This window comes from uncultured Microscilla sp., from assembly GCF_947493425.1.
Classification (GTDB): Bacteria; Bacteroidota; Bacteroidia; order Cytophagales; family Microscillaceae; genus Microscilla.
In genome coordinates this window covers 1-41,437 of sequence record NZ_CANLRP010000068.1, presented here as the reverse complement: position 1 = coordinate 41,437, position 41,437 = coordinate 1, and the positions used below count along the sequence as shown (strand labels likewise).

The following is a 41,437-nucleotide window of genomic DNA, read 5'->3' as shown; positions in this document are numbered from 1 at the left end:
ACAGAGAACAAAAAAGGCTAAAAGCTAACGGCTAAACCTCACGAAGAACAGAAAGGCCAACAGCTCTACAGAGAACAAAAAAGGCTAAAAGCTAACGGCTAAACCTCACGAAGAACAGAAAGGCCAACAGCTCTACAGAGAACAGAAAGGCTAAAAGCTAACGGCTAAACCCCACGAAGAACAGAAAGGCCAACAGCTCTACAGAGAACAAAAAAAGAAAAACACAAATAAATATGGATACAGTAATAGAAACATCAAAAACCACTAACCAACAAGAGTTCTTACCCATCAACGGTACCGATTATCTTGAGTTTTATGTGGGCAATGCCAAGCAGGCAGCCTATTTTTATAAATCAGCTTTTGGTTTTCAGTCGCTGGCGTATGCCGGGCTGGAGACAGGGCTTGCCGATCGTACCTCTTATGTAGTGCGTCAGGGTAAAATTACGTTGGTATTGACCGCACCCATGCAGCCTGGCAACGAAATAACCCACCACCTGGAGCGTCACGGCGATGGGGTAAAGGTGATTGCATTTTGGGTAGAAGATGCCGAAAAATCGTATAACGAAACAGTAAAACGCGGAGCAAGGTCGTTTCTGGAGCCCACCGTAGAAACAGACGAACATGGAGAAATAAAAAAGGCAGGGATTCATACCTATGGCGACACCGTGCACATGTTCATCGAGCGTAAAAACTACAATGGAGTATTTTTGCCAGGTTTCGAAAAGTGGGAAAGCGATTACCAACCCAGCGAAATAGGACTTAAGTATGTAGACCATTGCGTGGGCAATGTAGACTGGGGACAGATGAACCACTGGGCAAAGTTTTATGAAAACGTGATGGGTTTCTCAAACCTGATTACATTCGACGATAAGGATATTTCGACCGACTATACTGCCTTGATGAGCAAAGTGATGCAAAATGGCAATGGTAGAATCAAATTTCCTATCAATGAGCCAGCCCTGGGCAAGAAAAAATCTCAGATAGAAGAGTACATCCAGTTTTACGGGGGAGCCGGTTGTCAACACATTGCGGTGGCTACTGACGACATTGTGCATACCGTGTCGGAGCTGAAGCGTCGTGGGGTAGAATTTTTGTATGTACCCAGCGATTACTACGATACAGTAGGGGAACGCTGTGGCGAAATAGAAGAAGATCTGAAGGTGTTGAAAGACCTGGGAATATTGGTAGACCGTGACGAAGAAGGGTACTTGTTGCAGATTTTTACCAAACCTGTAGAAGACCGTCCTACATTATTTTATGAGATCATTCAACGCAAAGGAGCACACTCGTTTGGCAAGGGTAACTTTCAGGCTTTGTTTGAATCTATAGAGGCAGAGCAAGCTCGTAGAGGTACGCTGTAGTACTATAATATCAAGTAGTTGTATGACTAAACTGTTTTGTGGTAAACTGCGAGATAGTTTAGTTTTTTTCTTTTAACTTTTTTGGCAAAATTTGTAGCAAATAAACGATTACAGCCGTAATCGTTTAAATGTCATAATTCACAACATATAAACAAGTTTTAAAACGTGAAAATTCAACTATCTTCAATTACTTTCTTTGCTTTGTGGCTTACTGTGTTAGTAGCCTGTACAAAACAACCTATGCCTGATCCTGAAACTCCTGTGTCGAACAAGACTGTAGTAGGTACAATAGAGTATACTGGTATGGTAGCGGCTGATGGCTGTGGGTATATTATCCGTACTGATGATGGACAAGTACTGAAACCTCTAAATCTGAGTACTAACTTTCAACAACATGGTACTAATGTGGTGGTGACTTATAACCTGGGAAGCGAATCTTTTTCGTGTGGGTTATTGCCTACTATACTCACAACGATTAATATCATCAATATTAGAAGGATATAAAGAAATAAAACGTTAAAATCAATGATAACAAAAAAGGCGCTAATCAGCGCCTTTTTTGTTTATAAATAAAATGTTGTATAACACAATCTAAGTTTGATTGTTGTATAGAATATAAATAAAAAAACGACTTCTTGCGATGGGTTTGCCCTGAGTATCAAAGCAGGATAAGCTTGAGCGCTTGATGTCAATCTTTTGTCACTTTTAACCAAAAAAATTATGCAAAAAAAAACCGCTTCATTTATTTTCTTTTTACTGTTATTAGTTGTGTCTTATGCTTGCACCAAACAGACGTCATCTTTGTCAACTGCTGAGAACAACAACCAGCATCAAGAAGCCATTGTGGGCAAGGTATTGTACACCGGGTCGGTCGCTGCCGATGGTTGCGGATATGTCATTAGCTCCAACGGCAAAAAACTCAAGCCAGTAAACCTGGATAAGGCATTTCAACAAAATGGGTTAGATATTTCGTTTACCTACCAGACCAGTGATGAAGAGTTTTCGTGTGGTATGCAAGCCACCAAGCTTACTACGATTGACATTGTAAGCATCAAAAAACTATAATAGTATACATACAGCATACCCCTTAGCTCTTATGCAGTACAAACTAAAATGTGCTGCATAAGGTTAAACAGAACTTGTTTGAACCTGTGTGTAGTATGGGTTTCGTTGAATTTTTTACTCAGGTGCGTTCAATCGAGATTTAGTGCGTTTAACCAGTCTTTTCAACCAATTTTAAACATTTAATTGTGCCTTGATATTTGCGACAAAGCTAAGGAATGGTGTAAAAATAAATTATAGTAACGCTAAAATATTTTGTTGCTATACGCGGCACGGCAATATCCAGTGGATATTGAGCGAGCTTGAGGGATGGTCGGCTAATAGCATCGCTATTCGGCTATTTTTTAACAAAGTATAGCCTCAAAAGATGAGGTTAAGAATGCGTATTTATTTTGGTGCCATTCCTAAGAGGTTTATTAAACTTTAGTGGAGCATTTGTACTTTACTTTAGTAAATACTTTCTAATTTTTTTGACATATTAGTACTAATTAACTAATATTGTAATATATAAATAATTAAATGTATTATTTTGAAAGATGTAATTGTAAAAACAGCCATTCGTTTATTCAACCAAAAAGGTTTTGCTCATGTATCTATGAAGCAAATTGCCGATGAGCTAAAGATGAGTGCTGGAAACCTGAGTTATCATTTTAAAACCAAAGAAGTATTATTAGCAAATATTTACACCCGAATGCGCACCGAGGCTGTAAACTATATTTTGCCTGATACTTACCTTACTTTACATCATTTCGAAGAAATTATCCAAAAATTTACCCAACACCAGCAACAGTATGCTTTTTTCTTTCAAGATGTGGTAAACATTGTACGGGCTTACCCAGAAATTGCCACGCAATATCACGAAACCACCCAAAAGCGTTTTGTTCAAGCCCGCCAATTGATTGATTATTATATTGAAACAGAGCGGCTTAAGCCCGCAGACGAAATGGTAAACTATGATCAGTTGATACATGTAGTCTGGATGGTGACTACTTTTTGGGCATCACAGGCACAAATTGCTCAAATGCCTGGTTATACCGTCAATCAGTGCCAGCCTATAGAGTTGTTATGGAACCTGACGATTCCATTGATGACCAAAAAAGGCAAAGAAGAATATAAGCAAATACGAAAGTTTGTAAAGCTTAATAAATCATAAAACCCGGAAAATTTTATTACACAAAAAAACAAGTTATTATGAGAAAGGTAGATCAGTTACTAGACGAGTACGGCGAAAGCCACCAAACCAAGTTTAACAAATTAATTCACTATGTCTGTGTGCCCGCCATTGTGTTTAGCGTAGTAGGTTTACTTGCCTGCATACCCTTAGGCTTTTTGGCGCGCATGTTACCAGCATCATTGGCACCCTATGCTCACTTGGGGTCTGTACTTATTGTATTGAGCCTATTGTTTTACCTGCGTTTGTCAATACCTTTGGCTATAGGCATGTTCTTTTACTCGGTGTTGGTGTTGTGGGGCAACTACCAAATAGTAGCCGCAGGTTTGCCCTTGTGGTTGGTATCAGTGGCCATTTTTGTAGTAGCCTGGATATTCCAGTTTATAGGACACAATCACGAGGGTAAAAAACCGTCGTTTCTCAAAGACGTACAATTTTTAATGGTAGGTCCTGCCTGGATTTTAGGCTTTGTGTTTCGCAAATGGGGCATACCTTATTAGGTAATAAGGCTCAGGTAAACTGCAAGCGATAAGTTTGTTTTCAAGCTTGTCGCTTGTGTTATGCGCCTACACCCTCAAGTTAACATGCTTTATAAGCAACTGTTAGCATGTCAGTATTTACAACTATTCAACTCACTAAACCTCCTCAATTATCGACTCTCCCTCCGAACAATCCCCACTTGTCCACTGCCACTTTTCGTGCAAACGGATTTTGCCATTAGGCAATACCTCCGGCGTAGACACACAACGCCCCGTCATAAACTCCATTTGTTGATTGAGGTGTTGGTAACGCATTTCTATTTGTCCTTGTGCGTTTACCTTGCCTATCAGGTTTCCTTGTTTTATTTGCCCTCCTTCATAACTAGCCGTTATAATGTCCCCACTTTGTTGGTAACGAAAAAGCGTTTCGCTACTTACTTCGCCATTATCGGTATTGTTTACCGAACGAAATTGTTTGTTGTGATAATTCATTATTTATGCTTGTATTTTTATGTTTTGTCTTGCCAAATAATGCTGGAAGAAGCATCAAAAAAATAGTAGATTTACTGTCTTTCATCCATCGTTTTTGAGCACCAACACCTCCACGAATTGTAAAACAATGCCACTCCCTGCTTTTAGCGTTCAGCACCAATACTAAGGAGTGGTAATGCTTTGCCGTCTATCAAAACTTATTGAACAAACCTACTTATTCAATTGCTTTTCCCATTGACTAATTACCTCCTCGTTAAGGCGTACATAATCAGGGTTGCCCGCCTTTTTTGCCTTTGCTATGCTAGTTTTGGCAGTAGCAATGGCTCCTTTATAGTCTTTGAGTTTTCCTTGAATTTTGGCCTTTAGGTGCGCTATCCAATAAGCCGAGGGTGCGAGTGTTACTGCTTTGTCTGCCCAACCAAGTGCTTTGTTTAAGTCGCGGTTGGTGTTGTAATAATACGTGGCAGACTCAAAGTACACGCTAGTAAGGGCACGCTCAGGGTTTTGCATATAACGGTTAATTTTTGCCATTACTTTAGCATCTACATCACTGGTTATTTTGAAAGAAACCACCGTGTTTTCCCACATCAAGTTCAAATGGGCCGCATTGGGGGCAAAATTTGAGAAATCAATCGTAAACGACTCAAAGGTATGTTTGGTTTGAGTAGGAGCTACTTTAAACCTCATCAAATCATTTTTTTCCTGGTATACAGTTCCCCAGGCAATGCCTTTGTTTAAAATAATGGTCCATTCTTTTTTGCCCGGAATGGTATAAAGAGAGTATTTGCCTTTAGGCACTTCTTTGCCCGCGATTTTTACTTTATCGCCAAAAGTTATGGTAGTAGCCATGTTGGCACCCGTACGCCAAATGCGACCGTAAGAAATAATACCGCCAAAAATTTTGCGTCCCTTGATACCAGGGCGCGAGTAAGCAACAGTAATGTCGGTTAAACCCACTTTTTGTTGTAGGGTGGCTTGTGGGCTAGGTGCAGGCAAGCCTATATTTAACTGTGCTTTGGCCTGAAACAATCCGCCCAGGCAAAAAAGGGTAATAAGTAGGGTAATTCTTTTCATTGTGAAAAAACGATATGTTGATTTAAGAATGATTAATTTTGCAGCAAACATAGAGAGTTTATGACAAAAACCTTGTTAAAGTAGTGTTATTTGTAGTGTGCTTAACTTTTCAATAAAAGCTTACGTTTGATTTAAAAATTAACCAAACTAAACTCAAAAACCAAGGTACTCAAGCGCTAAGTACCCCTATCTTTAGTAAGCACGTGATCAACATGGATACAAAAACCAATAAAAGAAGAGAACAAATAGCCAATGCCTGTTGGCAACAATGGTTAGATGTGGGCTATCAGGAACAACAAGCAAACTGGAAAGATTACCAACAACGCGAAGTTTTCTGGAAAGAGTACGAAACCCTCATCAATGAAGCAAGGGGATCATTGGGACAGTTTAAAATATCGCCTGTTAAAGTAGCACAGCCTCCTCTAAAAAGCCCTGCCCCAGCAAACCCACCTGTCAAACTTAGTTTTAAGGGCGACTTTAACTACTCTTTACAATTGCCCAAACAACTGCGAGACAATGCTTTGAAAGGCTTCATCGATAAATTTGCGACCGATAATTCTACCTTGTTTTTTTGGGGGTTGGTGGGCTACGTGATTGGTTTGGCAATAATGGGGGGCAATATGGCCAACACAATCAATTATGTGTGGTACATATTAGGTTGTAGTGCCTTAGTAGGCACCAATTATGGTATAAAGTACAATGAGGTAACCACTGCCTACGAAGTAAGCCCTGAAAAGCTTGGTAAAAGTAGCATATTTGGAGGCTATGTACTGAAAAGCGAAGAAATTCAAAAAGTGGAAATGATCGATGGCAACTTAGTCGTTTATATCTCAAACATTGAAGGAGACGGCTTAAGTCGGGCTATGTTTATTCCAGCTGATGTTGAACACCTTGATGAGCTTGAGCAATATTTGTTGGCGTTGGTAGCCAAAAATCATCGCTTAGCTACCCAAAAAAAGCAAAACAAGTTAATCAAAACAAGGGCGAAAAATACCCCCTCCAAAAAAGCGAAAAAACAACGCAAACAAAAAATGCAAATGCATAAACTAGCCAACCCTCACTTCAAACACCAGCAACAACAACACAAGGGCTTACAAAAGTACCATCAACGAATGCATAGACGAAAGTAGAGGAGTAGTGGTGTGATACATTCCTAGTACTACCGTGTTATTTTTAGGTAATAAATGTGTGAAAACCTCCTTACACAAAGCAGATTTTTTTAGAAGAATTTTTAGGAGAATATATCCCCGAAAAACCATATTTCCGCCTCGGGCAGTGTCTCCACGCCCGATCGAAACCTTGTGCTTTGCAGGCTGCAGCGAGGTTTCTCATTTTTTATAAGAAAGCCCTGTTACACAAAGCCCGCCCTACTTCCTAAGTTATTTGCGAAGCAGGGCGATTTGAAGCTTGAACCCTCCAACTGCTTTATTTCGCCCTGCTGAAACAATCCTTGCCTGTGCGGTGTCATTTTCTTAAAGCTAAAGTTTTGGAAATAAGGTACATAGCAAGATATAGTTTTAGTTGCTTCGGTTTTGGTCACAGAACTGAAGAACTTCCCCCCATGCTCAAAACTTATACGAAAACTGTATATAATAGAATTGCTGTTTTGATAATATGTTAGTTTTTACTATCTTTATTGCTAATATGATAATTTAATTTCATATTTGTGAAAGTGCAATTGCAAAAGCTGTGGGTGATTAGGAAGTTTTGATGCCCAATAGTTGTTGAGCATTATATTATGACAAAGTGACGTTGTAACTTAAGTAGAATGAAGATTGTTAAGTAATAAACTAGTCAGTAATGACGATACGGCTTTTGGTGTATTATGATTAGAAGCTACATTATAGCAAGTACTTCATTTGCAGATAATATATAACTATTGAAAAATACCACGATAACTTATGTAATAATGGAAAAACTGTGGAAATGCTGGGTACTTTTGCTTTGTATTCAAGTATTTGTTCCTGTCCAACCATTCGCCCAAACCAATACGCAACTCAAAATTATAGATAGCCTAAAGGTGCGTGTACAACAGCCTGCTTTGCCCGATACGGCAAAAGTAGATGACTTGAACGAACTTGCGTGGCTATACCGCAACTTTGATTATAACCATTCTTTGCACTATGCCAAGCAAGCAAAAGTACTTGCCCAACAAATAGGTGATGAACTAGGGCTTGCCACTGCTTATAATCGTTTGGCTACCACTTATAACCATCAGGGGGAGTATGTCCAAGCATTAGAAAGCTACCGTAAGGCACTCACAATAGAAGAAAAGATCCAGCACAACTATGGCATTTCTAGGGCTTATAACAACATGGGCATTGTATTTATAAGACAACGTAAATATCAGGAGGCGATTCGATACTTTGAGAAAAGCATTGAATATTTGAGAAAAAGTAAAAAATATAGCAAAGCCAAACTAGCAATCAAAAAGAGGAACTTAGCAGTTTGTTATACAAGTTTAGGTAAGCTTGAAAAAGCGATTGAATACTACCTTGAAGCAATTGATGTTTTACAAAAGACACCAGATGTTTACAAGAGAGGAGAACACTTAGCATCAAATTTATTAGGTCAGTGTTATCTGGGTGTTGGAACATTATACCAAAAAACTAATCATTTCAAAAAAGCCAGAGAGTATACATTGAAAGCTTTAAATACCTTTGAGCGAGAACAAAATAAAAGGATGTTGATTAAAGTCTATACTCAATTAGGGGTTTTGCATTACAAAGTAAGTGACTATGAAACAGCTCTCAAGTACTATCTTCAATCCTTAGATTTGCGAAAAGTGTTGGGAACTGCTCAAAACATTCAAGGGGTATATAGCAATATGGGTTTAACTTATCTGCAATTAGCCAAATTAGATAGTGCCCAGCATTTCCTACAAAAAAGTATCAAACTTTCGCTTGAAAAAAATGATTTCCAGACATTGGCTCAAGCATACAATACCCAAGGTTTGTTATTGACCAAGCAAAAAAAATATGTTTCGGCGGTAGAGTATTTTAACAAGGCGTTGCAATTATCTCACGAGATAAATGATAAGTTTGGCAGGCAAAATGTGCTGGAAAATCTTAGTAACACCTACGCCAAATTGGAACAGTATGATAAAGCATTTCAATATTTTGATGTCTTCAAAAATGCCCGTGATTCGTTGGAAGCCAGTTTTCGAAAGGCGCTGGATTACAAAGACAACTACGAAAAAGAGAAGCATACACGAGCATTAAAAGATGCTGAACTAGCCCGCCTCAAAGAATATTCGTCTAGGCAAACCTTGGCAAACTACTTTTTTGGGGTAGGTTTGCTCTTGTTGCTCGTTATTGTGTTTGGCATTGTAAAAAACTACCAAGAACGTCGCAAAGTGCGCCGCAAACAACAAAAAATAGATAAACTGCTCAACGACCAGGAACTTCTTGCCTTGAGCAAAATGCTGGAAGGACAAGAAAAAGAACGCGAACGGTTTGCTCAAGATGTTCATGATAGGCTAGGGGGGATGTTGTCGGTAGTGAAAATGCAGTTTATTGCCTTGAGTCAGTCGATAGATTGGGGACAACCCGAACATGAGCAAAGGTACGACAAGGCAATGAATTTGCTTGATGAAACCTGTGACTCTGTACGCAAGGTATCACACGATATTTCTGCAAAAGCCTTACAAAAATTTGGGTTGGTATCTGCACTTACCGACTTGAAGGAGAATATAGAAGCTATTCAAAGTTTAACCGTTTACTTGGTTACTGTAGGTTTTGGAAGGCAACGCTTACCCGCTAAGTATGAAGTACAAGTCTATCGTATTGTGCAAGAGCTTTTAGGAAATGTATTGAAACATGCGGGTGCTACTGAGGTAGACATACAATTGTATTGGAAACATGAAGAAGCGAATTTACACATCAGTGTAGAGGACAATGGGCAAGGCTTTGATGTGGCAGAAGCCCAGGCAAAACGCGGCATTGGGCTGGTGGGGCTTGAATCGAGAGTGAAGTCGCTTTCAGGAACATACAGTATAGACTCAAGCCTTGGTAAGGGTACTACAGTGATGGTAGATATACCTGTGTCATTTGCAACCAATGATATAGCAGAAATTAAGTAGCTCAATTTTATGCAAAGTCAAAAAAAAATTAAAGTAATAATAGCCGATGACCACCACATGGTACTCGATGGTTTAGAAGCATTGATTAAATCAACTGAGGACATAGAAGTAATCGGGCTTGCTTATAATGGGCACCACGCTTTTAAACTATTGGAACTGAATCAACTAGATGTAGACATTGCAGTGTTAGACATAGACATGCCTGTGCAAGATGGGCTGGAAACTACCCGAAAAATAAGGGCTGAATACCCTAATATCAAGGTGTTAATTTTGACCATGCACAACAACGAGTCTTATATCAAAGAGACTATTGCGGCAGGGGCTTCTGGTTATATTCTCAAAAACAAAGGAAGCAACGAATTGGTCAACGCCATTCGCGCTATTCACTCTGGCGAAGAGTATTTTAGCAAGGCAGTAACCGATACCCTTATTAAAAGTATTCAGGAAAGTAAAAAAGCCAAACCAAACCCTAAGGTAAAGTTGACTAAAAGAGAAAAGGAAGTACTCGCCTTGATAGGCGAAGGAATGACCACTAAAGAAATAAGTAAGCAGTTGTTTATAGCAAACACTACAGTAGAAACTCATCGTAGGAATTTGATAGACAAGCTGGGAGTAAAGAATAGCAAAGAATTAGTGTTATATGCAATAAAAGATGGTTTTAGTGCTTCACGTTCTGATAGTGGCAAGTCAGTAAGACTTAATCGTCCATTTTTAAATACCTCCCGGCTTGATTTATTAACCCGTAAAGAGAAAAAGGTGTTGTTGCTCATTGGAGAGGGGCTAAGTACTAAAGAAATAGCCAAAAAACTGTCAATTGCTGATAGTACTGTAGAAACTCACCGAACCCATTTGATAGAAAAGTTGCAGCTTAATACAACTAAAGATTTAATTATATATACAGTGGTAAATAAACTCTTGGAAAGCCCCCTGTTAACGGTAGAAGAAGTAAGCCTGAACACACAAGAAGAAAAAATACTTTCCTTGATAGGGCAAGGATTAAGCTCTAAAGAGATTGAACAACTCACCTCTATTGCCGCCCACAATGTAGACACTTATCGCCGAAATTTGATTAGTAAATTGGGGTTAAACAATTCGAAAGAACTTATCAGACATGCTATAGAGCGAGGAGCAGCTAGTTTTAGTTAATCTTTATCCTAAGTTTTTGAAAAAAAATCCTAAGTTTTTGAAAATAAAATAAAATTTATTTATTCACTTGCTAAGTGATTTGTTATTAGCTGTTTATGTTATTTTTTTCTCAAAAGTGTTGAGTTTTACTACAAGGAAAATCCTCAAAAGTGGGGATAAAAGAAGCATATATTTATAGTAGTTTTGTGTAAAGGTTATTTCTAAATAACCAAGCTTAGATCGAATCAAGACTATTATTCATATATAATAAAAAAAGAGGAAGAGAATCTCGTACATTCTCTATCCTCTTTCTAAAAAATGCTTAAATCATAAGCATTCAAGTAAAACAAAAAAATCACATTGCTTCAACTAACTTTGAAACAAGTTTTTCAATCAAAACCACTGCTACAGTGGAGCCTATAAAAAGAAGAACTCTTTGCAGAGTCTTTTTAAATTTAGGCTTTTCTTCCTTTTTATTCATACATAATAATTGTTTAAGTAAACTACACTATTATTATAGTGTAGCAAAATTGCGCTTAAGGTAAGAAAAAAAGTATTAATTCCCCTCCAAACTATTCCCTATTTTAAGTCAAATTTCCCAAATTTTCTTTTTTTATAACCCTCTTCCACATCTCCCAACCATTCACCCCCGCATACCCCGCTTCCTGAGCATCGTTACATTCAATAATCACCCAGCGATTGCTGGCAGTGAGCGCAAGGTCTATGACCAAAAAAGGGACTTGTAAGCGTTGGGCAGCAGTGTGGGCAATGTCAAGCGCAGCATCTTGTTGAGCATTTGTCCAGGTGTATTGGGCAAACTGTGACCAGTAGTGCCCAGCACCCACCAACTCGCCTTGCCACCAAAATGTTCGAAACTCAAATGAAAGCGGCACCTTATTCGGGGCTTGTTGCTCTAGCTTTTGCAAAGGAACATACTCACGGCACACCAGTTTTTGCCAGTGCAAAATGTTATTTTGTTGGTAAGCTGCCAAAATGCGGGTAAGATCGTCGAGTGTGTGGGCAATGGCAAGGGTAGGGTTGTGCTGGGCGGTTTGGCGGTTGCCCTTGATAAATACCGGTAACTCAAAGTGTCTCATAATTTCGTCAGGAGTAGGTACTTGTTCAAATACAATACTTTGAGGGGTAAACTCGGCAATGATAGGGTACCAATGTTCCAGTGCACTGGCAAGTTGATGTTGGGTAGGAGAGTTTACCAAAGCAAACCCGTACTGTTGTAGTACTTCATAAGTGTGTGTATAGTTGGCAATGGCTCCTAACCTGGCTACAGTAGGTACAGTGCCAGCAATACGAGGGCGGCTTACCTCAAACAATGGAGTAAAACTGAAGTCGTATGCTGGGACATTCAATTTTTTGGCAGCAATCCAGCAAGCGGATTCTACACAAAAAAAATCAATGCCTTGAAGTAATTTGTCCATAGTAGGCAATACTTGTTGATTGTTAAACAAATATAATCTACACTATGGACATTAGTTAAATGGAATACAAACCTTTTATACAGTAAGCAATTCTACTGTGCACAATTCTTTGCACACCGAAAACACTACCCGCTCAAAGTATTTGATCTGAATAGTAAACTGAGGTTGGTAATCTTGTTGCATTTGAGCAAGTTTTGTATTTACCAAGGTTGTTTTTACTACAGCTTCCACGTCTGTGGGTGAATAATTGTTGAAATGACCTTTACTACAAAATTTTGCTACTACCTTTTTTATTGCTTGTTGATATTGCGTGCTGTTTAACAACTCCTCAGGGTTGTTTTTGAGCAAGTCATACGCTTTTTTTTGTGAAGGGTTCATGTCCTTTAAGTTGAATCAGTTTTTAGTGTAATTGCCATTCAATAGGGCAATAGAGTTGGGAAAACGACGAACAGTGTGCAGGGCTTTAGGTGAAGGATATTTATAAAATTAGTAGATGCTTGTTCGCCATCGAGATTTTAATTAAAAACAAGTATTCTATAGCCAGATGTACTTTATCATTGGCTGATAACTGAGTGTTTTTAAATATGCAGGTAGCATAAACCCTTGGCAGCTGTATGTGTTGGTATTACTATTTGCAGGGATTTGCTATCTTGTAGACTATCGGTAAGGTCAAAGTCAGATTGTTTACTGTTTTGTATAATATATCGTATTGGCACAGTAACAATTAAGTAACTTACCAAGGCAATACTAAAACAAGGCATTTGGGCATATTTTTACCTATGACCAATCAACGCCTTTCTTAACAGTCTATATCTTCCTTTGAATGTCTTTGGTTGTTGCACCCGTGGTTTGAGTAGGTGACTTTTTAATTTGTATCATGTGTTTATTTTGCCTGTTGTAATAAGTAAATAAAGATGCTAAATATAGCCCAAATAGCTATCTAATTATATTTGCCTGAAATTAATATTGTAAAATTAGTACATTTTTCATTAATCATGAATTTTTTATTAAAAACTTGTCATTGATAGCAAAATTAATTGAAATCACTATGTTTTTTAATTGTTTATTTACTGAGTAGCTTTTGCTTCAATAAAATATTCTTAAATTTCTAAACTTTCAATTATTACAAAACATTGCTCCTGTACACTTGGTTGCTTACAGAACACCTACTAATAAATGTATGGAAAATAAGCAAAAAATAAATAATCTCCGCACCCGGGTAAAAATTGTTTGGTTTAGAAACGATTTGCGGGTACATGACAATGACGTATTGGCAAAAGCTGCGAATGATGCCGACTACCTGTTGCCTGTCTACTGTTTTGACCCCCGTCAGTACGAGACTACTTCTTTGGGCTTTGCCAAAACTGGTGCTCATCGTGCCCGGTTTCTGATAGAAACCCTGGCCAACTTGCGGGCAAACCTGGAGGCAAAGGGCAGCGGCTTGGTGATAAGGATAGGCAAACCAGAAGAGGTAATTGCTGACTTGGCTAAAACTACCCAGGCTAAAGTGGTATATGCCAGCCAGGAGATAGGCACCGAAGAAGATGCTATTGTAAAACAACTCGAAAAAAGACTATGGAAAAACCAGGTATTTTTGGAGTTGCTTTGGACAGGTAACCTCATTCATCCGGCAGATTTACCCTTTCCTTTGAATAGCTTGTCTAATGTGTTTACCGACTTTCGCAAAGAAATAGAGCAAGGACTGAAAGTGCGCGAGGCAGTGACAATCCCCGATGCCTTGCCTTTGTTGCCCCCCGGAGTGGAGGCAGGGAGTTTACCCCAAATCACTGATTTGGGCTTGACCCATACCACACCCGACACCAGAGCAGCCCTACACTTTAAAGGGGGCGAAACGGCAGGTTTGCAACGCATAGAGGAGTACATCTGGCAACGAAGTTTGCTTCAGGATTACAAAGAGACCCGCAATGGTTTGCTGGGAGCCGATTATTCTACCAAGTTCTCTCCCTGGTTGGCCAACGGAGCCATTTCTGCCCGAATGGTGTACCACGAGATAAAAAAATATGAGCATCAAGTGGTCAAAAACAAGTCTACCTATCATTTGGTGTTTGAGCTGCTGTGGCGCGAGTATTTTCGTTTGGTGGCACGCAAATACGGACACCGTATTTTTGTAAAAGGGGGGATCAAAGCCAAAACTGATGTAGACATGGCATCTAATCGAAAACGTACTTTTAAGCGCTGGAAAAACGGCGAAACGGGCATTCCTTTTATAGATGCCAACATGCGGGAGCTAAACGCTACTGGCTTTATGTCGAACCGGGGCAGGCAAAACGTGGCAAGTTACCTTGCCAAAGACCTTAAAATCAATTGGGTACACGGAGCCATGTACTTTGAGTCGCAATTGATAGACTATGATGTGAGCAGTAACTGGTGCAACTGGAACTATGTAGCTGGGGTGGGCAACGACCCTCGCAAAGACCGTTACTTTGATATACCCTCGCAAGCCAGCCGCTATGATGCCAAGGGTGCTTATGTAAAACATTGGTTGCCCGAATTGGCAAACCTACCCGAAAACAAAGTACATGAGCCACATCAACTAAAGGCCACCGAACAGCAGGCCTATGAGATGATTTTGGGGCAAGATTACCCCAAGCCTATTCCTTGTAAAAAATGATGTTGGAACGGGGAAAGGATGTTTTTACTGCCTTGGTATAAATAAAAACCCCAGAGCGAAAAACCTGGGGTTTGATTAATATATATCAACTAACGTTCATTGATTTAAATCACTTAAAAATCAACGCCTTATACGCTTGCTTAGTTGCGCAGATCAGCCGCGGACTTGTCGCTAAAAGCTTGAGGCTACATAGGCATCGCCTTAAAACTTAGCATTACCTGGAGTACGTGGGAATGGAATCACATCGCGGATGTTTGCCATCCCTGTAATAAACAAGATGAAACGCTCGAAACCTAAGCCAAAACCACTGTGGGGCGCCGAACCAAAACGACGAATGTCCAGGTACCACTCCATTTCTTCGTGAGGAATCCCCACTTCAGTCATGCGGGTCATCAAGCGATCAAGGTCATCTTCGCGTTGCGAACCACCAATGATCTCGCCAATGCCTGGTACCAATATGTCCATGGCACGCACGGTTTCTCTGCCTTCTTCTTCACCCTCGTTTTGCTTCATATAAAAAGCCTTGATGTTGCGAGGGTAATCATACACAATCACAGGTTTTTTGAAGTGCTTCTCTACCAAATAGCGCTCATGCTCCGATTGCATGTCAATGCCCCATTCTACCGGAAACTTAAACTTCTTCTTTTTATGTGGTTTAGAGTTCAGCAAAATATTGATTGCCTCGGTATAGCTCACCCGGGCAAAGTCGTTGGCAGCCACAAATTCAAGCTTTTCCAGCAAGCCCATTTCGCTGCGCTCGTTGGTAGGCTTCCCATTGTTTTCTTTGGTAAAGCGCTCATCCAAAAATTTAAGGTCATCCTGGCAGTTTTTCAGCACATACTTAACCAAGTATTTCAAGAAATCTTCAGCCAGGTTGTGGTTGTCTTCCTGCTCATAAAAAGCCATTTCCGGCTCAATCATCCAAAACTCCGCCAGGTGACGGGTAGTGTTAGAGTTTTCGGCACGGAAGGTAGGACCAAAAGTATAGATCAATCCAAGCCCCATAGCGGCAAGTTCGCCTTGCAATTGTCCCGATACTGAAAGATTGGTAGGTTGCCCAAAGAAATCTTTTTTAAAATCAACCTTACCTTCTTCGTTTTTAGGAGGATTGTCTAGAGGTAAGGTTGTTACCTGAAACATTTCCCCGGCACCTTCAGCATCCGAACCTGTAATAATAGGCGTGTGCAAATAAAAGAAGCCGCGATCGTTGAAATATTGATGGATGGCGTAAGCCGCCGCATGGCGTAAACGAAATACGGCACTAAAGGTATTGGTGCGCATGCGTAGGTGTGCGTTTTCACGCAAAAACTCCATCGAGTGTTTCTTAGGCTGAACGGGGTATTTTTCGGGATCGGCTGCGCCCAAAATCACTACATCGCTTGCTTGTACTTCACAGCTTTGTCCAGCACCCTGAGAAGCCACCAAATTACCATTAACCTGAAGACAAGCACCCACGGTGATTTGATTCAAAACATTGCCATCCAAATTACTGGCATTGACTACAATCTGTATGTTTTGAATGGTAGAACCATCGTTAAGGTGTACAAAAAACACCTCTTTGCTGCCTCGTCGGTGACGCACCCAACCCCGTACCGTAACCTCGCGGTCATATTCGGTAGAAGCCAGCAGTTGCTTGATGCTGCCCTTCTTGGTACCCGTTAGGACTTGCTCCATATTAGTTAATATTAAATTGGTGAATAAATAAGGCTATAGGCTTGAATTACAACACTATAGCTAACTAAGAAGGCAAAGGTAAGGAATTTTGCCTGTAAGATTCAAATTTGAATTGTTTAATTGTCAGATTGCCGTAATTGTTGCGCAATAGAAGTAAAATCAACCCTAAAAAGTATACAAAGTGTCCTAACTTGTTGAGTTCAGCACAGTAAAATTATAGCTTGAGTTTTTCAAAAGTACCATCATCGTTTAAGCGTATGCCCTCACAACAACGATGGTACTCCGTTAGCCAACGGAGTGTCCAGCCAAGCAAATTCAACATTATAGTTGGGCGTTAGGAGACAATAGTCAGTAGCCTTCGCTTTATACTTACTACTTGATTATTTTTTAGACATTCATATTTAGCTTGAACTTTCTACGATAGCACACGTGGGGATGACATGCACCAACGGTGATGTAAACGTTTTGATAGGTGTTTTTGCAAGAGCTAACTATGCTAGGATAGTATACTCAAAATTTATATCTTTTGGGGTATTTTTCACCTTAGGAATTGTTCAAAAATAAATTTACACTCTGAGGGGTGATTTTTCGCCTTGATACTTCGTTATTTTTATTGCCCGTAGCGCTGCTATGGGCGCAAAAAATAGCCTCGTCTCAAAACAAAACCTCTACCTCAAGAATGGTAATTTAATTTCTCACCATTCCTTAGGAACGATGCAAAAATAAATTTCTATAGTAACGCTAAAATATTTTGTTGCTAGACGCGGTACGGCAATATCCAGTGGATGTTGAGCGAGCTTGAGGGATGGTCGGCTAATAGCATCGCTATTCGGCTATTTTTTAACAAAGTATAGCCTCAAAAGATGAGGTTAAGAATGTAAATTTATTTTGGTACCATTACTTAGTATAAATCAAAAATTATGAAAACTTACAAAGAGTTGTTACAATTGGTAATAAGGAGATTATGTATCATGTTATTTTTGGGGTTAACCAACTACCAAGTTTCTCAGGCTCAGTCATCTTTGGCAAAGGCTTTGAAAACACCAGATAGGACTACTACTCTTTATTTGAACAGAGAAAATCTCACCGCTTTATCAGAAAAAATTGGGCGTTTAAAAAACTTGCAAATGCTAGATTTAAGCTATAATACACTTTCCAGTTTACCCAAAAGTTTGGGCAATTTAAAAAGCTTGGAAAGACTGGACTTGAGTGGTAATAAATTTACGAAGTTGCCTGAAGTCATTGGTCAATTAACAAGTTTACAAAAGCTGATTTTAGCCCAGTCTCAAATTACCAGTTTCCCGAAAAGTATTCAAAACCTGAAAAAACTCTGGAGTTTAAACTTGTCAGCTATTCAAACAACCCAACTCCCTACAAATATTGAGCTTATCACAAGCTTAGAGAAACTACAGGTGGAGGCTGGCTCACTTACTAAGTTACCGAAAAACATTGGTAAGTTGACAAATTTAATAGAACTCAAGTTGAACCATAATCAGCTTATCAGTTTGCCTGAGAGCTTGGGTGATTTGAAAAACTTAAAAAAGCTCATTTTGTATAGCAACAAGCTTAAATCATTGCCAGCAACAATTGGTCAATTGAAAAATCTAGAGCTTTTATCTTTGGGTGATTTTAGGGGTACCAATGAGTTAACTGTTTTACCCGAAAGTATAGGGCAACTCAAGAGCTTGAGAGAACTCCATTTGACAGGAAATAGACTTACTAAATTGCCTAAAAGTATAGGGCAACTCAAGAGCTTGAGAGAACTCCATTTGATGGGATGTGGGCTTACTGATTTGCCAGACAGCATAGGGCAGTTAGAGAACTTGGAAGTGCTCTATTTGTCAGGAAATAAACTTACTAAATTGCCCAAAAGTATTGGCAAGTTGAATAGGTTAAAAAAAATATATGCCCCCAAATCACTAGAGAAAGAAAAAGCAAAGATAGAAAAATGGCTTCCCAACTGTGAGGTAATCTTTTAACGCATTGTATTACAAGGTATGCTTCATGTTGGTTGCAGAGAATGATTTTTAACCAGAGGCTTACCACTTTACTCAATGGTTTGATGATTGGTGTTGACTTGCCAACTATCAAACCATTGATTCGTTATTCTGCTCCATTCAATCAAACATTTTGTCTTTATAACTTGTTTCGACTCGTTAATATGGCATGTTTTGCCAGAAGCTTACATCTACTGGCTAACAAAGCCAATTATTCACTAACTTTGCATTATGAATAAAGGACAGAAAGACATAAAAAAGACTCATATAAACGAAAGACCCATTACCGACTGGCTCCCCATTACTATGAAAGAAGTAGAAAAACGAGGGTGGGAGGAGTTGGATGTGGTGTTGATTTCAGGCGATGCTTATGTAGACCATCCGGCATTTGGTCCGGCTGTGATTGGCCGAATTCTCGAAAATGCGGGTTATAGGGTGGCCATTATCCCACAACCCAACTGGCGTGACGATTTGCGTGATTTTAAGAAGTTTGGCAAACCCCGCTTGTTTTTTGGAGTTACGTCGGGCTGTATGGACTCCATGGTAAACCATTATACCGCAGCCAAACGCCGCCGCTCTACCGATGCTTACACTCCAGGTGGAGAAGCAGGCTTTCGCCCCGACTACGCGGCAAGTGTGTATACCAAAATCTTAAAAAAGTTATATCCCGATGTGCCCGTATTGGTAGGGGGTATTGAAGCTTCGCTGCGCAGAGTGACTCATTACGACTATTGGCAAAATAAGCTTTTTCCGAGTGTGCTCGAAACCAGTGGTGCCGACATGTTGGTATATGGCATGGGCGAACAGTCGTTGCGCGAAATACTCAAGCTGGCCGAAAAAGGGGTGCCTTTCTCTTCTATGCGCACCATCCCTCAGACTGCTTTTATGGTAAGCGAAGATGAAAAAATGCCCCGCAACAAAAATTGGAAAGACGTAGAAATAAACGGGCATGAAGACTGCTTGAAGGACAAAATAAAGTACGCAGCTAACTTTAAGGTAGTAGAACAAGAGTCTAACAAAGCCCAGGCAAGGCGTATTTTGCAAAAAACAGGCAAGCGTACTTTGATCATTAACCCACCTTACCCTCCTATGGAAGAGGCAGTGATAGACCACTCATTTGACCTGCCTTATACCCGCTTGCCCCACCCCAAGTACAAAAAAAGAGGCGCAATACCAGCCTACGAAATGATCAAGTTCTCGATCAACATGCACCGGGGTTGCTTTGGAGGCTGTAGCTTTTGTACCATCTCGGCGCACCAGGGCAAGTTTATTGCTTCTCGCTCCAAAGAGTCTATCATGAAAGAAGTAGACGCCGTAACCAAAATGCCAGATTTCAAGGGCTACATAAGCGACTTAGGAGGACCTTCGGCCAATATGTATAAAATGAAGGGCAAGGTGCAGGAAATTTGTGACCGCTGTGTGGCTCCTTCGTGCATTCACCCGGTAGTATGCCATAACCTTGACACCAGCCACAAGCCATTGACCGAGATTTATAAGGAAGCCGCCGCCCATCCTTCGGTCAAAAAAGCCTTTGTAGGGAGTGGCATTCGTTACGACTTGCTGGTAAAGGGACACAACAAGGTGGGCGATGATGACGACATGGAGGAGTACATGGACAACCTGATCCAAAACCATATATCGGGGAGGTTAAAGGTAGCACCTGAGCATACGTCTGACAACACTTTGAAGATTATGCGTAAGCCTTCGTTTAAGCACTTCCACGATTTTAAGAAACGTTACGACCGCATTAACAAAAAGTATGGCAAAGATCAACCTCTGATTCCTTATTTTATATCGGGGCACCCTGGTTGCGAAGAGGAAGACATGGCAAACCTGGCATGCGAAACCAAAGACATGGGCTTTCAGCTTGAGCAGGTGCAGGGTTTTACGCCTACGCCTATGACAGTGGCCACCGTGATTTATTATGCAGGGGTACACCCGTATACTCTACAGCCTACTTATACCGCCAAAAGCGAAAAGGATAAAAAGAACCAGCATTTGTTCTTTTTTTGGTATAAATCGGAAAACCGCCGCCGCATTGCCGACAAGCTAAACAACGTGAACCGACCCGATATGTTGAAAAAATTATTGGGCAAACCCCAACCTGAAAAAAAGACCAAAACTGATGACCGTAAGAAACAATATCAGAGAAATAAAAATAAAAAAAGAAGGTGAAAGTTAGGTTATGTAAGTGTTTTTTAACTACCTGATTACCTGGGAGTAATGATGTTTTATCTGGAATTATTATCAAAATTGAGAACAATATTTCCTTAACTCTCGTTATTGCTGGCATACGAACTTTAATTATTGACCTATTAAAAAACACTTACATTTTATGAAACTGAATACTCAACACCTATTTTTTTCATTAGCCCTTGTTTTTACTTTTTGCTTTTTAGCACAAACCAATGCCCAGGCCCAGGCAATGAAGCCTTGGAGCTGGAAGAAGTACAGCATTAAATGGAAAATGCCTTCTAATTGGACAGCTAAAGACAAAGGAGGACGTTCTGGTAAGTTTACCGCTGCCGGAGGAGGAGTTTCTTTTCGTTTAAAGCCCTGGCGCGATGCTTCAGCTTCGGCAAAGCAAGTAGCCATGAGAGCTTACAGAGGTGCCACTTCGGTACAACGTAAAAGAATCATCAGCCAACAATACATGACTAGCAAAGGTGGTTTGAAAAAGTATATGATCCTTGCAGAAGGATGGCAAAAAGGTAAAAAAGTAAGAATTGGTATTATGGGCTTTATCAACCCTAAATCTCCTGTAAACTTGTATTGTCGTTTCTTATGGTGGGCAAGCCAGGATTCTAAAAACAACCCTATTTCTTACCGGGTAGCGCAGAGTTTTTCTGCAATGTAAAAATAGATACGATCAACCTATACTTATACAAAAAAGCCTCTGTTCATGACTCGAACAGAGGCTTTTGCTTTTTATCACTTCTATTTAGCTTTCTTCTTGCCAGTAATTTTCCTGGCTAAAATCAAGAATTTCTTCTTCGGTCACTAACAATTGCCAATCAGGATTTTTCTCAAAAGCTTTGCCTTCTGGTATATCCAGGTTGACCCGTTCGAGAGGGTTGCTAGTGCCAAAAATTTCTAATTGTCTTTCTTTGATAAATCCCTCTTTCTCTGGGTAAAGGCTACTCTCTTGCCAGACCTCTTCATAACAAGCCTGACACTCATTACCCAACATAGCCACACATCCACATACTTCACAGGCAGTAAAACTATCAAACAGTGCTTTGATATACACAGCATCTTCAAAACGGGCAGGCATATACTTAAGTAACCAATACCAGTTATCTATATCGTCGGTAAGGGTAAAAGTTTTGCCAGTTTTTAGTTGAATTTTTAAGGCAGTTTTGGTCTCATTCAAATGGGCTGCTTCTACTTCTTGCCATTGAAACGATTCTTGGCTGATTTTTCCGTGATTAGACACTTCGTAAGTTACTTGATAATTGGTAGCCTCGATAATGTCCAAGTAGGTTTTATTTTCGTTTTGGGCTAAAAAATCCTGCACATACTGGTGATCAAATTTGGTAAAATATGAGGGGATAGACTGAAGAAGTTCGTGCCAGAAGGTAGCGTTTTGGTCAAGTTTGAAAACTTTGCCCTTGATGTCGGTAAAAATTAAAGTGTCTTTTGATTTGTTGAGACGTATATCCTGGAGGTTTTTCCAGTAAACAGGGGTATGCTCCAGGGTAGGTTGTGCATTATCTTTTTTCCTTACAATATTGACCAACGTAAAGCCTTGGTCGTTGATGTCTTTGATGATATGCTCTTGGGGAGTTTTATAAAAAAACAGGCGGTAAATAATAAAAATAACGACTATCGTGATGACTATATCCATAGTAAACCAATGAGTAATATTTTTTGCACAAATGTAGTAGTTTTAGCCATTCACCATCAACTTTTCGCAGGTTTTATATCTTCAGCTATTTTTTATGCAACTTTGATTTTGCCAATATTTTCAAAACTTCGTTCTTGTGTTTGATCAAATTTTTTAGAATTAACCAAACAAGTGATTCTACACCTTTCTCACCGTCAGGTCAAACACTTGATTGAGCGAAAATGACAAAAACAACCTTGGTTAGACGCCAGTTTATAACTTTCCCTACATTCAACTGTATGTGATGTTGAAAGGTACTTATACCAGATAGTGGGAATGAATGCATTATAAATTTGAATTATTTGAAATGAAAATTTTTTACAACAAACAACAAACAGTCCGCTCTATCATCAGTGATTCTCCCAGTGCAGGAAAACCCAAACTCGTTTTGCAAGCCTGGAAAAAGTTGGGGTACCCCATAGAGATAATGAAAGTTCGCCCTTTGACTGTAGACGAATTGTGTTTGGCTCATGACCCTTCTTATGTACGAGGTGTTTTGAAGGGGAGTATCAAAAATGGGTTTGATAACAAAAATAAAGAAATAGCCAAGAGCTTGTTATGGACTACAGGTAGTTTTGTTAGTGCGGCTGCCCATGCTTATCAACACCGTGAATCGACATTTTCGCCCACCTCTGGTTTTCATCATGCCTGTTACGATCAGGCTGCGGGTTTTTGCACTTTTGCTGGTTTAACAATTGCCGCTATTCTGATGAAAAAGCGTTTTGGAGCAAAGAAAATTGGTATTTTAGACCTCGACTCTCACTCAGGCGATGGTACCGACCAAACCTTACATAAAACAGGACATGAAAATTTAGTTGAGCATTATTCACTAGGGTACGAAGATGTGAACATTTACAATAATGAACAATGGCTTGCCAATCTGCCCGACTTGATTCGTAAACGTTTTAGTGATTGTGAAGTGCTTTTTTATCAAGCGGGTGTCGATTGCCACATGGATGATCCGTATGTTGATAGTGGTGAGTTTACCACTGAGCAAATTGCGGAACGAGAAAAAATTGTATACACCACTTGTCGAGAGCTAAAGCTACCAGTTGTGACAAATTTGGCAGGGGGGTATCAAAAACCAATTGAAAAAGTAGTTCATCTACATAACCTAACCGCAATTGCCTTTCATGAAGCAAATCAATGAAAGTGTAGCGAACGGTATAAAGTACAAAAAGCCTTTGGTGCAGCGAACCAAAGGCTTTTTGTATATAAACGTGTCTCAATTTATTTCTTCTGGGCAAGCATCAGGTTAGAGTTTCCCTTGAGGTACTGGTAACCAATGCCAAAGGGAAGTTCTTTTACCGGATACCCTTTTTTATAGGCTTGGTTCAGGTCTTGTTGGTAATGATGGCGAAACAGTTTGATAGGTCCGGCGTAGCGCCCAAACAGGGTAATGTTCCAGTGGTTGTCTTGGGTAAAGTTTTTAAACGCCATGCCTGAATCGTCTTGTAACACAAACTTAGATTGATTGAGAATCAGATTACGGATCGTACTAAAACCAGCTCCATACATAAGGTAAGACGCCGACTTCAGGTAAGTAGCCTGTGGCTTTAGACTTTGAATGTATTGCTTGAGGTCGTTGCGTTGTGCCAGCCCACCCAAGCCTCTGTAAGGCGAGTTAGACAGATTAACCCCAAAGAAATACAACGTTTTGGGGGTGTTGTCACCTTCCTTATGAAAACTCAGCTTAGTACCATAATAAACGCTTTTGTTGTGCACAGTTTCAAGATTGGCGTCTACCGGAGCAAGGGTGCCATCCTGATTTATCTTCACTTTTTCATAGTTCAATATCCGGTGCCCGGTGCGTGCCATAAAAATCATAATTGCGGGCAAAGTACCATCAATACGCTTGTCTATTCGTCCGTTGAAATCTACATCCATAGACTTGGTAATAAAAAAACTGTACTTAAGCACAGCGTATAATGCGCGTTCCAACCCTTTGTAATAAACTTCGGGCGAGTGTACACTAATGTTTTCCATATCGGGCAAGTTACCAATGGGTTCAAGCCCCATCATTACAATCTTGGTAAGCTTAGGAAAAAACGTGCTGGCATGCAAAAAGTCAGGCCCACTAAAGGGGTAAAACAACAACCCAGCTTCGGCATTGGGAGCCTGTAAGTATTTTTTTTGCCACTCCATCATTGTGGGGCGTTTTTCTTTCAAAATCTTTTCCCAGATTTTATCTGCTACTTGCTGATACTTTTTCCACGCTTCATTTTCGTGGTGTTTGGCAAGCTGGCTTCCTTCTTCGGCAGGTAATCCGGCAAGCAGGCGCGCCAAATCATTAAATTGACGGTCTACCGGTTTCAGGTCAGGCTTGGTTGCTGTTTGTGTGCTTGTGCCTGTGGTGTCAGTAGTAGTACTGGTGTCCTGAGTGGTTGTATTGTCTTTTTTGGTGCCGCTCTGACAGCCCGAAATCAGGGCTACCCAAATCAATAACAAGTAACCTATAAGCGTGTTTTTAAGCATTCTGATTAGTAAATAAAATGATGATAAATGAACAAAGCCACGGTTATATGTGCATATAACCGTGGCTGTAGTATATAATGTCTTTTAGAACAGTATACTTGATTATTTTTTCTCGGCAAGCATCAGGTTCGAGGTACCCTTACGGTATTGATACCCTATACCAAACGGCAACGGCTTTACATTGTTACCACTACCACTGCGATATGCTTTGCGCAAAGCTGCCTGATAACGGTTGCGAAACAAAGGAATAGGTCCGGCATAAGCCCCAAAGAAGGTAAGGTTCCACTTGCTGCGGTCTACATAACGCAACGCCATGCCTGAGTCATCCTGTAAGAAATATTTTGATTGATTTAATATGATATTGCGAATAATGCTAAAGGTCTCGCGGTGCATCAGGTAAGACGCCGACTTGATGTAGGTAGTGGTAATGTCAAGGCTTTTTAAGAACTTACGAAAATCAGAACGGTCTTCTAATCCTTTTCTTACCAAACCACTGCGGCTGCTGTAAGGGCTGTTTTGTAAGTTGGCAGCAAAATAAAACAAGGTCTTTTTCTCGTTGGGCTTATCTTCGTGGCGATAAGTAAGTTTGGTACCATAATATACCTTTCTGCCCGTAGCTTCGCTGGCAGCAATCAATTCGCCCTCTTCATTTACTGCTACTTTTTCATAATACAATACCCGGTGTTTAGTGCGTGACATAAACAGCATAAGCACAGGCAAGGTACCATCTATATCGGCGGTCACTTTTCCGGTAAAATCTTTTGCCATAGCAATGGTACGAAAAAAGCTTAACTTAAGAATGGTGTACAAGCTACGTTGCAAACCATTGAAGTAACCATTCAATGATTTATTCGCAACTTTGTCCATGTCGGGGTAGTTGCCAATAGGCTCAAGTCCTATCATCACTATTTTTTCGGCTCCCGGAAAAAGCGTGTTGGCGTGCAAAAAATCAGGGCCACTAAAAGGGTAAAACAGGGTGCCCTTGGCGTCGTTTTGGGTTTTTAGTGCCTCTTTGCTCCATTTAGACATGGTGGGTACCTTTTGGGTTAAAATACCGCTCCAGGTATTATTGGCAGTATTGGCATACTGTTGCCACGCCTTGGTTTGGTGGTATTTGGCATATTTACTTCCCTCTTCGGCAGGCAATCCAGCCAGCAAACGGGCAAGATCGTTATATTGTCGGTCTTCGCGGGTTTCGGTGGTATTCAACAAGTTTTTTGACTCATTGTTGTTTTGGTTGTCATTACTCTTGGTAGTATCAACATTGGTTTGGGCAGTGTCATTGTTAGTAGTTGTAGTATTGTTGTTGTTTTTACCGTTGCCACTGCAACTGCTTAGCATAGGAATAGCCAAAGCTATGATGGCGTATTTCAAAAGTTTTAACCCTATCATGTACCGTATAAAACGTTTGTTTTTCATGTTGAGAGAAAGTAAAATGAATGAAGATTGTAAAAAATGCATTTGTTGGTATTTTCAACCAAATTCAAGTATGCGAAGGTAAGCTTTTAGCCTGAAGTACACAAAAGAGGCTAAAAAAATATACATTTTAGCTTTGTGGTCATTGGGTAGCACTCTGGTAGTGCAGGTTTTTTTTAGAGGAACAAAGCAGTGTTGCCAACCAGTTTCTACTGATTAGACTCAGCACCAGCTTCCTTTGCTTTCTTTTTCTTAGACTTCTTTTTATAGTTTTTACCCACTTTTTTAGGGATAGAAATCACCTGGTTGTTAATAATCACGGTCGTGTTTTTCTTGCGTTTTTTCAATGTTTTTAGCTTAGAACGCAACCCTGAGTTTTTGAGAATGTTTCTCAACTCTTGCTTACGGTCTACTTTTTTGGTGGTAGTGGTGTGGGTGACTATCTTGTTTTTTCGGGTAGTTATTTCTACTACCTTTACTGGAGGCTGTGGAGTAGGAGGCGGGGGCACATATTTGGGGATCAAACGAGGCGAAGGCTTGCCACCTACGGCACCTTGCATTGCCCTTACGCTTACCAAGTCGAACCCTGGTGACGCCCCTCTGGTGTCTAACCCCATAATTTTGACCGCTATTACAGGTTTTTTAAATCCAATATCAGCAAGGTCAAATGAGGTCACCTTATCGTCTTTTGCCCTGCCCAAATAAGTGAATTTTTTGCCATCACTGCTTACCCAAACCGCTGCCTGGTCTCCAGCACGTCCTACTTCCTCAATAAACAAATCGTCTTGGTTGGGGGCATCAATAATGGTATTATCTGTAAAACCTACAATGATATAACTCCCTTTGGGCAAACTCACAAACTTGGTATTATTCCCCAGCACTCCCCTGGGGTCCATAAACAGAGGATAACGATCACCGTCTCCCCCATAAAATTGATTATACTTAGGGTTGGCATGGCTATAGTAAGCATCCAGTATCACGTCTGCATACGCTCTCTCTTCCTGTGCCTGAGTGGGCATAGCCAGAGAAAATAAAGAAATAAAAAGACTCAGCGTCCAAAATATATTCATTGCCATAGTATTGCCAAATATTTGCGACAGGATACATAATTTAATCAAAAGACAGCCTAAAGCCAACCAGAGACGCATGTTTGTCCATAAAATCAATGGTTGGGCAAGCTATATAATTGCTCTAACGTGGGCTGGCCCGATTTGTAAACGTGTTAGATTACATATATCTTGCGTTGATACATCAAGACCTCAAAGTTTTTGGATAAACCGTCGATGAATAAAGAAAACTCCCCAAACAAAAAGCAACCGCTACAGAATAGGCGCGATTTTTTGAAAAAAAGCTCCGTGGTGACTTTAGCAGCCGCTTCGGGCGCTATTTTGCTCAATGGTTGCAATACTGTGACCGAAAAAGCCAAAACAGTTAATATTCAGCCCACATCTGCCAAAAAATACCAATGGAGAATGGTGACCACCTGGCCACCTAAGTTTCCAGTGTTGGGCGAAGGACTGGAGATGATGGCAAAATGGATAAAAGATGCTTCTGCCGGAAGGCTCGATATAAAAGTGTATGGGGCAGGCGAGCTTATACCACCCCTGGAGTGCTTTGATGCAGTGCGTTCAGGTGGGGCACAAATTGCCAGTGGGGTGTCTTATTATTGGTCGGGTAAAATACCCGCTGCCCAGTTTTTTGCTGCGTTGCCCTTTGGTATGAATGCCCAACAAACCAACGCATGGGTAATGAATGGGGGAGGGCTTAAGCTATGGGAAGATTTATATGCCGAATATGGTTTGGTGCCCTTTGCGGGAGGAAACACTGGGGTACAAATGGGAGGCTGGTTTCGTAAAGAATTGAAAGGGTTAGAAGACCTCAAAGGCTTAAAAATGCGCATGCCGGGACTGGGGGGCAAAGTATTGGCCAAAACTGGGGCTACTGCAGTATTGGTGCCTGCCACCGAGTTATATACTAACCTAGAGCGAGGGGTGATTGATGCGACTGAGTGGATAGGCCCTTACCACGACTATAACATGGGGTTTTATAACGTAGCAAAATACTATTATTATCCAGGTTGGCACGAGCCAGGGCCTATGTTAGAACTGTTTGCCAATCAGAAGGCTTTTAACGAACTACCGCTCGATTTGCGAGAGATTTTGCGTAGTGCCTCAAGCCGCTTGGCTATGTGGACGTTGGGTGAGTTTGAAGCGAAAAATAATACTTACTTGCAAAAACTAGTGAAAGAAAAAGGGGTGCAGCTTCGCAAGTATCCAGACGAAATTATGCAAACGCTCAAAAAATATTCAAAAGAAGTAGTAAACGAACTTGCCAACAAAGATGCCCGTACCAAAAAAATATTTGCCTCTTATGACAAGTTTCGCCAAGACATTATCGAGTGGTCTAAGGTAACCGAGCAGGCTTTTTACAGGGATATTCAGGGGTGAGTTTTACCACCAAATCGTTTTTACCTATAATCAATAAAGGTTATTACGAAAAATTTTTAAAGACTCAATGGATTGATAACGACTCATTTACTGACGATTTCTCAAAAAATAGTCGCTGCATTCATTCTTATGACAGGTTGCAATCCTTGTAAACGGTCTTTGTCTAATGCACTGAATATCAATGCCTGTAATTTTTCGTAATAATGTCTAATTCACAATGAATAAAATACTATTGTCACTTATGCTAGTGGGCTATAGTGCCTTATTGGGCGCCCAGCCCGCTACCCAAATATATTTGGCCAAAATAAAAATAAAGGCCACCTCGACAAAATTGGGGGTGCCCCAAAAAATATCAAAGTTTACCGGGTACAACAATCAACCTATGTTTTCGCCCAATGGCAAAACGCTTTATTATACTGCCAACCAAGGCGGTAAACAGACCGATATATTTGCTTACAAAGTAAAATCAGGCAAAACCATTCAACTCATTGACACCCCCACCAGCGAATACTCGCCTACGATTACTCCCGATGGCAAACACTTTTCTTGTATTATGGTAGAGCCTGACGGTACCCAACGCCTTTGGAAGTACCCCCTAAAAAGTGACAAAAAAAACACGCCTCAGTTAATGCTCAAGTCTGTCAAACCAGTAGGTTACCATCTGTGGGTAAACAGCGGTGAGCTGGTACTTTTTGTATTAGGAGCCAAAGATCAACCTCATCATTTGCAGTTGGCGTCGTTGCAGGCAGACCAAGGCGAAACGCTTGCTACAGACATTGGACGCTGCTTTGGTTATGTGCCTCAGCGCAAGCATGCCATTAGTTTTGTGCACAAACCCAAAAACAAACAATGGAAAATTAAACAGCTCGACACAAAGACTAAAAAAATAACCTCTATAGTCCCCACACTCAAGGGCAGTGAAGACTATGTATGGACCAAAAAAGAAGGGGTCATTATGGGGCAGGGAACAAAGCTATATATTTGGAAAAAAGACAAGGGTTGGAAGCTCTTTGCTAACTTGAAGGGCACTGGCATCAAAAAAATTACCCGGCTTGCCATCAACCCTGCCAATAGTTTGTTGGCTATAGTTGGTGAATAAAAGCAGGTAATAATAAACTATTTTGCCCAAAATGGTGTTATTCTTATGATACCCTACGGTTAAAATATACAATACTCCGCAGTGATTTTAGTCAAAGTTGTTTGCTGGTTATTAGGCATTTATGAATTTAAAAACTATTTAATTGGGTGTTTAGGCATAAAACCGAAACACTTTTAAAAATAAAGTGAGTACACAATCTTAATATAAAATACTGGTTTACAGCATTTAACAAGGTGAACATTTACTCGAATCAGCTATGGACTATTGACTAAATACTATGGACTATTGAATATACCCAAAGCTGTATTTAAATATAAATAAGACCCAATGAAGCATATCAATAAAATACTCTTGCTGTTGTCGCTGTTTTTAGTGGCGGCAGGCTTTGAGATAAAACACCCCAACACCCCTGCTACTGGTTTGATCAACAAAGAAAGCCCTTACAGCGTGCAAGAAACTACGGCACGAATGGTGAAAATTTTGAAAAAGAAGGGGTTAAAAGTTTTCAACGTAATCAACCACGCCGAAGGAGCCAAAAACGCAGGAATGGACTTGCGACCTACTACCGTAATTGTATTTGGTAACCCCAAAGTAGGCACCCAGCTTATGCAATGCGATCAACGTGTAGGTCTTGCTCTGCCAATGAAATTGTTGGTATGGGAAAACAAAGCAGGCAAGGCAATGATGGGGTATACTGATCCAATAGAACTCAAAGAGAAGTTTGACCTGAAAGATTGTAGCGGTGTATTGGGTAAAATGCAAAATGCCCTCGATAAACTTACCAATGCTGCTTTAAGCAAATAAAAGTAAGTTGATAGAAAAAATAAAAGCCCTTGATATAGCCCAATATCAAGGGTTTACTGCTTTAGTCCTCTACTCCTCTCAGAAAACTTTCGATAGATACCCATCCATAAATTTGTAAATCCATCAACACGCTTTTTATTGCTTTATCTGATCTCACGGCAAGCTCTAGTTTCTCTAAAGCTTCAGGCACAAAGGCAGCAATGTATTTTTGACGATTGTATAAAATGCCCTCTCTGAAAAAACCTAAATGATTGCCATCCATGTCGTATACATCCATTGCATCAGTATTATTGTTCACAATAAGGTAGGCCACTTGTTGTTGGTTTTTATACAAATACAATGCATTGCTCAGGGTAACATAAGCCACTTTTTTACCTGCTTTGTTCCACAACACCGTTTTTTTAGTTTGCGCCTGCGTAGCAATTCCCCAGCCTATCAGCATACAAATCAATAAGAGCTTTTTCATGAAATAGTTTTTCTTTGGGTGAACCTTAAAGTACAAAAAAAGAACTTGCCTTAAAAGATAAGAAGTAGCCATGGCACAAGTAAAGTTGAGTGACCTACCCACTGTCTGCCTGGGTTAAGTTTTTTTACAAAAAAGTACAGAAAAAAATATCTCTAAAATCTTGTCAGAGCAGCTTTTGAATTTGAAATAATCAAAGCTTTTGTTTTATTTTTCAATGAATTTCTGGAGAATTCTTATCGGTTAGATGACAATCCTAGGGGTTTAGTCTTAGCTTGCACAGTCAAAATTAAAGTAAAACAAATGCAAATGATCTTTGTAGGTACTGTCTAAAATGCAATAAACATATCTACAAACTTGTTTATTATCTAAATTATTTATGAACCCTGATTTTCAGACACTATCTGACCTGAGTGCAAAACAGGCTGCCCAAATACCTAATGAGGTTGCTCTTATTTATGAGGATGAGTTGTATACGTATGCCCAGCTGGAACAAAATGCAAACCGTGTGGCTCAAGGCTTGTTACAATTGGGTTTACTGCCTCAAACCAGAGTAGCTATTTTGGCCAAAGATAGCCTGGCTAGTTATGAAATTCTATTTGGTTGTGCCAAATCAAAAACGGTTTTAGTAACCATCAACTGGCGATTGGTAGCCCAAGAAGCATTGTTTATTCTAAACGATAGTCAAACTGAGGTGCTGTTTGTGGGTAAGGAGTTTTTACCCCTGATTGAGCAAATCAAACCTGATTTACAAAATGTAAAAACGATCATTTCTATAGAACAGCCTGATGCTTCTATGGAATACAGAGATTATACCTCATGGAAAAACCAACATTCTAATCATTCACCAGGGTTGGACTACCTCCCTGAGGATGTAGCGGTACAGATTTATACCAGTGGAACCACTGGCTTGCCCAAAGGTGTGCAACTAGCGCACTATAGCTTTTTTAGACTCATGAAAGGGATGCGGGCTCAAGGAGATGCCTGGATGAATCTGAACGCTCAAGATACTTTGTTGCTATCTTTGCCTATGTTTCATATTGGAGGACTCTGGTGGACTATTCAAGGGATGATTGTGGGTGGCAGAGGCACAGTGTTGAGCACTTTTGTGCCCTGGCGAGCACTTGAACTCATTGAGCAATACCAAATTACGAAAGTAGCCATGGTACCCGCCATGATTCAGTTTTGTATGGCAGAGCCTACTTTTGAAACTACCAATTTTTCTTCAGTACAAGGATTTTTGTACGGCGGTTCTCCGATTGCGCCTGCTTTGTTGCGTCAGGCAATGGATGCCTTGCAATGTGGTTTTTTCCAGATTTATGGCATGACCGAAACCGGTAATATGGCGGTGTGCTTACGCCCCGAAGACCACGATTTGTCTAATGAAGCCCGTCTAAAAGCGGCTGGAAAACCTTTGCCAGGAGTAGAAGTGAAAATAACGAACGCTCAAGGCGAGTCTTTACCCGCTAATCAGATTGGTGAAATTCACCTTAAATCCCCGTCAAGAATGATTGGCTACTGGAACCGTGACGAAGCCACTAAAAAAACTTTAGTAGATGGCTGGATAAGCACTGGTGATGCAGGTTATCAGGACGAAAAAGGGTACATTTTTGTATGCGATCGGGTCAAAGATATGATCATTTATGCTGGAGAAAACTTGTTTCCGGCCGAGATAGAAGCCGCACTGAGCGAACACGAGGCCATAGAAGAAGTAGCAGTGATTGGCATACCCAGCGAACAATGGGGAGAAATACCTAAAGCTTTTATAGTACAAAAACCAGGTTACTCGCTTAAGAAGAGAGAAGTCCTCTCTTTTGCTAAAGAGAGAATGGCTGACTTTAAAGTTCCCCGGTCGGTAGAGTTTGTAGATAAACTACCGAGAAACCCCAGCGGAAAGGTATTAAAGAGAGTTTTGCGTGAGCCTTACTGGAACACCATGGGCAGGCAAGTAAACTAAGCAAGCCTACGAGTCTAAACATAAAACAGCTTATTTGACAATTTTTGTATCACAATATAATTAACTATTCTAACAATGTTAACTACCTCTTCTTTTAAAATTGAAGATGCTGCCGAGGGACAAATCGGTGGTACTATTACGGGCATAGATGTTACCCAGTTGGCTTATGATGCGCCTGAACTTGAAGAAATTCGCCAGGCGATTTATCGTAACAAGTTAATCGTAATTAAGGGGCAAAATATGGGTGAGCAACCTGCCGATTACGTAGAGTTTACCCGTAAACTAGGCACGCCTCAAGTCTATTTTCAGGAAAACTACCATCACCCCGAATTTCCCGAAGTTTTTGTGTCTTCTAATATCAACAAAGAAGGAGAAAAAGTAGGAGTAGCAGGTACTGGCAAGTATTGGCACACCGACTGTCAGTTTGAGCAAAAACCATTGTCGTTTACTTCTATCACGCCTGTGGTAATTCCAAATACCGTGCGCGCTACTTACTACATAGACATGCACAAAGTGTATGAAAACCTGCCAGCCGATCTTAAGGCATTGGTCGAAGGGGCAACAATGATTCATGGCGGCAACAACCGTTACAAAGTGCAGCCTTGTGATATTGACAAGTCTATCCAGCAGTTGATTGATTACATGAATGAGATTGTGCCACCAGTAGAGCACCCTGCTGTTATTGAGCACCCGGTTAATGGAGACAAAATATTGTATATGAGCAGTGGCTTCACAATGAAGATTAAAGGGCTTACTTATGAAGAAAACGAACAGGCGATGAAAGCTTTGTTTGATTTTATTGAGCAAGAAAAACACATCCATACCCACTCCTGGGATGCGGGCGATTTGATTATTTGGGACAATCGTTATTTGTTACACATGTCTTCCAGCATTCCGGCGGGCGAAAAAAGCAAAAGTTACCGAATTGGTATCTATGACAATCACCCTTTTTATGTTGGACTTGAAAAATAATGATCCCAATGCAAAATTTAGAAATTACGAACATCAGGCAAAATAATCTACGTACACGCATTGAAGATGGCTTTGTTCAAAAAGTAATGAAGCCATACCGAACGAATGCTGCTTATTTACAGTCGGCTGAGTTTGTGCAGCAACCAGGTCAAGGACTGTCAGGATTAACAATGGAAGGGGTTTTCAACATTCCTGAGTCTTGTTACATTGACGATACTGGGCATTTTAATGCTGTGGAATACAATATTTGTTACAATCAATTGGGGTATGTTTTTTTGGGGCATTGCATCAAAAATGGACTAATCCCTGACTTGACCGCCTATGATGAGGACACTTTTTTTGAGAAGCAATTGTCTAACATCTTAATTGTGAAGATTGCTTCTAATTATAAAAAGCCCATCAACCCCAAGAAGTTTTACGGAACTTATGGGGTCAAATCTACCACCTACAAATCCAAGTGTATTTTCCTGAATACTTATTGTAATTTTTATGATGATAATGAAGGTAAATCGCAAGGAGAGGTAATGCTGGCGATTTTGCACCCATAAGCAAACAAATTCCACAATTTATGGTAGTAAAAAGATTTCCTGACAGATCAGACACTGTCAGGAAGCCTTTTTATTTGTCAGTAATAACCATTGTTTGGTTTTTCTTTTCTGGGAAAAACAGTCAATGGAAAAACGGCATCCATACCACAAGTTCAATATTAGCCCTACATACACACCCTTTATAAAAAAAGCATATTCATAGATCATTTATGATAGTTTCAAATATTTTAGATGAAATCCGCCAAGCTACCGAGGCAGACATTCGTCCATTACTGACTGAATTTATCAGAGCGTCGCTGGTTGATTTTTTAGAATTAGACGACATAGAAGAGGTTGTTCCAAGTCAATCCTTTGCCGACTTAGGCACCGATTCAATGCAAGCTACCGAGTTTAAGTTGTTTTTGGAAAAACAGCTGGATTGTAAACTCAAAACCACTGTGTTGCTTGACTACCCTACTACCGATCTGTTGGTAGAGTTTTTGGCAACCGAAGTGTTAGATATTCAACAAGAAACAGTGGCAACCGCAAGCGATGAAAGCCCCGATCAAGCCGATTTGCTGGCAATTGTAGCCTTGACTGGCACCTACCCTGGTGCAGAGAATATAGAGGCACTTTGGGACAACGTAGCCAGTGGTAAGCAAATAGTATTTGAGGAGGTACCAGGTGCCAACGGTTATGGTTATGGACGTATCAAGCCTCCTAAAAGTGAGGATGTGCTTGAATTTTTGAAATTTAGTAAGAGAGAATATGCCCAGCTCAATCGTCAGGAAAAAATAGCTTATCAAACCATTACCAATGTGTTGAAAGACGCAGGGTTGACGCTTAAGGACTTGACCGGACGCACTACAGGAGTATATATGGGGGTGTCGGACTACAGAGACGAAGATCAAGAGTATTTGCCTAGTGATGTTCCCTTGCCCAATAAGGTGGCGTTTCATCTAAATTTGCTTGGTCCCAGCCATGTAACCAATGCTTTTTGTTCAAGTGTATATGTGGCATTGCACCAAGCCCTGGTAGCCATTGAGCGAGGAGAGTGTGAGCAAGCTTTGGTGGGAGGGTTTAACACCATCGCCGAAAAAGAATTTAAACGATTAGCAAATCATGAGTTTTGTAAGTTTTTTCTGAGCAAAGACAATTGCGTTCGTAGCTTTGGCGACCAGGCGACTGGATTTGCTCGAAGTGAAGGAGCGGGTCTTTTATTGATTAAACCTTTGAAACAAGCCCTCAGAGATAAAAATGAAGTACATGCCGTAATAAGAGGGAGTGCGGTATATCACGGAGGGCGAGGTTTTAATTTTAATGCGCCCAATGCCCGTGGAATTAAAAAAGCAATTTGGGAAAGTTTGAAAAAAGCGGGGTTATCTGCCGATGATATAGATTATATAGAAGCCCATGGCATTGGCAACTCTATGGCTGATGTAGCCGAAATAGGTGCCATAGAAGATGCTTATGTGGCAGCAAGTGAAAAAAACGATAAAACCTGGCAAATCAGTAGTATTAAACCTACTACTGGGCATCCCGAATATGCCGCTGGGCTTGCTTCTTTGATTAAAGCGGTGCAAGCCATGCGCCACCAAACCATTCCTGGTATTCCTGGGCTGGAAGCTGTCAACCCTGAAATTACTGAAGATTCCCGCTTGGTTTTACAGCGTGAACACAAGCCTTGGAAGCATCAGACAAACCCAAGACGGGTAGCCTTGTGTAGTTATGCTATAGGAGGAGTAAACGCCCAAATTATATTAGAAGAGTATCGCCCCGATGCTTTGCCAAAAAATGCCAAAAAGAGCACTAAAAACTTGGCAGTCAACAATGTATTGGCAAGTCAGCCTTCTACACCTATTCAGAGAACACCCGCCTCAATGATAGATTTGGTAAAAGAAGTGTTGGACTTGGATATGAACAAGCTCGACCTGCACCAACCCATCATGAATTATGGATTCGATTCTATTAAAGTGATGCAATTGGTGCGTCGTGCCAACGAAAAACTAGGCACCAAAATAAAGATGGGACAAGTAATGCGGGTGAACACCTTTCAAGAGTTTTTGGAATTGTATCAGCCCAAGGTGCAGTCTGACCAAGCAGCAGCTACTCAACCCATTGAGCAAACCCCTGTCCTGTTTACAGATTTAGTAAAAGAAGTACTCGGTTTGGATGTGCGCGAAATTGACCCCAACGACTCTATCCTAAGCTATGGCTTCGACTCCATCAAAGTGATGCAGTTGGTGCGCCGTGCCAACGAAAAACTAGGTACACAAGTGAAAATGGGTCAGGTAATGCGGGTAAATACTTTTCAGGAGTTTTTGAGCTTATTTGAACAAGATAGTGGCAAGCAAAATGCGGTTGCTCAAGTAGCCCTTTCTGATCAATTGCCTACGAAAGTGGAGTTACCGAGTGCAAGCCTGGAAGGAAAAACCTACCCTATTTCAGAAATGCAAAAAGGGATGTGGTTTATCCAAAAAATGGAGGCTGACTCTACCCGACTCAATGTGCCCATTTACTTTCATTGCCAAGAAAAAGTAGAGGCAGCTACTTTGTTGGCAGCTTTTGAAGCATTGCTAGAGAACAATCCCATCTTACGCACCTCGTTTAGACTCAACGACGCTGGAGACATTACCCACACGATTCACCCCACCCGCGATTGCCTCAACTTAGAGTTAATGACCCTGGAAGAAGAGCAAGACTTATTGGCTTTGGGCAAGTCGTTGCTTCGCCAACCTTTTGAGTTGGACAAACCTCCTTTGGCAAGGTTGTTTTTGATGACTAACCCCCACACCGGAGAACAACATGTGTTATTTATTGTCCACCATATTGTGATAGATGGCATGTCGGGAATATGGCTCATGCAAGAATACTGGAAGGCATACTTCCAGATCAAAAAAGGGGGTAAAGTAGACACCAGTAACCCCGATACTGCCTATTTTGATTTTGTGAAGTGGGAACAAAAATATGTGGAGAGCCAAGAGGGGTTGCAAGATAGACAGTGGTGGGTAAACCAATTGCAAAATATGCCAGAGGGCATCAACCTACCCTATGATGAGGTGAAATCACACGAAGATGTGATTGGTTCGGGTTGTGAAAAATTCTACATTAGAGGAACACAACTTAAGCAATTGAAACAGCTGGCAGCCGAGCGTCGAGTTAATTTCTCTACCCTGTTATTGGCTATTTTTAAGGTGTTTATTCATAAAATAAGCCAACAAGACAACTTGGCGGTAATTACCCCAGTACAAGGGCGTCCCTCAGAAAACTACGAGGACAGCATGGGGTGTTATATTAATATCATCATAACCAATACCCAAGTAGTTCCTCATCAGCCGTTTCAAAACTACCTTGAACAAGTGCGAGACAAGTTTATTGATGGTTTAGACTATTTGTTTTATCCTTTTGCCAAGGTAGTAGAGGGCATTGGGCTCAACCTAAGCCGCCGGGTAGAAGAAGCCAGGCTCAACCCTTTGTCTATTTCTTATACTTATCAAAATATATTTGATGGTTGGTTGGCTCTAGAAGATGAAATACAAAAAATTGAGCCCAATTATGACATTTTTCAGGAAGCAGGTGATAATTATGGTTTGGAAGTATACGATTGGAGAGATCATTTACAGCTCAACTTCAAATACAAAAAGAGCCTTTTTTATGCAGCAACCATTCAACATCACTTACAGTATTTTGGTCAATTGTTGGACGAAATTATTAGTCAGCCCACGCAATTAATCGGGAAGCTTCCAGCATTGCCCACAAGGGTAAAAAATGTGGAATATCCTATATTGCCAGATACCAGCGCAGATTATCCCAAGGACGAGTGTATTCATGATTTGTTGAAAGCAAATGTGGAGAAAAATCCGGAGCAACTTGCCGTGGTTGGTGCAGATGGGCAACTCACCTACCAAGAGCTCGACGCGCTAAGTGGTCAATTGGCTCACCAATTGGTAGCCGCAGGTGCTACCCCCGACTCCTTGGTAGGCGTGTGTTTACCTCGTTCGCTAGATATGATAGTGGCTGTTATGGGAATTATAAAGGCGGGAGCGGCTTATGTACCGTTGGATGCCGCCCACCCAGATGAGCGTTTGAATTACATGCTGGAAAATGCAGGCTTGAAATTATTGGTGACTTGTAGCCACCTGGAAACGCGCTTGAAGAAAGTAACCACTGTGCAGGATTGCCAGCTATTTTTTACCGATCGTTTAGAAAAAGATACAAGTGTGTCCTTTGAGCAGGCGCATCAGGTAGTAGCTTCAGATAGTTTGGCGTACATGATCTATACGTCTGGGTCTACCGGAAAACCCAAAGGGGTAATGGTGACTCATCGGGGGGTAATCAACCATAGTTTTTCTACCATTCGTCAATTTGGTTTTACTCCCGAAGACCGACTTCTTCAGTTTGCCAGCATTAGTTTTGACGTATTTGCCGAAGATGTATTTCCTACATTGATTGCTGGAGCTACATTGGTAGTGATGGAGGACGAAAAGTTTATTGACCCGATGTATGTAAAGCAAACGATGCAACAACACCAGGTTACATTGGTAAACTTCCCCACAGCTTATTGGCATACGCTTTCTTCGATGAATTTTCAGGATACCACCTTGCGTACCGTGTTGATTGGGGGAGAACAGGCTGAAATGGAGCATTACAAACAATGGCGGGAAAACAACCCTAATTTGCCCGTAATGAATACCTATGGCCCCACCGAGACCACTATTTCGGTAGCGTATTATCCTATGACCGAAACTACCACCAAGTTGCCCAACATTCCGATTGGACAACCTTATCAAAATACGCAATTGTATGTGTTGAACGAACAGCTTGAGCAATTGCCCGTGGGCGAAATAGGGGAGTTGTACATTGCCGGAGATGGAGTGACACGAGGCTATTGGAAAAATGAGGCATTGACTCAAGAGAAATTTGTTGATAATCCGTTTAACCCTGGTACACGCTTGTACAAATCGGGCGACAAAGCCCAATGGAATGCTGAAGGGCAGTTAGTATGCTTGGGCAGGGCAGATCAGCAGGTAAAAATTAGGGGGTTTCGTGTTGAGTTGGGCGAAATAGAACAGGTGTTGAGTGCCCACCCCTTAGTACTTCAGGCAGTAGTTGTAGCCCAAAAGATCAATCAAAACCAACAGCTAAAGGCATTTGTTACTTCCAAAGTGCAGGTAAAAGAGGAGGCATTAAATACTTACCTTAAGGAGCGTTTGCCCGAATATATGATTCCGGCGAACTTTGAGTTGGTAGATAAGTTTCCGTTGACGGTCAATGGTAAAGTAGACCGAAAAAAGCTGAGTGAAACCAAAAATATTTTGGCAAATAGCGCTACTACCCAAGTGACTTCAGAGGGCACACTTGACGAAGTAACCCAAGAACTCATCGCATTATGGCAAAGTAAATTAGGAGTGGCTCAAATAGGAATAGATGATAACTTTTTCGAAATAGGAGGGCATTCATTACTAGGCGTGCAGTTGGTACATTTAATGAATCAGCGTTGGAAGGGGAGCAACCTTCAAGTACTCGACCTCATGAAAAACCCTACTATTCGTGGGGTGGTTCAAAAAATCAGGGAAAGTGGCGTGCTTGATACAACTACAGTAGCTCAAAAAAGTAACAGAGGCAACAGTAGTCCTTACTTGATTACTTTGCGTCCCAGTATTCCTACTTTTATAGTGCCCGGAATGCCCGGATTGAGCGATAGCTACCTAGAGTTAGCCGAGAGTTTAGCGACCGATGGACCAGTATATGGTTTGCAAATGAAAGGCTTTGTGCAAGGAGAAGCTGCCCAAACTGTGCAAGAAATGGCGGCCCATAATATTGAATGCATTCAGCAAATTCATCCACAGGGTAAAATTAATTTGTATGCCCATAGTTATGGTGGCACTGTATTGTACGAAATGCTTCGCCAATTGCAAGGTACTGCTTTAGAAGTCAACGACATTGTATTGATGGACTGTGGATTGTTACCGAGTCAGGAAGAAAAGAGCCAATCTCCATTAAGCAAAGAGATGGTGAGTAGGTTTTGTAAGGTAATGTTAAGCAATGCTGGAGTCAACGATTCAACTGTTTTGGCTCAGGTAGATGCCCTCTTAGAAAACAATCCGTCAGCAAGCTGGAAGTCTAAAATGGTTGCCTTGTTTGTGCAGTTGAAAGTAGGAGGAGATGCGGCATTTTTAACCAAAATGTGGGAAGTGGTAGAAACCTCTTTAGCAGTAGACTATGCCTATGATGCACCTAAATGGGACTACACTATCAAATTTGTGATGGCAGAAGAGAGTGCAGCGTGGCTCGATGCACACACTTGGGATGATTATTATAAAAATGTAGAGGTAATCAAGGCTCAAGGTGGACACCACACGATGTTGAATAAAGAAAATTGCTTGAGTTGGTTGTAGGAGTGGTAGTCCCGCTCTTTCAAGCCTTCCAAAGGAGACTTGAAAGCTTGAATACATGGAAGTCACCCCGCTCTTTTAAGTCTTCCGAAGGAGACTTGAAAGTTTGAATACATGGAAGTCACCCCGCTCTTTTAAGTCTTCCGAAGGAGACTTGAAAGTTTGAATACATGGAAGTCTTCCGACTTCCTTTGTAGCAACCTTACATAGTACTTGACCAAAGACTGCATTTGCAGATTAAAAATCCTCGGAGTGCAAGCTCGGAGGAGAAGTTAGTAAACTTCTATTCATCAATGGTGTCAAGTCGCCCTGTGGGAAGACTTGACACAGCGGGGGTCTTCCGAAGGAGACTTGAAAGTTTGAATACATGGAAGTCTTCCGACTTCCTTTGTAGCAACCTTACATAGTACTT

At 40.8% G+C, this 41,437-nt stretch carries 31 protein-coding genes; 20 read left to right on the top strand and 11 right to left on the bottom strand.

The genetic code is table 11. From position 1 onward, the window contains the following. Positions 1-233 precede the first annotated feature (233 nt). The 5 genes from hppD (at position 234) to Q0954_RS17570 (ending at position 4,094) form a co-directional block, all read left to right on the top strand. Positions 234-1,361 carry a 4-hydroxyphenylpyruvate dioxygenase gene (hppD, locus tag Q0954_RS17590; RefSeq protein WP_299458810.1) on the top strand — a complete coding sequence of 376 codons (1,128 nt, stop codon included), beginning with the start codon at positions 234-236 and terminating at the stop codon, positions 1,359-1,361. 165 nt (positions 1,362-1,526) lie between these two features. After that, the gene (locus tag Q0954_RS17585) at positions 1,527-1,865 is read left to right on the top strand and encodes a hypothetical protein (protein ID WP_299458809.1); all 339 of its coding nucleotides are present in this window, start codon (positions 1,527-1,529) and stop codon (positions 1,863-1,865) included. 216 nt (positions 1,866-2,081) lie between these two features. After that, entirely contained in the window at positions 2,082-2,426 is a 345-nt protein-coding gene (locus Q0954_RS17580; RefSeq protein WP_299458808.1) for a hypothetical protein, read from the top strand. Between the two features lie 526 nt (positions 2,427-2,952). After that, positions 2,953-3,576, top strand: a complete 624-nt coding sequence (locus Q0954_RS17575; protein WP_299458807.1) for a TetR/AcrR family transcriptional regulator — start codon at positions 2,953-2,955, stop codon at positions 3,574-3,576. Between the two features lie 38 nt (positions 3,577-3,614). Then, complete coding sequence (locus Q0954_RS17570) at positions 3,615-4,094, top strand: DUF962 domain-containing protein (protein WP_299458806.1); 480 nt, start codon at positions 3,615-3,617, stop codon at positions 4,092-4,094. A gap of 135 nt (positions 4,095-4,229) precedes the next feature. Here Q0954_RS17570 and Q0954_RS17565 read toward each other — a convergent pair whose 3' ends face one another. Beyond that, a complete protein-coding gene (locus tag Q0954_RS17565) occupies positions 4,230-4,565 on the bottom strand; it encodes a n-acetylglutamate synthase (protein ID WP_299458805.1) in 336 nt (111 codons plus the stop codon). A gap of 210 nt (positions 4,566-4,775) precedes the next feature. Next, positions 4,776-5,639, bottom strand: coding sequence for a DUF2911 domain-containing protein (locus Q0954_RS17560; RefSeq protein ID WP_299458804.1), 864 nt, complete (start codon positions 5,637-5,639; stop codon positions 4,776-4,778). Positions 5,640-5,851: 212 nt separating this feature from the next. Between Q0954_RS17560 and Q0954_RS17555 the strand changes: the two genes are divergently transcribed. The 3 genes from Q0954_RS17555 to Q0954_RS17545 all read left to right on the top strand — a co-directional run bounded on the left by Q0954_RS17555 (position 5,852) and on the right by Q0954_RS17545 (position 10,866). Next, the gene (locus tag Q0954_RS17555; RefSeq protein WP_299458803.1) at positions 5,852-6,769 is read left to right on the top strand and encodes a hypothetical protein; all 918 of its coding nucleotides are present in this window, start codon (positions 5,852-5,854) and stop codon (positions 6,767-6,769) included. Positions 6,770-7,548: 779 nt separating this feature from the next. After that, entirely contained in the window at positions 7,549-9,720 is a 2,172-nt protein-coding gene (locus Q0954_RS17550) for a tetratricopeptide repeat protein (protein ID WP_299458802.1), read from the top strand. 9 nt (positions 9,721-9,729) lie between these two features. Further along, positions 9,730-10,866, top strand: coding sequence for a LuxR family transcriptional regulator (locus tag Q0954_RS17545; protein WP_299458801.1), 1,137 nt, complete (start codon positions 9,730-9,732; stop codon positions 10,864-10,866). A gap of 334 nt (positions 10,867-11,200) precedes the next feature. Here the strand turns inward: Q0954_RS17545 and Q0954_RS17540 are convergent, their stop codons facing one another. The 3 genes from Q0954_RS17540 to Q0954_RS17530 form a co-directional block, all read right to left on the bottom strand. Further along, a complete protein-coding gene (locus tag Q0954_RS17540; protein WP_299458800.1) occupies positions 11,201-11,326 on the bottom strand; it encodes a hypothetical protein in 126 nt (41 codons plus the stop codon). A 103-nt stretch (positions 11,327-11,429) separates the two neighbouring features. Then, positions 11,430-12,281 carry an ATP-grasp domain-containing protein gene (locus Q0954_RS17535; RefSeq protein WP_299458799.1) on the bottom strand — a complete coding sequence of 284 codons (852 nt, stop codon included), beginning with the start codon at positions 12,279-12,281 and terminating at the stop codon, positions 11,430-11,432. A gap of 75 nt (positions 12,282-12,356) precedes the next feature. Further along, positions 12,357-12,659 carry a hypothetical protein gene (locus Q0954_RS17530; RefSeq protein WP_299458798.1) on the bottom strand — a complete coding sequence of 101 codons (303 nt, stop codon included), beginning with the start codon at positions 12,657-12,659 and terminating at the stop codon, positions 12,357-12,359. A gap of 802 nt (positions 12,660-13,461) precedes the next feature. Here Q0954_RS17530 and Q0954_RS17525 point away from each other — a divergent pair. Continuing rightward, on the top strand, positions 13,462-14,913 hold the full coding sequence (locus Q0954_RS17525) for a DASH family cryptochrome (RefSeq protein ID WP_299458797.1): 1,452 nt from the start codon (positions 13,462-13,464) through the stop codon (positions 14,911-14,913). A 201-nt stretch (positions 14,914-15,114) separates the two neighbouring features. Here Q0954_RS17525 and asnS read toward each other — a convergent pair whose 3' ends face one another. After that, positions 15,115-16,587 (bottom strand): asparagine--tRNA ligase, encoded by a 1,473-nt coding sequence (asnS, locus tag Q0954_RS17520; protein ID WP_299458796.1) that lies wholly within the window; start codon positions 16,585-16,587, stop codon positions 15,115-15,117. 920 nt (positions 16,588-17,507) lie between these two features. Between asnS and Q0954_RS17515 the strand changes: the two genes are divergently transcribed. From Q0954_RS17515 to Q0954_RS17505, 3 genes are all read left to right on the top strand, one after another. Then, positions 17,508-18,566: a leucine-rich repeat domain-containing protein gene (locus tag Q0954_RS17515; RefSeq protein ID WP_299458795.1), complete on the top strand. Its 1,059-nt coding sequence runs from the start codon at positions 17,508-17,510 to the stop codon at positions 18,564-18,566. Between the two features lie 249 nt (positions 18,567-18,815). Then, positions 18,816-20,759, top strand: a complete 1,944-nt coding sequence (locus tag Q0954_RS17510) for a YgiQ family radical SAM protein (RefSeq protein WP_299458794.1) — start codon at positions 18,816-18,818, stop codon at positions 20,757-20,759. A 160-nt stretch (positions 20,760-20,919) separates the two neighbouring features. Then, the gene (locus Q0954_RS17505; RefSeq protein ID WP_299458793.1) at positions 20,920-21,441 is read left to right on the top strand and encodes a hypothetical protein; all 522 of its coding nucleotides are present in this window, start codon (positions 20,920-20,922) and stop codon (positions 21,439-21,441) included. Positions 21,442-21,525: 84 nt separating this feature from the next. On the opposite strand, the gene Q0954_RS17500 is transcribed toward Q0954_RS17505, so the two are convergent. Further along, positions 21,526-22,431, bottom strand: a complete 906-nt coding sequence (locus tag Q0954_RS17500) for a hypothetical protein (protein ID WP_299458792.1) — start codon at positions 22,429-22,431, stop codon at positions 21,526-21,528. A 346-nt stretch (positions 22,432-22,777) separates the two neighbouring features. Between Q0954_RS17500 and Q0954_RS17495 the strand changes: the two genes are divergently transcribed. Further along, on the top strand, positions 22,778-23,620 hold the full coding sequence (locus tag Q0954_RS17495) for a histone deacetylase (RefSeq protein ID WP_299458791.1): 843 nt from the start codon (positions 22,778-22,780) through the stop codon (positions 23,618-23,620). 80 nt (positions 23,621-23,700) lie between these two features. Here the strand turns inward: Q0954_RS17495 and Q0954_RS17490 are convergent, their stop codons facing one another. From Q0954_RS17490 to Q0954_RS17480, 3 genes are all read right to left on the bottom strand, one after another. Continuing rightward, positions 23,701-24,945, bottom strand: coding sequence for a hypothetical protein (locus tag Q0954_RS17490; protein WP_299458790.1), 1,245 nt, complete (start codon positions 24,943-24,945; stop codon positions 23,701-23,703). A 102-nt stretch (positions 24,946-25,047) separates the two neighbouring features. Continuing rightward, a complete protein-coding gene (locus Q0954_RS17485; RefSeq protein WP_299458789.1) occupies positions 25,048-26,319 on the bottom strand; it encodes a hypothetical protein in 1,272 nt (423 codons plus the stop codon). A 251-nt stretch (positions 26,320-26,570) separates the two neighbouring features. Further along, entirely contained in the window at positions 26,571-27,437 is an 867-nt protein-coding gene (locus Q0954_RS17480; protein ID WP_299458788.1) for a hypothetical protein, read from the bottom strand. A gap of 207 nt (positions 27,438-27,644) precedes the next feature. Between Q0954_RS17480 and Q0954_RS17475 the strand changes: the two genes are divergently transcribed. The 3 genes from Q0954_RS17475 (at position 27,645) to Q0954_RS17465 (ending at position 30,711) form a co-directional block, all read left to right on the top strand. Beyond that, positions 27,645-28,808, top strand: a complete 1,164-nt coding sequence (locus tag Q0954_RS17475; RefSeq protein ID WP_299458787.1) for a TRAP transporter substrate-binding protein — start codon at positions 27,645-27,647, stop codon at positions 28,806-28,808. Positions 28,809-29,025: 217 nt separating this feature from the next. Continuing rightward, positions 29,026-29,907: a hypothetical protein gene (locus tag Q0954_RS17470; protein ID WP_299458786.1), complete on the top strand. Its 882-nt coding sequence runs from the start codon at positions 29,026-29,028 to the stop codon at positions 29,905-29,907. Positions 29,908-30,234: 327 nt separating this feature from the next. Continuing rightward, positions 30,235-30,711 carry a DUF302 domain-containing protein gene (locus Q0954_RS17465; RefSeq protein WP_299458785.1) on the top strand — a complete coding sequence of 159 codons (477 nt, stop codon included), beginning with the start codon at positions 30,235-30,237 and terminating at the stop codon, positions 30,709-30,711. A gap of 61 nt (positions 30,712-30,772) precedes the next feature. On the opposite strand, the gene Q0954_RS17460 is transcribed toward Q0954_RS17465, so the two are convergent. Next, positions 30,773-31,177 carry a 4-fold beta flower protein gene (locus Q0954_RS17460; protein WP_299458784.1) on the bottom strand — a complete coding sequence of 135 codons (405 nt, stop codon included), beginning with the start codon at positions 31,175-31,177 and terminating at the stop codon, positions 30,773-30,775. Positions 31,178-31,553: 376 nt separating this feature from the next. Here Q0954_RS17460 and Q0954_RS17455 point away from each other — a divergent pair, with 376 nt between their 5' ends. From Q0954_RS17455 to Q0954_RS17440, 4 genes are all read left to right on the top strand, one after another. After that, entirely contained in the window at positions 31,554-33,131 is a 1,578-nt protein-coding gene (locus tag Q0954_RS17455) for a long-chain-fatty-acid--CoA ligase (protein ID WP_299458783.1), read from the top strand. Between the two features lie 75 nt (positions 33,132-33,206). Continuing rightward, positions 33,207-34,103 (top strand): TauD/TfdA family dioxygenase, encoded by an 897-nt coding sequence (locus tag Q0954_RS17450; RefSeq protein ID WP_299458782.1) that lies wholly within the window; start codon positions 33,207-33,209, stop codon positions 34,101-34,103. A gap of 8 nt (positions 34,104-34,111) precedes the next feature. After that, entirely contained in the window at positions 34,112-34,651 is a 540-nt protein-coding gene (locus Q0954_RS17445) for an FcoT family thioesterase (RefSeq protein ID WP_299458781.1), read from the top strand. A 209-nt stretch (positions 34,652-34,860) separates the two neighbouring features. Next, on the top strand, positions 34,861-41,028 hold the full coding sequence (locus Q0954_RS17440) for a non-ribosomal peptide synthetase (RefSeq protein WP_299458780.1): 6,168 nt from the start codon (positions 34,861-34,863) through the stop codon (positions 41,026-41,028). The last annotated feature ends 409 nt before the right edge of the window (positions 41,029-41,437 follow it).

What these genes read in the sequence shown, in the direction of transcription:
- hppD (WP_299458810.1), top strand. Translation starts at nt 234, where the DNA reads ATGGATACAGTAATAGAAACATCAAAAACCACTAACCAACAAGAGTTC.
- Q0954_RS17580 (WP_299458808.1), top strand. Translation starts at nt 2,082, where the DNA reads ATGCAAAAAAAAACCGCTTCATTTATTTTCTTTTTACTGTTATTAGTT.
- Q0954_RS17570 (WP_299458806.1), top strand. Translation starts at nt 3,615, where the DNA reads ATGAGAAAGGTAGATCAGTTACTAGACGAGTACGGCGAAAGCCACCAA.
- Q0954_RS17565 (WP_299458805.1), bottom strand. Translation starts at nt 4,565, where the DNA reads ATGAATTATCACAACAAACAATTTCGTTCGGTAAACAATACCGATAAT.
- Q0954_RS17560 (WP_299458804.1), bottom strand. Translation starts at nt 5,639, where the DNA reads ATGAAAAGAATTACCCTACTTATTACCCTTTTTTGCCTGGGCGGATTG.
- Q0954_RS17555 (WP_299458803.1), top strand. Translation starts at nt 5,852, where the DNA reads ATGGATACAAAAACCAATAAAAGAAGAGAACAAATAGCCAATGCCTGT.
- Q0954_RS17550 (WP_299458802.1), top strand. Translation starts at nt 7,549, where the DNA reads ATGGAAAAACTGTGGAAATGCTGGGTACTTTTGCTTTGTATTCAAGTA.
- Q0954_RS17545 (WP_299458801.1), top strand. Translation starts at nt 9,730, where the DNA reads ATGCAAAGTCAAAAAAAAATTAAAGTAATAATAGCCGATGACCACCAC.
- Q0954_RS17540 (WP_299458800.1), bottom strand. Translation starts at nt 11,326, where the DNA reads ATGAATAAAAAGGAAGAAAAGCCTAAATTTAAAAAGACTCTGCAAAGA.
- Q0954_RS17535 (WP_299458799.1), bottom strand. Translation starts at nt 12,281, where the DNA reads ATGGACAAATTACTTCAAGGCATTGATTTTTTTTGTGTAGAATCCGCT.
- Q0954_RS17530 (WP_299458798.1), bottom strand. Translation starts at nt 12,659, where the DNA reads ATGAACCCTTCACAAAAAAAAGCGTATGACTTGCTCAAAAACAACCCT.
- Q0954_RS17525 (WP_299458797.1), top strand. Translation starts at nt 13,462, where the DNA reads ATGGAAAATAAGCAAAAAATAAATAATCTCCGCACCCGGGTAAAAATT.
- asnS (WP_299458796.1), bottom strand. Translation starts at nt 16,587, where the DNA reads ATGGAGCAAGTCCTAACGGGTACCAAGAAGGGCAGCATCAAGCAACTG.
- Q0954_RS17515 (WP_299458795.1), top strand. Translation starts at nt 17,508, where the DNA reads ATGAAAACTTACAAAGAGTTGTTACAATTGGTAATAAGGAGATTATGT.
- Q0954_RS17510 (WP_299458794.1), top strand. Translation starts at nt 18,816, where the DNA reads ATGAATAAAGGACAGAAAGACATAAAAAAGACTCATATAAACGAAAGA.
- Q0954_RS17505 (WP_299458793.1), top strand. Translation starts at nt 20,920, where the DNA reads ATGAAACTGAATACTCAACACCTATTTTTTTCATTAGCCCTTGTTTTT.
- Q0954_RS17500 (WP_299458792.1), bottom strand. Translation starts at nt 22,431, where the DNA reads ATGGATATAGTCATCACGATAGTCGTTATTTTTATTATTTACCGCCTG.
- Q0954_RS17495 (WP_299458791.1), top strand. Translation starts at nt 22,778, where the DNA reads ATGAAAATTTTTTACAACAAACAACAAACAGTCCGCTCTATCATCAGT.
- Q0954_RS17490 (WP_299458790.1), bottom strand. Translation starts at nt 24,945, where the DNA reads ATGCTTAAAAACACGCTTATAGGTTACTTGTTATTGATTTGGGTAGCC.
- Q0954_RS17480 (WP_299458788.1), bottom strand. Translation starts at nt 27,437, where the DNA reads ATGGCAATGAATATATTTTGGACGCTGAGTCTTTTTATTTCTTTATTT.
- Q0954_RS17475 (WP_299458787.1), top strand. Translation starts at nt 27,645, where the DNA reads ATGAATAAAGAAAACTCCCCAAACAAAAAGCAACCGCTACAGAATAGG.
- Q0954_RS17470 (WP_299458786.1), top strand. Translation starts at nt 29,026, where the DNA reads ATGAATAAAATACTATTGTCACTTATGCTAGTGGGCTATAGTGCCTTA.
- Q0954_RS17465 (WP_299458785.1), top strand. Translation starts at nt 30,235, where the DNA reads ATGAAGCATATCAATAAAATACTCTTGCTGTTGTCGCTGTTTTTAGTG.
- Q0954_RS17460 (WP_299458784.1), bottom strand. Translation starts at nt 31,177, where the DNA reads ATGAAAAAGCTCTTATTGATTTGTATGCTGATAGGCTGGGGAATTGCT.
- Q0954_RS17455 (WP_299458783.1), top strand. Translation starts at nt 31,554, where the DNA reads ATGAACCCTGATTTTCAGACACTATCTGACCTGAGTGCAAAACAGGCT.
- Q0954_RS17450 (WP_299458782.1), top strand. Translation starts at nt 33,207, where the DNA reads ATGTTAACTACCTCTTCTTTTAAAATTGAAGATGCTGCCGAGGGACAA.
- Q0954_RS17445 (WP_299458781.1), top strand. Translation starts at nt 34,112, where the DNA reads ATGCAAAATTTAGAAATTACGAACATCAGGCAAAATAATCTACGTACA.
- Q0954_RS17440 (WP_299458780.1), top strand. Translation starts at nt 34,861, where the DNA reads ATGATAGTTTCAAATATTTTAGATGAAATCCGCCAAGCTACCGAGGCA.